The 57,671-nt window shown below is 65.3% G+C and carries 48 protein-coding genes and 1 tRNA gene (1 of these 49 running past the window's edge); 23 read left to right on the forward strand and 26 right to left on the reverse strand.

The genetic code is table 11. The annotated features are described in order from the left end of the window. On the forward strand, positions 1-191 hold a 191-nt coding region (locus MTX35_RS20190), incomplete at its 5' end, for an integrase core domain-containing protein (RefSeq protein ID WP_243596679.1). Positions 192-778: 587 nt separating this feature from the next. Beyond that, complete coding sequence (locus MTX35_RS20195; RefSeq protein ID WP_243596680.1) at positions 779-1,801, forward strand: hypothetical protein; 1,023 nt, start codon at positions 779-781, stop codon at positions 1,799-1,801. Positions 1,802-2,054: 253 nt separating this feature from the next. On the opposite strand, the gene MTX35_RS20200 is transcribed toward MTX35_RS20195, so the two are convergent. The 3 genes from MTX35_RS20200 to MTX35_RS25775 form a co-directional block, all read right to left on the reverse strand. Then, entirely contained in the window at positions 2,055-2,393 is a 339-nt protein-coding gene (locus MTX35_RS20200; RefSeq protein ID WP_243596681.1) for a hypothetical protein, read from the reverse strand. A gap of 33 nt (positions 2,394-2,426) precedes the next feature. Then, entirely contained in the window at positions 2,427-3,326 is a 900-nt protein-coding gene (locus MTX35_RS25770; RefSeq protein WP_308198150.1) for an AAA family ATPase, read from the reverse strand. Between the two features lie 67 nt (positions 3,327-3,393). Further along, positions 3,394-4,428 carry an AAA family ATPase gene (locus MTX35_RS25775; RefSeq protein ID WP_279393677.1) on the reverse strand — a complete coding sequence of 345 codons (1,035 nt, stop codon included), beginning with the start codon at positions 4,426-4,428 and terminating at the stop codon, positions 3,394-3,396. Between the two features lie 47 nt (positions 4,429-4,475). Here MTX35_RS25775 and MTX35_RS20210 point away from each other — a divergent pair, with 47 nt between their 5' ends. After that, entirely contained in the window at positions 4,476-6,734 is a 2,259-nt protein-coding gene (locus tag MTX35_RS20210; protein WP_243596682.1) for a hypothetical protein, read from the forward strand. Between the two features lie 63 nt (positions 6,735-6,797). Here the strand turns inward: MTX35_RS20210 and MTX35_RS20215 are convergent, their stop codons facing one another. The 3 genes from MTX35_RS20215 to MTX35_RS20225 all read right to left on the reverse strand — a co-directional run bounded on the left by MTX35_RS20215 (position 6,798) and on the right by MTX35_RS20225 (position 8,605). After that, a complete protein-coding gene (locus tag MTX35_RS20215) occupies positions 6,798-7,550 on the reverse strand; it encodes a nucleotidyl transferase AbiEii/AbiGii toxin family protein (protein ID WP_094662030.1) in 753 nt (250 codons plus the stop codon). Beyond that, on the reverse strand, positions 7,550-8,143 hold the full coding sequence (locus MTX35_RS20220) for a type IV toxin-antitoxin system AbiEi family antitoxin (protein WP_094662028.1): 594 nt from the start codon (positions 8,141-8,143) through the stop codon (positions 7,550-7,552). Before MTX35_RS20220 ends, MTX35_RS20215 begins: the two co-directional genes overlap by 1 nt. A 390-nt stretch (positions 8,144-8,533) precedes the next feature. Next, a tRNA-Thr gene (locus tag MTX35_RS20225) sits at positions 8,534-8,605 on the reverse strand. A gap of 92 nt (positions 8,606-8,697) precedes the next feature. Here MTX35_RS20225 and MTX35_RS20230 point away from each other — a divergent pair. After that, entirely contained in the window at positions 8,698-10,161 is a 1,464-nt protein-coding gene (locus MTX35_RS20230; RefSeq protein ID WP_243596683.1) for a threonine/serine exporter ThrE family protein, read from the forward strand. Between the two features lie 10 nt (positions 10,162-10,171). Here MTX35_RS20230 and MTX35_RS20235 read toward each other — a convergent pair whose 3' ends face one another. Next, a complete protein-coding gene (locus tag MTX35_RS20235; protein ID WP_243596684.1) occupies positions 10,172-10,432 on the reverse strand; it encodes an MbtH family protein in 261 nt (86 codons plus the stop codon). Positions 10,433-10,522: 90 nt separating this feature from the next. Beyond that, on the reverse strand, positions 10,523-11,332 hold the full coding sequence (locus MTX35_RS20240) for an alpha/beta fold hydrolase (protein ID WP_243596685.1): 810 nt from the start codon (positions 11,330-11,332) through the stop codon (positions 10,523-10,525). A gap of 91 nt (positions 11,333-11,423) precedes the next feature. On the opposite strand from MTX35_RS20240, the gene MTX35_RS20245 reads away from it, so the two are divergent. Then, on the forward strand, positions 11,424-11,951 hold the full coding sequence (locus MTX35_RS20245) for a general stress protein CsbD (RefSeq protein ID WP_243596686.1): 528 nt from the start codon (positions 11,424-11,426) through the stop codon (positions 11,949-11,951). Between the two features lie 30 nt (positions 11,952-11,981). Next, positions 11,982-12,635: a hypothetical protein gene (locus tag MTX35_RS20250; RefSeq protein WP_243596687.1), complete on the forward strand. Its 654-nt coding sequence runs from the start codon at positions 11,982-11,984 to the stop codon at positions 12,633-12,635. Between the two features lie 144 nt (positions 12,636-12,779). Here MTX35_RS20250 and MTX35_RS20255 read toward each other — a convergent pair whose 3' ends face one another. From MTX35_RS20255 to MTX35_RS20270, 4 genes are all read right to left on the reverse strand, one after another. Then, positions 12,780-13,268 (reverse strand): FBP domain-containing protein, encoded by a 489-nt coding sequence (locus MTX35_RS20255; protein ID WP_243596688.1) that lies wholly within the window; start codon positions 13,266-13,268, stop codon positions 12,780-12,782. Position 13,269: 1 nt separating this feature from the next. Beyond that, positions 13,270-13,836 carry a TetR/AcrR family transcriptional regulator gene (locus MTX35_RS20260; RefSeq protein WP_243596689.1) on the reverse strand — a complete coding sequence of 189 codons (567 nt, stop codon included), beginning with the start codon at positions 13,834-13,836 and terminating at the stop codon, positions 13,270-13,272. A gap of 66 nt (positions 13,837-13,902) precedes the next feature. Further along, positions 13,903-15,651, reverse strand: coding sequence for an ABC transporter ATP-binding protein (locus MTX35_RS20265; RefSeq protein ID WP_243596690.1), 1,749 nt, complete (start codon positions 15,649-15,651; stop codon positions 13,903-13,905). Beyond that, positions 15,648-17,396, reverse strand: a complete 1,749-nt coding sequence (locus MTX35_RS20270; RefSeq protein ID WP_243596691.1) for an ABC transporter ATP-binding protein — start codon at positions 17,394-17,396, stop codon at positions 15,648-15,650. The genes MTX35_RS20265 and MTX35_RS20270 overlap by 4 nt, the downstream gene beginning before the upstream one ends. A gap of 105 nt (positions 17,397-17,501) precedes the next feature. On the opposite strand from MTX35_RS20270, the gene MTX35_RS20275 reads away from it, so the two are divergent. The 3 genes from MTX35_RS20275 (at position 17,502) to rsgA (ending at position 20,340) form a co-directional block, all read left to right on the forward strand. Next, on the forward strand, positions 17,502-17,675 hold the full coding sequence (locus MTX35_RS20275) for a hypothetical protein (RefSeq protein WP_008710019.1): 174 nt from the start codon (positions 17,502-17,504) through the stop codon (positions 17,673-17,675). A 52-nt stretch (positions 17,676-17,727) separates the two neighbouring features. Continuing rightward, on the forward strand, positions 17,728-19,179 hold the full coding sequence (locus tag MTX35_RS20280) for a trehalose-6-phosphate synthase (protein WP_243596692.1): 1,452 nt from the start codon (positions 17,728-17,730) through the stop codon (positions 19,177-19,179). Between the two features lie 144 nt (positions 19,180-19,323). After that, positions 19,324-20,340 (forward strand): ribosome small subunit-dependent GTPase A, encoded by a 1,017-nt coding sequence (gene rsgA / locus MTX35_RS20285; RefSeq protein WP_243596693.1) that lies wholly within the window; start codon positions 19,324-19,326, stop codon positions 20,338-20,340. A 1-nt stretch (position 20,341) separates the two neighbouring features. On the opposite strand, the gene MTX35_RS20290 is transcribed toward rsgA, so the two are convergent. Beyond that, entirely contained in the window at positions 20,342-20,572 is a 231-nt protein-coding gene (locus MTX35_RS20290; RefSeq protein WP_243596694.1) for a hypothetical protein, read from the reverse strand. A 159-nt stretch (positions 20,573-20,731) separates the two neighbouring features. Here MTX35_RS20290 and MTX35_RS20295 point away from each other — a divergent pair, with 159 nt between their 5' ends. Next, positions 20,732-22,147, forward strand: coding sequence for an MFS transporter (locus MTX35_RS20295; RefSeq protein ID WP_243596695.1), 1,416 nt, complete (start codon positions 20,732-20,734; stop codon positions 22,145-22,147). Further along, positions 22,144-22,548: a MarR family winged helix-turn-helix transcriptional regulator gene (locus MTX35_RS20300; protein ID WP_243596696.1), complete on the forward strand. Its 405-nt coding sequence runs from the start codon at positions 22,144-22,146 to the stop codon at positions 22,546-22,548. Before MTX35_RS20295 ends, MTX35_RS20300 begins: the two co-directional genes overlap by 4 nt. Positions 22,549-22,568: 20 nt before the next feature. On the opposite strand, the gene MTX35_RS20305 is transcribed toward MTX35_RS20300, so the two are convergent. The 6 genes from MTX35_RS20305 to MTX35_RS20330 form a co-directional block, all read right to left on the reverse strand. Then, positions 22,569-23,315: an FAD-binding oxidoreductase gene (locus tag MTX35_RS20305; protein WP_243596815.1), complete on the reverse strand. Its 747-nt coding sequence runs from the start codon at positions 23,313-23,315 to the stop codon at positions 22,569-22,571. Between the two features lie 547 nt (positions 23,316-23,862). Beyond that, positions 23,863-24,279 (reverse strand): heat shock protein transcriptional repressor HspR, encoded by a 417-nt coding sequence (locus tag MTX35_RS20310; RefSeq protein WP_243596697.1) that lies wholly within the window; start codon positions 24,277-24,279, stop codon positions 23,863-23,865. Then, positions 24,279-25,454, reverse strand: coding sequence for a molecular chaperone DnaJ (gene dnaJ / locus MTX35_RS20315; protein ID WP_243596698.1), 1,176 nt, complete (start codon positions 25,452-25,454; stop codon positions 24,279-24,281). Before dnaJ ends, MTX35_RS20310 begins: the two co-directional genes overlap by 1 nt. A gap of 31 nt (positions 25,455-25,485) precedes the next feature. Next, positions 25,486-26,118 carry a nucleotide exchange factor GrpE gene (grpE, locus tag MTX35_RS20320; protein ID WP_243596699.1) on the reverse strand — a complete coding sequence of 211 codons (633 nt, stop codon included), beginning with the start codon at positions 26,116-26,118 and terminating at the stop codon, positions 25,486-25,488. After that, positions 26,115-27,959 carry a molecular chaperone DnaK gene (gene dnaK, locus MTX35_RS20325; RefSeq protein WP_094663306.1) on the reverse strand — a complete coding sequence of 615 codons (1,845 nt, stop codon included), beginning with the start codon at positions 27,957-27,959 and terminating at the stop codon, positions 26,115-26,117. The genes grpE and dnaK overlap by 4 nt, the downstream gene beginning before the upstream one ends. A 303-nt stretch (positions 27,960-28,262) precedes the next feature. Further along, a complete protein-coding gene (locus MTX35_RS20330) occupies positions 28,263-28,763 on the reverse strand; it encodes a Pro-kumamolisin, activation domain family protein (RefSeq protein WP_243596700.1) in 501 nt (166 codons plus the stop codon). Between the two features lie 297 nt (positions 28,764-29,060). Between MTX35_RS20330 and treS the strand changes: the two genes are divergently transcribed. After that, a complete protein-coding gene (gene treS, locus MTX35_RS20335; RefSeq protein WP_243596701.1) occupies positions 29,061-31,241 on the forward strand; it encodes a maltose alpha-D-glucosyltransferase in 2,181 nt (726 codons plus the stop codon). A 40-nt stretch (positions 31,242-31,281) separates the two neighbouring features. Continuing rightward, entirely contained in the window at positions 31,282-31,842 is a 561-nt protein-coding gene (locus MTX35_RS20340; protein WP_243596702.1) for a hypothetical protein, read from the forward strand. Here MTX35_RS20340 and MTX35_RS20345 read toward each other — a convergent pair. The 3 genes from MTX35_RS20345 to MTX35_RS25780 all read right to left on the reverse strand — a co-directional run bounded on the left by MTX35_RS20345 (position 31,831) and on the right by MTX35_RS25780 (position 37,717). Then, on the reverse strand, positions 31,831-33,291 hold the full coding sequence (locus tag MTX35_RS20345; protein WP_243596703.1) for a dynamin family protein: 1,461 nt from the start codon (positions 33,289-33,291) through the stop codon (positions 31,831-31,833). The genes MTX35_RS20340 and MTX35_RS20345 overlap by 12 nt on opposite strands. Continuing rightward, positions 33,288-35,096 carry a dynamin family protein gene (locus tag MTX35_RS20350; RefSeq protein ID WP_243596704.1) on the reverse strand — a complete coding sequence of 603 codons (1,809 nt, stop codon included), beginning with the start codon at positions 35,094-35,096 and terminating at the stop codon, positions 33,288-33,290. The genes MTX35_RS20345 and MTX35_RS20350 overlap by 4 nt, the downstream gene beginning before the upstream one ends. 149 nt (positions 35,097-35,245) lie before the next feature. After that, entirely contained in the window at positions 35,246-37,717 is a 2,472-nt protein-coding gene (locus tag MTX35_RS25780; RefSeq protein ID WP_279396142.1) for an IniB N-terminal domain-containing protein, read from the reverse strand. 210 nt (positions 37,718-37,927) lie between these two features. Between MTX35_RS25780 and MTX35_RS20360 the strand changes: the two genes are divergently transcribed. The 6 genes from MTX35_RS20360 to MTX35_RS20385 all read left to right on the forward strand — a co-directional run bounded on the left by MTX35_RS20360 (position 37,928) and on the right by MTX35_RS20385 (position 47,710). After that, the gene (locus MTX35_RS20360) at positions 37,928-39,751 is read left to right on the forward strand and encodes an Hsp70 family protein (RefSeq protein ID WP_243596705.1); all 1,824 of its coding nucleotides are present in this window, start codon (positions 37,928-37,930) and stop codon (positions 39,749-39,751) included. Positions 39,752-39,758: 7 nt separating this feature from the next. After that, positions 39,759-42,269, forward strand: a complete 2,511-nt coding sequence (locus MTX35_RS26085) for a helix-turn-helix transcriptional regulator (RefSeq protein WP_243596706.1) — start codon at positions 39,759-39,761, stop codon at positions 42,267-42,269. Between the two features lie 41 nt (positions 42,270-42,310). Continuing rightward, complete coding sequence (locus MTX35_RS20370) at positions 42,311-43,474, forward strand: hypothetical protein (RefSeq protein WP_243596707.1); 1,164 nt, start codon at positions 42,311-42,313, stop codon at positions 43,472-43,474. Continuing rightward, entirely contained in the window at positions 43,471-45,126 is a 1,656-nt protein-coding gene (locus MTX35_RS20375) for an Hsp70 family protein (protein WP_243596708.1), read from the forward strand. Before MTX35_RS20370 ends, MTX35_RS20375 begins: the two co-directional genes overlap by 4 nt. 75 nt (positions 45,127-45,201) lie before the next feature. Next, positions 45,202-46,500: a S1 family peptidase gene (locus MTX35_RS20380; protein WP_243596709.1), complete on the forward strand. Its 1,299-nt coding sequence runs from the start codon at positions 45,202-45,204 to the stop codon at positions 46,498-46,500. Between the two features lie 88 nt (positions 46,501-46,588). Then, positions 46,589-47,710: a S1 family peptidase gene (locus MTX35_RS20385; RefSeq protein WP_243596710.1), complete on the forward strand. Its 1,122-nt coding sequence runs from the start codon at positions 46,589-46,591 to the stop codon at positions 47,708-47,710. Here the strand turns inward: MTX35_RS20385 and MTX35_RS20390 are convergent. Then, on the reverse strand, positions 47,707-48,825 hold the full coding sequence (locus MTX35_RS20390; RefSeq protein WP_243596711.1) for a GNAT family N-acetyltransferase: 1,119 nt from the start codon (positions 48,823-48,825) through the stop codon (positions 47,707-47,709). The two genes, MTX35_RS20385 and MTX35_RS20390, sit on opposite strands and share 4 nt — an antisense overlap. 167 nt (positions 48,826-48,992) lie before the next feature. Further along, positions 48,993-49,655, reverse strand: coding sequence for an ammonium transporter (locus tag MTX35_RS20395; RefSeq protein ID WP_243596712.1), 663 nt, complete (start codon positions 49,653-49,655; stop codon positions 48,993-48,995). A gap of 567 nt (positions 49,656-50,222) precedes the next feature. Between MTX35_RS20395 and MTX35_RS20400 the strand changes: the two genes are divergently transcribed. From MTX35_RS20400 to MTX35_RS20410, 3 genes are all read left to right on the forward strand, one after another. Beyond that, the gene (locus MTX35_RS20400) at positions 50,223-53,510 is read left to right on the forward strand and encodes a (Fe-S)-binding protein (protein ID WP_243596713.1); all 3,288 of its coding nucleotides are present in this window, start codon (positions 50,223-50,225) and stop codon (positions 53,508-53,510) included. A 169-nt stretch (positions 53,511-53,679) separates the two neighbouring features. Continuing rightward, positions 53,680-54,672, forward strand: a complete 993-nt coding sequence (locus MTX35_RS20405) for a hypothetical protein (protein ID WP_243596714.1) — start codon at positions 53,680-53,682, stop codon at positions 54,670-54,672. An 89-nt stretch (positions 54,673-54,761) separates the two neighbouring features. Beyond that, positions 54,762-55,031 (forward strand): hypothetical protein, encoded by a 270-nt coding sequence (locus MTX35_RS20410; protein ID WP_243596715.1) that lies wholly within the window; start codon positions 54,762-54,764, stop codon positions 55,029-55,031. Here the strand turns inward: MTX35_RS20410 and MTX35_RS20415 are convergent. Then, positions 55,024-56,937 (reverse strand): prolyl oligopeptidase family serine peptidase, encoded by a 1,914-nt coding sequence (locus MTX35_RS20415; RefSeq protein WP_243596716.1) that lies wholly within the window; start codon positions 56,935-56,937, stop codon positions 55,024-55,026. The genes MTX35_RS20410 and MTX35_RS20415 overlap by 8 nt on opposite strands. 100 nt (positions 56,938-57,037) lie before the next feature. On the opposite strand from MTX35_RS20415, the gene MTX35_RS20420 reads away from it, so the two are divergent. After that, positions 57,038-57,265 (forward strand): DUF3263 domain-containing protein, encoded by a 228-nt coding sequence (locus MTX35_RS20420; protein ID WP_243596717.1) that lies wholly within the window; start codon positions 57,038-57,040, stop codon positions 57,263-57,265. A 7-nt stretch (positions 57,266-57,272) separates the two neighbouring features. Here MTX35_RS20420 and MTX35_RS20425 read toward each other — a convergent pair whose 3' ends face one another. Continuing rightward, positions 57,273-57,671 carry the 3' portion of an SOS response-associated peptidase gene (locus MTX35_RS20425; RefSeq protein WP_243596718.1) on the reverse strand. Its footprint extends 309 nt past the window's final position, so 399 of the gene's 708 nt are visible here — the last part of the coding sequence; the start codon falls outside the window, past its right edge; the stop codon is at positions 57,273-57,275.

The following is a 57,671-nucleotide window of genomic DNA, read 5'->3' on the forward strand; positions in this document are numbered from 1 at the left end:
GGCTACGGAAGGAGTGCCTGAACCGCAATCACTGGACGAGTCTGCTCGAAGCGAGGGTGGTGATCGAGGACTTCAAAGACGACCACAATCATCGACACCGGCACTCATCACTGGGCTACCTCACGCCTGCTGAGCACGCTGCCCAATGCACCCACAACCACCAACCGGTCGAGGGCTGCGAGATCGACTGAATCAATCACACCGTGGCTCTTGAACGCGGTGGTCCGACTATCGGGGACCTGCCAGGAACGCTTTCGGCATGGTGAATATCCTTCCACCGTGAGGAGTGATCCTCACAGATCAGATGTCAACCAAACCTGGGGCAGTCCCAAGTCTCGTTCGAGAAGCTTGAGAGTGACTCACCTACAGGGGCCAGGGCGGCCTGGGGCAGCCTTCGAGTAAGAAAGGCTCAAAGCCGGACGGCCGCCACCGTCGGTGTTGGCGATGGAGGTACCGGACTGAAAGTCCTTCACCGTGCCTATGGCGTGACTCTGAAGTCGCATTCCCTCCACTCCAACGACCAGTCCACAGCGGCCGACCCGACCCCGAGAACTTCCGGCGGTAAACGCCGCCCGCCATGACCGAGGCCGACCTCGAGCACCTGTTCACCCCTCACGCCTGCGACGAAACCGCCGACTATGCGGACCTCACACGAGGCCAAACAAGCTGTATGGTCACGTCGGTGTTCGGCACCGGCGAAGCGGGTGCTGTATGTGGTGGACCGCAGGTCAGCCCGACAAGCATCCCTATCGGATGAGAAAACCAGCAGGATGTGGTCATGACGGAATCCAGTTCAGCGGCCTCTAATCCTCATGTCGTGATCTACCAGAACCCCGACTTCGTCGGTGCTTTGTTGCAGGAGCTCCTAAACGAAGGCCTTCTCGTGTCCGGCGAGTCCGAGTCCACCCGGAAAGACAGCTCACAGCGCACACGGAACAAATCCGGCGGAGTAAACCTGTCAGCCAAGGCCGCCCTGCCGGTCGCCGGCGGTATCGACGGATCGCTCGACGGCTTATTGGGTAAAACCAGCAACGACGGGACCGAGACTGCAGCTATCGCACGACGGCAGTACTCCTACGACTTGGCCTACTACCTGCAACTTCTCAAGCAGAGACTGGTCGGGCAAATTATCGAGATAGACGAAGAAGAGAATGCTGCCGGCCTTGTTGGCGGTGAAATAGTCGTCTTTACCGGACGATTCAGGGCCAACGAGATCAACGCCATCCTCGACATCGCTACCCCGGATCTCGTTGCCGCGGCCACAAAATTCTTCGCCCGCAGCTCCGCGCGCCCACATGTCGATAACGATGATTTCGATATCGCGCGGCTTAAGTACGACTGGGAAGCCGCCGAGCAGGAGGCGACGCGGCAGGCAGACCTCGCTTACGCGGCTACCCGCGCGCTGCGTACCGATTTTCGGAGTGACAGCACCCGCGAATTCTACTGTGAACTCGGAGGTGATCTCACCGCCGTCACGGTCTGCGACGCAACGCATTTTGTCACCGATGACCAGGACCGCCTCCTCGACGGACGGTTCACTGTCCTGGGCAAAGTCACCACGCCGCTCGAAGAAGACGTGCCCGTACTCAGTAGGAACAAGATCCTCAGGCGTCTGAACCCGGACTTCGTGGAATCTGTGTTCGACCAGCTCACTGATGCCGTAGGCAGCTCCGTGCCCGACCAACAACAAATACGGAACTTACTTGATTCAGAGACGGACTTGCCGCCAGTTGATGTTCGATTCTCGGCGAAAATCGAGGGCCAATCGTTCACTGTGCTCCCGATCGCGATCTACATCTGACCCCGCCACGCTGAGTGGAGGGGTCAGATGTAGCGGGGCCGACTGAATCCGCCAGATCGGAAAGAAGTAGCGACCGGCGGTGCACAAGAGAGGTGTCGCGAACCGCAGGGCCAGCCGGGCAAGCGCCGCCACATCAACCGAGAAACAACACCAGCTGTCGGTTCTCAGCCGGTGTGGAGAATTCTCAGGTCATCGGTCGGTGTGGTGGCGAATCCTTCCTGTGTACCAAGCGCTCACCGTCTCTAACGCGCCATCAAGCGATTGCGGCGGGGTCCGAATTGGTGGCCTTGCACATGCGCTCGAAGTGCTGCGTGTCAGCGAATTTCATGAACTCCATTCCTCTGCGAATGTGCCCGTGGATCGCGCGAGCATCGAGCACGTCCACACTCTCGCTGCCCTCGCCGTGGGAGTAGCGGTTGCAGAAGTTGTAAACGTCTCGGTAGGGGTTGTTCACAAGGTCGCCGCCCATAAGGTCTTCGAGGCGCTGATCAAAGGTACCAAGATGCGGAGCTTTGTAGCTTGCGAAGATCTCGAGGACGCGGCGCACAGCGTTGGGAAGTAGGAACAGCCGGTCATGATCGGTGCCGTCCACGACCCCCTCCATCACCTGCGCGAAGAGGTAGGCCTACTCGGTTGTGTGCTTCACGAGCATGGGTGCGAGCGTTGCCACCTGGGTCTTGCGTACGTCGTCTTCGGTCGCTGCGTACATCTCCAAGAAGGCCACCTCGGGGAAGCGTTTCTCGTCGGCCTCACCTTTCCTGATCTTCTTCCGAGATGAGTTCCATGCGCTGCCCTGAGACTTGAGGAAGAGACGTAGTAGTCCGAAGTCGTGAGTCAGCACGATGAATTGGCCGAAGCCTTCGAGCGTGTCCACCAGCCATTGATGCGTGGCGAAGAGCGCCTCACGGTCAAGTGAACTCGAAGGGTCATCGATGACGACGATGCGAGAAGTCTTGTCCCCGCTAATGGTCTCGTCCTCTAGCTTTCGCAGGAAGTAGAGGAGCGAGAGGGTGGTGCGCTCGCCATCGCTCAGGTGCGTGGCCGGCAGAGCTCCCCGGAGGCAGGCATAGGATTTGCCGTCCTCGGTCACGGCGACACTGAGGTGGCCCTTCCCGTAGACGCGGGAGAAGTCGGCGGTGAGGGTCTCTGCCATCCTGCTGTTCGAGAACTGCTTTTGGCGGAGGTCAATCAGAGTCCGTTCTGCCAGATCAGCACCATCTGTGGCGGCCTTGTGCTGGGTCTGCGCGGTCTTGGCGCTTGTCTCATGCTGACGAAAGGATTCTGCACGGGATCCGATGATGTGGTCGAGGACGGTCTCGTAGCGCGCCTCGATCACGGTGGTGCGGTCGGCTACCTGTTCGTTGTGCTCGGTGATCGCTTTCTGCAAAATGGAAGCCGAGAGATCACCGACGCGGAGTGACCAATCGGGCGCGATCGGCGTCGTAGTCGGGTCTTCGGCTTTCTCGTCGAGAACGCGCTTGAGTTCATCGAGCACGTCTATACGCGCGGATACCTCTTCCTTCACGGCCTGAAGGTTTGTGGTGTAGCCGTCTCGAAGTTCAACTACAAGCTCTTCGGGCGTGGGTATGGCATCAACCCCAGCTACTCAGAGCCACCTTTCGGCTCTGCACCTCCGCGGCGAGCGACTGCGCACGTTCGCGGATATCGGACCGGCTCTTGTCGAAGTGCTTGGCGAGCTGCTCCCACCGGTCTGACGACAGAACATTGCCGCAGAAGAGGCAGTCATCAAGTCCCTCGTGTAGGCGAATACCCTGCTCAGCCCACTGCTGCCGTTCCTGATTCGCTGCGAGAGACGCGATCGTCACGCTCGTGGGTGTGTCGGTCAGCACCGTCTCAAGCCCACTCATCGCCGCGGTAAGCCCACCCGGAGGGTCCGCAACTGCGGGCAGGTGTTTCGGCGTGGGCTCGCTCAAGCGCTTGAGTGCCTCGACGCTCTCGTTCTCATCTGGGAACTCACCCTTGTATTTACGGAGCAAGCCCTCGACCACCGGCATCGAGTACTTGTTTTTAGTGAATCGCTGGTAGTCGAAGCTCTTGAGCTGATCTGCGATGCCGGCCTGAGCTGCGGTCGCCAGCTTTCTGGCCTTGGTCGTTGATTCCTGGCTCTTCTTGCCCGTCTCAGTCGCCTCGAGGCGGAAGGCGTCGATCTTCTTGGCGAGTTCGGCCTCCTGCCCCTTGGCTTCGATGGCCTCTTCGCCCAGGGTGACAATGGGCGAGGCCGTGTCGCCATCCAGAAATTCTGAGAGGTTGCGGTTCACCCACTCCTTGGTGAAGACCGCCATGGCGGGCGAAGGACCGCCATAGCCCACCCGCACTACGTGACTCGCCGCCAGCTCGTCCTCCCAGACCGCCTCTGTCGAGGCGTCGTCCGAGGCAATCTCGAGCAGAAGTGACGCGAAGGAGGATTTACCGCTGCCGTTGTGGCCGTACACGACTGAGCGCCTGCCCAGAGGCAGCGCGGTGGGCCAAAAGCCCTTGCTCAGTGAGCGATAAGTGGTCTTAGGTTCGAGTCGACGCAGCACGGGGAAGATCTTAGTAGTGGCTTGCTGCAACACCCTGAGCCGCAGCAACTCTGGAACTGTGCTGTGGCTCAGGGTGTTGTCCATGAAATCAGGGACGCAGTGCCGTCGGTGCAGTGGTGTAGTAACGACGCATGACCACACTCGAGCCGGCTAACGATCAGAGATCAGAGCCGTTCGAGAAAGCCTGGCAATCGTTGGATGCAGCGCACCAACTTCGTAGCGACATCGCGACGCACTGGAACGAACTGGACATCGACAGCGCACTGCGCTGCTGGATCGAGCTCGACGAACGAGGCACAGGCGAGCTTGGCGTGTCGGTCGAGTGGCCAACGCAGGCCGACGCCCTCCAACAGAGTGGCCGAGACTTCATTGCTGCAGTCCAGAACAGCCTGAACGCAGCAATCCAGGCCACCGAGAGACTGACTTCGGGCATCACACCCACGCCTGATCGACCGATCCAATTCCCCCTCTGTTCAACCCCATCCGAGTTCACCGAGCTCCACCGCTCCGGCGCGTTCGACGGTCTCCGACCCGACCACCTGCAGCTCCTCGCGCTGTTCCAGCCCTACGCAATCGAAGCAGAAACACCCACTCGAATCTCAACGCTGCGGTCGGCAATGGGCCTGTTGAAGAATGTCGTCGCCTTAGTACCCGATGCAGAGGTTTTTGGAATATGGGCACACTCAGCTCAGCCGACCGTGCTCGTGGACCCACCGCACAAGATCGTCGAACTAGCTGCCGAGCCGCCCACACTCGTCCAGACACCAACCCCGATCGCGCGATTCAGGGTAGAACCCACCGAAGGCGCGCGAGGCCTGAACGGTCGGCCGGGCGTTGCCCTCGACATCGCGTTCGCGCTACCTCCATGGCCGGGCAACCCAGACAAAGACACGGTCGGCCGCCGGTGTGCCTCACTTCTCAAAGTTGCAGCCGAAATTGTTCGCGGCTTCGAGCGCTCGGTTGGTCTGCGCGAGCCGCTGAACCGCCCGGACCCCGACTTGGACGTGGACGTGGACAAGTTGACTACCGAACACGACAATGACCCTGGCAGGTGGGCACCGGTCGATCACTCGAATTACCCAGACCTGGAACCCCAACTCGCTCAGTCCGAACTCGGCCTGGCTGTCTATCGGGATGACGACGACAACATGGTCATGCTGGTCCACACTGAAACCGGCGTGTTCGGGCGGACGATTCCACATGCCCGAGTCCTCGAACCAGCAGTAATTCGAGGTACTGCAGCCGAGAACGCGACCCTGGCCGCTGCGGCACAGTGGGGGCTCCCCGATTTCGTGTTACCACCCAAGAAGATCGCCAAAGGCACAGCATCCCGTGAGCTCGGCGACGGTACGGTCATCTTCGGAGATCGAGCACTTGCCATCCAGGTGAAGTCCCGCGACGTACCCACCGACGCAAACCCTGCGCGCGAACTGAACTGGATTGCCAAGAACGCCGCGAAGGGCGCGCGCCAGGCCGCAGGCACAGTACGAACTCTCACCGCCACACCCAAGACCCTTCACAACGCTCGTGGACGCTCTATTCACGTCGACGCTGCGGTATTCGCATGGGTGGGTGTTGTGATAATCGATCACGACCAGCCACCCGAGCACATCTCCCCCGTCTCATCGACGCCGTCGCTTGCAGTAGTGGCTCTTCTACGGCGTGAGTGGGAATTCCTCTTCGACCAGCTGAGGTCGATCACCGCCGTCGGCGCATACATTCACCGAGTAAAAGGCGACGAAGTCGCACCGGGTGAACACGTGCCACACTATTTCGAGCTCGCGAATGCCGACCTCGAAGCAACCCGGAACGCTGATACCAACAAACACTATCCAGCACTAGCCCAACACTTTTCGTATCCCCTCTTACCGAGGGAGCCAGCATCGAGTCTCGACACCGCGGGGGCAGCGCTGTATCGCCAGATGCTCGAGGACGTCGCTACGTCGTCCTGGGATCGTCCCGAACTCGACCGCTTGAACGTGCTGCACATGCTCGATCAGCATCCGGTACTCGAGCGGGCCGCGATCGGCCGACGACTGCTCGACCAGCTCCGAATCGCTCAAGACGCGCTCAATGGTGAGACGCGGTTTGAGCCTCGCCGTTACTGGCTGGGGGACAACCACTTACATTTAGCCTTCGGCGTGCTGAACCATCTCAGCGGACACCACCAAGCAGTCTTCCGTGGGTGGACGATGCTCCGCCACCACGAATGGATCTCCGGGCTTCCCGCCGACGCAGTTGATGCTTGCCGGACGGTCGCGGTTCTTCTCACTCCCAGGCACGATGGCCTTCGCCCATGGGACACAACAATGTACGTACTCTTCGGCGAAATCGATGTTGACGAAGAAGAACTGGACGCATACCGTCGAATATTCGGCAGCACAGCCTAATTCGCTCGCAGACTGCCTGAGTTGCGGGCCTTTACCGCAAGACTGTTTCATGCGACTGCAGGACTAACGTGTCGCCAGCGCCTGCCATGCCCGGGCCACAAGGTTTGCCGCTTCGCGCGCTGTCACGATCAGCCGCGTCTGCCCCGACAACTGACTCAACCAATCGGATTCGGTCGGTATGTCCGCGAATTGCCACTGCCCTGGCAGCTTGTTCGTGGGCCCGAACCTCCGATACAAATCGGCCACTGCCGGCTCGAATGCGCCAATCCGAGTGAGTGCACACAAGTCCCACAGATCACGCGACGCCCGCCGATCACACCAGGTGGCCGTCTTACCCGCAACGAAGGCGGGCCGCGTGGGCACCGTCAACTCAGCTCCCGGTGCATCCTCAAACCGCTGTTCGAGTCGCCGGTTCTCCAGAGGCCATGCTGGGCGACCTTCCGCCGACAGCAACTGCACCTTGACCGCCAGTCCGGACTGCGACCTCAACACTGCACCGAGGCGCTCAGGCACCTCGCTGATCGCAGGATCCCACACCAGACGCCCGTGGCTGCGCATCACCGCGCGTGGGAGAGCGCGGTCGAGATCACGAGCGACCTCCGATCTGGAACCGACCGCAATCAGGTCGATGTCCTCACTGAGACGACCATCGACCAAATGGGTTCGAGCCAAGGCTGTTCCGCCGATGAACACAATCCGATCCGCGAAATGCGCACTCAGATAGCCGAGCAGGTGCGAGATCAGGTGATCCCGCTCGACCTGTGCACGCGCGACACCGAATTGCGCGGCCACCGAGGCCAACTCGCGGGGATTCACTACTTCTCCCCCAACCGAGCCTGCAGCCGCGTCAACGTCATTCGCATCTTCTGAGCCCCAGCGATCTCGGCTAACACTTTCGGATCGCACCGTCGATACAACTGCTCCACCGCCGGCCACACCTCAGCCTCGGCGTCACCGAGACCCGGACGCTTTACCAGATCCAACACCGTCTGCTCCGCAGTCGTCACCAACACCGGACCCAACTCGGTATCGATACGCTCCGCATCCAGACGTGCGGTGTCGCGCACGACGAACCGAACCAACGCCGGCCGATCCACCAACCGAATCGGATCGTGTCGCGTCGGCACAGCCACCACAGCCGTCGCCAACGCACGCGGAAGAACACCGTGCAACCGCGCTGCGCTGATACCCATCACCACAGCGTCATCGCGGCCGTACGCCGCGACAGCGATACCAACTGCTGCAGCCTCCAGGCCAGGCATCCACTCGGTCCCGACCCGATCGTCGGGCACGGCCACGTAGAAGCCCGTCGCCACTCGGTGCAGCAGGCCCAGGTCCGTCAGCCGCGCAAGCTCGGCTCGCGGGTGCGCGTAGACATCGGCCGCTGTCGCGGCTCGCACCATCCGCATCGGAAGCCGTGCAAACGCGGGAGGTAACCCGGCATGACGGCGTCGCACATCGCTTGTCGTCACAGTTACCTCCATCAAATGTCGGATACGTAGGCTCCAAGCCTACAGAACCGACACTGATTCCAACACTGCACCTCGGCCCGGCCATCACCTGCCCAGTCCGTACACATCCACCTACATCCACACGAACGCTCACCGATGAGTTAGCGATGAGTTGTGACATTCTGTGACACCGAACGCCGGATCGAGCCGCCGAACCGGCAAAACCCCAGGTCACAAGCGACCCATAAACCCAGGTGGACGAACCGGGCTCGCGCAAGAAACGAGCGGCCGAAATAGGCCAAAAAGGGACGGCCCCAACCGTTTTCGCTGGTCAGGGCCGTCCGAACGAGCCTCCTAACGGGATTGAACCGTTGACCGCTCGCTTACAAGGCGAGTGCTCTACCGCTGAGCTAAGGAGGCAGTGAAGCGAGGCAATCATATCCGTTCATCGGACGCTCAGTGTCAACAGGTACCTTGTCGGTGGATCACCCCAGCTACGTGTAAAGACGGTCATGACTTTCCTGCAAGACCTGACGGCTTCGCTGAGCCGTCTCACCGGTGAGCGTCGGGCCACCATCGATACGCCGACCGCAGCGCCGTCACCTCTACGCCCGATCGACCTGACCGACGATGCGTCGGTCGCAGAGGTTCTGGACCTCGCGGTTCGCGTCGGCGAGGTGTTGCTGGCCTCGGGTACTTCGGCGGTGGATACGGCGACGCAGGTGCAGTTCATCGCCGCGAGCTATGGCCTCGCGCGGTGCGACGTCGACGTCACGTACAACTCAATCACCCTCAGCGCCCATCGTGGCCCGACGCGTCCTCCGGCATCGACGATGCGCATCGTGCATTACCGCTCGATGGACTTCACGCGTCTGGCCGAGGTGGATCGTCTGATCCGTGCTGTGCGCGTCAAGATGATGCCGCCGAGCGCGGCGCTGGATCGGCTCGAGGAGATCACCAAGGCTCCACACCCCTACAACCGCTGGATTGCGACGTTCGCGTGGTCCGGCATGGCCGCGGCCGTCGGCGTCCTGCTCGGGGGTGGCCTCTTGGTGGCCGTGGTGAGCTTCCTGACGACGATGGTGATCGATCGAATCGGTCGGATCCTGAACCGAGCCGGTCTGCCGTTCTTCTTCCAACAGGTCGTCGGCGGGTTCATCGCCGCCACCCCGGCGATCACGCTCTACAACTTCCAGGACCAACTCAACATCAGCATCTCTCCGTCGATGGTTATCGCGGCCGGTGTCGTTGTGTTGCTGTCGGGCCTGTCTCTCGTCGGTACGTTTCAAGATGCGATCACCGGGGCCCCGATCACGGCGTCGGCCAGGTTCTTCGAAGTGTTGATGATGACAGCAGGAATCATCGCCGGTGTCGCGACCTCACTGCGATTGGCCGCCCTCATCGGCAGCGACCTTCCGCAGATCAGCAACCTGGCACCACCGGACATCCTGGAGGTACCGACGAAGGTGCTGGCGGGTGCAGCGGCGTCGTTGTTCTACGCACTGGCCACCTACGCCGAGCGGCGTGCGTTGCCGGCCGCGTTCATCGGCGGCTTCGCGGGCTCACTCGTGTACTTGCTGTCTCAGACATTGACCGTCGGACCGATCATCGCCTCGGCCATCGCGGCGACCGTCGTCGGGCTGGCCGGTGGCCTGTTGGCACGTCGTGCACTGATTCCGCCGTTGATCGTCGCCGTGGCCGGCATCACGCCGTTGCTGCCCGGTCTGTCGCTCTACCGCGGTCTGTACGCGATCCTCAACGACCAACTGTTGCTCGGAATCAGCTCGCTGTTCGCGGCCCTGGGTGTCAGTTGCGGCCTGGCCGCGGGCGTGACCCTGGGCGAATGGGGTGCCCGCACGCTCCGTCGACCACGCATCCTCGCGCGCACCGAGGAACTACTGCGCCCGACGCTTCGCCGCACAGAAGAACCGCGCCGACCGACAGTTCGTCGGCGGCGCGGTACGAGTCCTTCGTAGAAGGCGGAACTCAAGCCTCTGTGCTGGGTGATCCCTCAGCAGATGCGCGTGCAGCCGCGTCGGCCTCCATGGCCTCACGCAGGCTGCGCGGACGCATGTCGGTCCAGTTCTTCTCGACGTACTCCAAGCACGCGGCGCGGGTGTCTTCACCGAAGACGACACGCCATCCCTGGGGGACCTCGGAGAACGTCGGCCACAGCGAATGCTGGTCTTCGTCGTTGACCAGCACGAAGAAGCGTCCGTCTTCGTCATCGAACGGGTTGGTACTCATCTCGCCTCACTCGTCGCGAACGTTTGGTTGGTAAGTCTGCACCGTGAGGTGCCACACGACCCTAGCAACGCAGGTCGGGCGGTGGTGCCGTCAGGCCTTCAAGAAGCCGAGCAGTTCCGCATTGACGGCCTCGGGGCGCTCGAGATATCCGTAGTGTCCCGCGTCTGCTATCTCCACGTACCGGGCACCGGGAATGGCGTCGGCCAGCTCCTTGCCCAGGTAAGGCGGGATCATCCGATCGTCGGCGAACCCGACCGACAGGCATGGCACCGACACACCGCGATAGGCCGCAGTTCGATCGAAATCGTCCTCCATCCCCAGCTGAGCGCGCACGCCCGCGGACGGCGAGGAGGCCGAGAACTCGAACAGGTCCAGCCAGTCGCGTGCCCCGCGACCATCACGCAACGTTGCCGGCGACAGATTCATCACCGCCGTCACCGCCGCCGAGTAGGTGCCGGGGAGCTCGACGCGCTTGTCGTACAGTGCTCGCTCGCCGTGGGCGAGGGTCTTCTGGAATTCGTCGACGCGAGCATGACCGGCGAGGAACACGGCCTTGCGCACCAAGTCGGGTCTACTCAGAGCCAATTCCTGCGCGACGCGTGAGCCCATCGACGTTCCGACCACGTAGGCCTTCTCGTCGCCGTTGCGGACGAGCTCGATCAGGCCGGCTGTGTCGGCAACCATGTCCTCCATGGTGATGCCGTGCGAGCTCTCCGACGAGGGAGCAATGCCGCGGTTGTCGAACGTGCAGACCCGGTAACCCGCTGCTGTGAGCGCGGGCACCTGATGCAGTTCCCACACGCGGCCTGGGCTACCGGTGCCCATGATCAGAATTACCAGGTCGCCACTACCCTTGACCTGGTAATTCACGTCGATGCCGTTGATCTTGGCGATAGGCATACGTCTCCTCACTGCTGATGTATTCGTCGGCGATCGTATCGTTCGGCACCGACCCGGGGTTACTCGAACAGCCAGTGGGTACCTGGGTTACATGACTGACGAGAACGTAGCGGGCGAAGCACGCAAAGGATTGCTCGACGGAATCAAGGGCAAAGCCAAAGAGGTCGTGGGCGCGGTCACCGGCAACGACTCGTTGACAGCCGAGGGCCAGTTACAGGCCGCACAGGCGCGCGAGCACAAGGAGGCGCAGGCCACCGACCGGGTAGCGGAGGCGCAGGCCACCGAAGCCGGCGAGGAGCTGGCCGACGTGCGCACGGCTGCGGAAAGTCGACGTGAGGCGGCGGAAGAAAACGCTGCGGTGACCGAGGCGCAGGCAGACCGGGTGCGTGAGACGCAGGTAGCTGCGGCCGAGCAGAACAAGCGTGAGGCCGTGGCGCAGGAACGAGAGGCCGCCGAGGTCGACGCAACGGCCGAGCAGATCGAAGCCGCGGAGGAGCGACGCATCGAGCAGGCCGCCGCGGACTCGGACGAAATGGTCGCCGCGCAGAAGCACCAGGAAGCTCTTCTACAGGCCGAAGCCGATCGCAAGAAGGCCGAAGAGCTCCGCAACCAAGCCTGAACCACTACTGCATTACAGGAGTTTCGCTTCATGAGCGTTCTAGCCATACCACTGACCATCCTTCGTATTCAGTACAAGATTGCTCGAATTCCGTTGCAGCTCATCGAGACCAACGTCGTCGAGAAGATGAACGCGGAAGCACCCGCGCGCCTGGTGTACGAGCACACCCTCGGCTCGCTCGACCGCGCCGTCGGAAATCTGTTGGGAGACAGGAGCCTCGCCGACCGCGGTGAGACCCTCGTCGACAGCACCGAGAACCGTGCCGAGGCCGCGCGCCTCGACGCCGAGGCTCGCGCCAAGAAGACCGCCGCGGAAGACGAGCTGAAGGTGGCGCGGGAGACCGCCGAGAAGGATCGCCGCTCGGCCGACGCCGCCGCCCAGGAAGCCGCACGTGACGCGCGCCAGGAGGCCGAGCAGCGCAAGCGGGAGGCCGCTGAAGAAGCCGAGCGGGAAGCGGCTGCCAAGAAGAAGATGGCCGACGAGCAGGCCGCTGCCACCGCAAAGGCCGCCGAGGATCGTAAGAAGGCGCAGCAGGCTCAGGTCGACAAGCAGGAGAAGCTGGCCGCAGCGCCGTCCGAGGCCGAATTGGCCGAGGCTGCAGAGCGTTCCGACGAAGCCGCCGCCAAGAAGGACGAGGCGGAGCGCATCGAGAAGCTGTTCATCGCGGAGAAGAACAAGGACTGACTTCAGACTTATCGGCGAGTAACCTCGACTGGTCTGATCTCCGGGCAGGACCTCACACCATTTTTGCCGTCTGCGCGCCCCTACTCGCATCAGAGTATGGGCGCGCAGTCGTCAATCGGGGCGCGCGGTTCCCACCCATGTTGATCAGCCCTCGATGCGCGCGAGGAACGCGGCAATGTTGTCTTCGACTGCCGCGGTGCGGGTCTCGACATCGAAGTCTTCCTTGAACTGCCGTCCCAGCGCCGGGGTCTTCTTCTTTCGTGCGTAGAGCGAGCACGCGAGGTCCGAGCAGATGTAGGTGCCCACCGTGTTGCCACGCCTGCCGGAATCGCCGGCCTTCGCGGCAGCCATCAGCGACACTCCGCCGTTGGCGTGCGTGGTGAGGCAGATACTGCACATCTGAGCCTTGCGTGGCCCACCGGGTGTGTAGCGCAACGAGATTCCGCACAGGCGATCCCCCGAAGGCACGACGATGTAGCAGCGCCCTGCCATCTTGGGGTCGACCCAACCGAGAAAGTCGAGATCGTCCCACGGCACGGCGTCGAACATCTCGGGAAGGGAGAGCCTGCCGGCGTCCCCCTTGGACGAGTTGACGAACGACGACCTGATGTCGCGTTCGGAGATCGGTTCCATGTCACTGCCTCCAGTGCTGTAGGAGTGTGTCGATTCCGTCGAGGATGCGAGCCCAGGACTGCTGCGAGTCGGGTGCACTGTGAGCGAACGAGCCCGACGCATCGAGGCTGGCGTAGCCGTGAAAGACACTGCCGAGCAATCGAACTGCGTGTACCTGGTCCTCGTCGCCGAGCTCGTACCCGCGGAGAATCGCCTTCATCATCGCCGAGTGACGCACTCCCGCACTCGCAAGAGCGGTCTCGTGATCGAGCGGAAACTGTGTCGCCGCATAGCGACCGGGGTGTTCGCGCGAATAGTCGAGATACGCGTTGGCGACGGCAACCAAGGCATCCTTGCCTGCTCGGCCCGCCAGGGCCTCGGACACCCGATCGGCCAGTTCCTCCAACGCCAGCAACGCAATCCCGACGTTCAACTCGTGCGCGTTCTTCAGGTGCGAATACAGGCTCGCCACCTTGACGTCGAAGCGCCTGGCTATCTCACTGGCAGTGACGCGATCGAAGCCGACCTCATCGGCCAGATCCGCTCCTGCTGCCACGATGCGCTGCGCGGTCAATCCTGCGCGTGCCATGTCGGCCTCCTCTGTTCGAGAAGACCGTAGCCGAAACTAACATCTATAGGCAAATAGCTAAAGCAATCACCGGCCCTGCCACGCCTCCCACAGCTGTGCGTATCGTCCACCGGCAGCGACCAGCTCGTCGTGCGGACCCTGCTCCAGAATTCTGCCGTGTTCGAGCACCACCACGCGGTCGGCGGCGGCAGCCTGGGTGAGGCGATGTGCGACGATCAACGTGCTGCGCCCCCGGGTCGCTGCTTCGGCGGCGGCTTCGAGGTCTCGCGCACCGGAACTGCCCGCTTCCGCGGTGGCCTCGTCCAGCACGGCGACGGCCGGATCGGCGAGAACCAGGCGCGCCAAGGCCAATTGCTGCGACTGGGCTGCGGTCAATTGGTGCCCGCCCTCGCCGACGGCGGTGTCGAGGCCGCTCTCGAGCGCCTCGACCCACCCCCATGCCCCGACGGTGCGCAGTGCGGCCTCGACGTCGTCGCGACCGGCATCCGGGGCGGCGAGCAGCACGTCGTCGATCAATCGGCCGGCGAACACGTGGACTTCCTGGCTGACGATCGCCACGTGCCGACGTAGTCCGTCGCTGCCCAGGGCATCCAGCGGTGCGCCACCGACTCGAACCGTCCCCGACGTCGACGCCATCGAGCCGGCCGCGATCGCCGCGATCGTGGATTTGCCTGCGCCGGTGGATCCGACGAGTGCGACGGTCTCACCGGCGTCGACCCGCAGGTTCACTCCATGCAGCACCTCGTGGCCGGACTCGTACTCGTGCCGCAGATCGGTGACGTCCAAGGTGGCGTCGGCAGGCACGGAACCGTCACCCACGGGTCGCTCGTCGGGGATGTCGATGACACCGACCAGCCGGGCCAGAGAGGCTCCGGCGGACTGGATGTCGTCGAATGTGAACAGCAGCGTGCCGATCGGATTGAACAGCCGGTGGAACAGCAGCGCTGCCGCTGTCGTCTCGCCGACGGTGACGTGATCGCCGCGCACGAGCAGGAATCCGGCCAACAGGATCACCGACAGTCCGACGCATTCGGCACGATTGTTCCGAGATGCGAATCGGGTGAGCAGGCGGAACACGTCGACACCGATGTCCCGAGCCTTCGCCGACGCCCGATCGATCTCTTTCAGATGCGCCGACTCGAGTCCGTACGCGCGAACGGTTTTCGCGCCCTGCATGCTGCTGACGAACGACTGTGCCCGCTCGCCCATCGCCACTCGTTCGGCCGCGTACTTCGGGGCCGAGCGCGGCAGATACCAGCGCAGCGCGAGGACATACATCGGCAACGCGACCAGCCCGGCCAGGCCGAGCCGCCAGTCGATGCCGAGCATCGTGATCATGCTCAGGCACACGAGCAGGAAGGCCCCGACGAGCTGCGGGATCACCTCACCGATCGATTTCGCCATCACCGCGACGTCGTCGCCCACCCGAGAGAGCAAGTCGCCCTTGCCGACTCGCTCGAGCGTGGCAACGGGCAGATGCAGTGCGCGCCGCACGACGGCCTCGCGCAGCGACGCCAGAATGCCCTCACCGAGGGTGCTGATGAGATAGCCACTGAAACCGGTGACGACGCCGCCGACAACCGCGGCCACCGAGATGACGACGACGACACCGATGATCGCCGACGGGTCCGCACCGTCGCGGACGCGGTCGACCAAGACCCCGAAGATATAGACCGGCACCAGCGACATCGCCGCCGCAATTGCGCCGAGCAGCAGCGTGACCGCCGTGCGCGCCCGTCGTAGTTTCAGCTGTTCCAGTAGCCACTTCCCGGAGCGAGCGCCGGTGGCGATGGGAAGAAGTTCGGGGGCGGTCATCGCAGCACCGTGTCCTTGTACTGCGCGTCCGAGGATGCGAGATCGTGGTGCGTTCCCTCGGCGACGACGCGGCCGTCGTCGACGACGAGAACACGATGGGTGACCGACAGCAGCGCAGGGCTCGTGGTGATGAGGATGGTTGTCTGCGAGGCGTTTCCGGTGTGTCTGAGTTCGGCGATACCGCGAGCGATGGCGTGCTCGGTGACGGCGTCGACGGCGGTGGTGGGGTCGTGCAGCACCAGGACCGGGGCGTCGACCGACAGTGCTCGCGCCAGTGCGACTCGCTGGCGTTGGCCACCGGACAGGCTGGCTCCGCGGTCGGTGACGGCATGATCGAGACCGGCATCGTGCAGTTCGACGACGTCGGTGGCCGCGGAGGCCTGCAGCACGACATCGAGTTCGGCGTCGGGCCGCTCCCGGCCGGCGGTGACGTTGCTGCGGACGGTGCCCGCGAACAGGTCGGTGATGTGGGGCTCGACGAGAACGGTCTCGCGGGCGCGTCGAAGATCGATCTCTCCTGCCGGAATCCCGCCGATACGAACCGATCCGGTGTAGTCGGCGTCGGAGATCTGACCGGACAGCAGCGTAGCGAGCGCTTCCCCGTCCTGCGGCCGGTAGGCGACCACGCCGAGCATCTCACCCGGTGCGGCCCGGAAGCTCAGGCCGTCGAGCGACCGGAACCGAACGTCGTCGACGGTCAGTTCGGTACCCACCGGAATTGCGGATTCCGACTGCGACAGAACGTGTTGCGCACCGAGCACAAGGGCGAGCCGGTCGGCCGATCCGCGCACCATCGCAACGACGCCGGGGATCCTCGCCAATCCGGTCAGGGGTTCGATGACGAACTGTGCGAGGCCGATGACGGTGATCAACTCACCGACCGATATGCGACCCTGCAGCGCGAACCAGCCTGCGGTACCGGCGATTCCGACGGCCAGCAGCGCGTTGACCGCCGCCGCGAGGCCCTGATAGACGTTGTTGGCGCGGGCCAGCTTCAGCGTCGCGGCCAACGCCGTTCGGCTCGACGTCACGAATCGCTCGGTCGCGGCATTCTCGGCCCCGATCCCGCGCAGGGGCCGTACTCCGCTCACCAGATCGGTGGCCATCCCCGATACCCCGGCGATCTCGGCCTGCTGCGCGGTGGCCGCACGAGTGAGCAACGGAGCGAGGCGCTGGAGCGCGATCAGGATCACCGGCGTCCCGATCACGACCGCCAGGCCCAGAGGAATGTCGATGACCAGCAATGCCACCGTGGTAGCGACGACCGCCACGGCCGACGCGAAGACCCGGGCGATCAGGTCGAGGATCCAGGACTCCTTCTCGGCGTCGGACGTCGAGACCGTCAGCAACTCCCCCGCCGACAGGGCGGTACGAACACCCCGCGGATCGAGAACGCGACCAGCGACCTCCACGCGCACCAGATGCGCCTCCCGCTCGATGGCGACGACGATGATGCGGGCACCGATGCGCCACGCGTACGACAGAGTGACGAACAAGGCCGCCAGACCGACCAGCGAGACGATCATCGCTGTCACGTCGCCGGTGTCGATGGCCCGCGAGACGATCAGTCCGATGGCCACCGGGACCATCGTTTCGCACAGTTGATGCACCCCGAACAGCAGTGACGAGACGATCAGGCGGGTGCGATGCCGTCGTACGGTGCGGCGCAGAATCGACGAGCCGGTGGCCGGAGGAGGCACTTCCACCACTGTCCGAGCATGGCGGAGCGGCACAGAATCGGTCATTTGCTGCAGCCTATGGCATCGGGAACTGGCGAGGGGACGCCACATTTACATAGAGTCGGGTCCAACGAACACCGTGTAAGCCCAGCAGAGAGTACGGAGAACACCATGCCTGCCAAAACCTCCACCGACAACGACATCGCCGACGAAGACATCGTCCCACTCGAGTACGAGACGGCCAGCCAGGCTCAGCGCGTCGTCGCCGCCTACGCGACCGATGCCGACGAATGCCGCATGTTGCTGTCGATGTTGGGTATAGATCCAGTAGCGAAGACCGACTGACAGGTTTTCGCAGGGCTGTTTACCCAGGGATCTACAAGCGGATTGGACAGTTGTGGCTGACGCCTCGCAGGGTTCGGATTTTGTCGTCGTAGCCAACCGGTTGCCGGTCGATCTGGAGAATCTCCCGGACGGGAGCACACGATGGAAGCGAAGCCCTGGCGGGTTGGTCACCGCTCTCGAACCGATTCTGCGTGCCAACAAGGGTGCGTGGGTGGGGTGGGTCGGCGTCTCTGACGTCGACGTCGAACCCTTCGTCGAGGACGGCCTACAGCTGCGCCCGGTGACGATCAGCGAGAAGGAATACACCCAGTACTACGAGGGCTTCTCCAACGCGACGCTGTGGCCGCTCTACCACGACGTCATCGTCAAGCCGGAGTACGACCGCGACTGGTGGAACGCCTACGTCGAGGTCAACCGCCGCTTCGCCGAGAAGACCTCCGAGGCCGCAGCACAGGGCGCGACGGTCTGGATCCAGGACTATCAGCTCCAGCTCGTCCCGAAGATGCTGCGGATGCTGCGCCCCGACCTGACCATCGGGTTCTTCCTGCACATCCCGTTCCCGCCGATCGAGCTGTTCATGCAGATGCCGTGGCGCACCGAGATCGTCGAGGGACTGCTCGGTGCCGACCTCATCGGTTTCCACCTGTCCGGCGGTGCGCAGAACTTCCTCTACCTTGCCCGACGCCTCGCCGGGGGAACCACGTCCCGCGGAACCGTCGGCGTGCGGTCCAAGTTGGGCGTTGTGCAGGTCGGCTTCCGGACCGTGCGTGTGGGCGCGTTCCCGATCTCCATCGACTCCGGTGACCTCGACACCAAGTCGCGCTCCAAGGCCGTCCGCGATCGCGCGAAGCAACTGCGCAAGGATCTGGGCAACCCCAAGCGCATCATGCTCGGCGTCGATCGCCTCGACTACACCAAGGGAATCGACGTTCGGCTCAACGCGTTTCGCGAACTGCTCGAAGAGGGTCGCGTCGATCCAGCCGAGAACGTCATCGTGCAATTGGCGACGCCCAGCCGTGAACGCGTCGAGAGCTACGTCGCGATGCGCGGCGAGATCGAGCAACAGGTGGGCCGCATCAACGGCGAGTACGGCCAGGTGGGCCACCCCGTGGTGCACTACCTGCATCGGCCGATCCCCCGCGACGACCTGCTGGCCTATTTCGTCGCGGCCGACGTCATGCTGGTCACTCCGCTGCGCGACGGCATGAACCTCGTCGCCAAGGAGTACGTGGCCTGCCGCAGCGATCTCGGTGGCTCTCTGGTGCTCAGCGAATTCACCGGTGCCGCAGCCGAACTGCGCCAGGCTTACCTGTGCAATCCACACGACCTGGACAGCGTGAAGGACGCGATCATCGGCGCGCTCGAGCAGGAACCCGAGGCAGGAAAGCGCCACATGCGTGCCATGCGTCGGCAGGTGCTCGCGCACGACGTCGACCGCTGGGCCCGCTCCTTCCTGACCGCACTCGCAGCGCCGGCGGAGGGCACGAACCTCACGCAGCGATAAATCGCTTTCCTTCCCACCGTCGACGGCTGTAACTTTGCCGTCGACGGTTTCTTTTCATGCGTTTTCACGTGAGGAGGTGGGCATCGTGGCCACCTGGACGATTGCACCCCCGAGCCCTCGTTCCTCCTCCCCCAAGGATCTCGCATGTCTCCACTCGACCGTTACGGTCTCGATCAGCACTGGCTGACCGAGTACGAGAAGCTCTCTCGGAAAACAATTCTCGCCCGCGTCGTTCGAGTCGACCGCGGTGAGTTCGACGCGGTCACCGATAGCGGCATCGTCCGCTGCACTGGTACCGGAATATGCACCGGAGACTGGGCGACACTGGACGAGCACTCGTTCCGGCTGATCGCCATCCTCCCCCGCCGGACGTGCATCGAACGCGCTTCGGCCGGATCCACCTCCGACACACAGGTTCTCGGAGCCAACGTCGACACCGTTGTTGTCACGGTCGCGTCGGACACCACACTCGACCTCGGTCGCGTCGAGCGCTACATCACCCTCGCGTGGGGCAGCGGCGCTGTTCCCATCGTCGCGATCACCAAGACAGACAGCGGTAGCGTCGCCGAAGAGCTACTGCTGGCCGCCGCGCCGGGCGTCACCGTGTGCAGCACCAGTGCGGTGTCGGACGGCGGAATCGACTCACTGGCAGCACATCTGCGCGGCACGGTCGCCCTGATCGGGCCGTCGGGATCCGGAAAGTCGACACTCGGCAACGCCCTGTTGGGCGGTTCGGTTCTCGCCACCGGTGCCACCCGGTCGGCCGACGGCAAAGGCCAGCACACGACGGTGCACCGCGAATTGGTGCCGATCCCTTCCTCGGGCCTGGTGCTGTTGGACACCCCGGGTTTGCGTTCCGTGGGCGTCCAGGGATCGGAAGATGCTGTGGCGAGCGCCTTTTCCGACATCGACGAACTGGCCGCGACGTGTCGATTCGGTGACTGCGCGCACGAACGCGAACCGGGGTGCGCAGTGCTCGCCGCCGTCGATGCGGGCGAGCTCACCGAGAGACGCTTGGGCAACTACCGAAAACTGTTGCGGGAGAATGCTTGGGCAACTTCGAGGCACGACGCGAGAGCGCGAAGAGAGAAGTTGCGGGAGTACAAGCAGATCTCGAAGTCGCTACGTCAGAAATACGCCGCCGAAGGCAGAACGCGGTAGGTCAACTCTCGTCGAACAGTGAAGGGCTGTCGACATCCGCCTCGGTCTGCCGGGCCGCACTCTCACTGCTCGACGCCTTCCGCACCACCTGGACCGTGGTGGTGCGTACCGACAAGCGGTGCCCGTCGTGGTGCTCGAGCAACGCCAGACCCTGACGAATCTCGAGTACCTTCCACGGGCCGGCATGCCCGGACGCCTGAACCAGGTCGCCTGGGGCGATCTCGGAAGCCACTGTTGTTCTCCATTCACCGAGCGAGCATTTCGGGGTCGAGCAAGTCTGTGACACACACACTATCGGGCGCGCCCTGCCTGCAGCTCACTTGCTCGTCGAACGATTTAGTAGTACTCATGTAATAGTTATATAAATACAAGCATTAATGCGGAGGTGAACGTGGCCGAGCTGACTCGACGACACCGGTATCTCGTGCTCGGCATCTGCTGCCTGAGCCTGTTTCTCGTCAGCACCGACAACACGATCGTCAACGTCGCACTGCCGTCGATGCGCGCAGATCTGAATGCATCGGTCTCTGGCCTGCAGTGGATCATCGATGCATACACACTGGTCGTGGCGTCACTGCTGATGCTCGGCGGCTCGATGGCCGACAAGTACGGCCGCAAGCGCTTCTTCCTGATCGGCACCGGAACGTTCGTCCTCGGCTCCCTGCTGTGCAGCGTCGCGCCGTCGCTCGGCTGGCTCGTCGCCTTCCGCATGCTTCAGGCGGTCGGTGGCTCGATGATGAATCCCGTCGCGATGTCGATCATCACCAACACCTTCACCGATCCGAAAGAACGCGCCGGAGCCATCGGCATGTGGGGTGCCGTCGTCGGCATCTCGATGTCGGCGGGCCCTGCCCTCGGCGGCGTGCTCGTCACCGGTGCCGGCTGGCAGTCGATCTTCTGGATCAACGTTCCCGTCGGTATCTTCGCGCTGGCGATGACCCTCAAATTCGTCCCGGAATCCAAGGCCGAGCACGCGCGGAAGTTCGATCCGGCCGGCCAGTTGCTCATCTTCGCGTTCCTCGCGTCTCTGGTGTTCACCATCATCGAGGGGCCTGCGAAGGGCTGGGGATCACCGCTGATCGTGCTCACCGGTGCCGTCGCCGTCGGCTCTCTCGTCGGGCTACTGGTGGTCGAGTCGCGGATCGAGGAACCACTGATCCAACTGAAGTTCTTCCGGAGCGCGCCGTTCAGCGGAGCGACGGTGATCGCGGTGTGCGCATTCGCGTCCCTCGGCGGATTCCTGTTCCTCAACACCCTCTACCTGCAGGACGTGCGTGGTTACTCGCCGCTACATGCCGGTCTCTACACTCTGCCGATGGCCTTGATGACGCTGATCTTCGCGCCGATCTCGGGCCGCATCGTCGGCACCATGGGCGCGCGCGTACCACTGCTCGTCGCGGGAGTCGGCTTCGTGACCTCCGCGTTGATGCTCACCCGACTGACACCGACGACGTCGTTCGCGTGGCTTGCCGTCGCGTACGTGATCTTCGGAATATCCTTCGGCATGGTCAACGCCCCGATCACCAACACCGCCGTGTCCGGGATGCCGCGCAGCCAGGCCGGAGTGGCATCCGCCATCGCGTCGACGAGCAGGCAGGTGGGCCAGTCGCTGGGCGTGGCCGTCGTCGGTGCCATCGTCACCGCCGGCATCGTCGGTGAGATCTCCGACGGCTTCACCGCCGCCGCAGTTCCTGCGTGGTTCGTCATCGCGGGCGCAGGCGTGGTGGTCACCGTTCTTGCCGTGGTCACCACCGGACGGTGGGCTCGGGCGACCGCCGATCGAATCGACCAGCCGGTGCTCGTATGACCGCCTCGGAGGCGGCCCTCGTCTGGCGCGAGATGCGCGCGCTGATGCTCGAGAAACACGACACCCGACGGGCCGTCGCCGACGCCACCGGCATGAGCTTTCTGCGCGCCAAATTGCTCACCAAATTGCTGGCGGGTGATCGGACGGTCACCGAGCTGGCCGAAATTCTTGCGTCCGATGCGCCGTACGTTTCCCTCAACGTTCGCGAGCTCGAGAAGCGCGAATTGGTGGTGCGCACCGAAGATCCCACCGATCGCCGACGCCGCATCATCGGACTCACCGACACCGGCCGCCGCCTTGCCGAGAAGGCCAGAACGATCGCCGACGCCCCGCCGCCGGAATTCACGACGGTATCTGCGGCGGATCTAGCGCATCTGCGACGGATTCTGCAGCTGCCCTGATTTCTCCGGTTGGGGGTGCGTCAGCGGCGGATGGCGTCGAGCGGTGTGCCGATCTCGACGAGCGCGCGCACGGTCGCCGCTTCCATTCCCGGTGAGCCACAGACCAGAATCTGGCGATCCGTGAACGGCCCCTGCGTGGCGACGACGTCTGCCACACTGCCTTCCCAGCAATGCTCGGGCTCGAAGAACGATGCGCTGGAACCGATCTCGGCATGAATGCGGTCGTTCCATCGATCCGACGCCCATGGCTCGTGCAATTGGTCCACGACTGGTACGACGGTCAACCACGGCAGTTCGGACGCCATCAACCACAGCATGTCCCCGGCATACAGGTCGCGAGGCGACTTGCCGCCGACGAACAGCGTCACGTTCGGTGGCCGCTCCCATCGCGTGAGGTCCAGCAGAATCGCGCGCAACGGAGCGAGGCCGGTGCCGCCTGCGATCATGACAACGTCGCGCCCCGAGTCGTCGACATGCAGTCCGCCCTGCGGATCGCTGATCCGCCACACATGACCGGGCCGCGTCTCGTTGACGATCGATCCGCTCACCCATCCGGCCGGAACGGCTCGGACATGGAACTCCAGTTTGCCGTCTCGCGAAGGCGGCAGCGCGGGTGAGTATCGCCGTGTCAGAGCAGCATTCTGGGGAACCGTGACCGACACCGACTGGCCTGCGGTGAACGGCACCGCGTCGCCTTCGAGTCTGATGACGGCGAGATCGTTCCGAAGGCGATGATATTGAACGACCGTCGAACTCCACGCCTGCATGCCGACCAGGATAGGGGTCGGCACCGGGTGTCTCGCAAACTCAGCGGTGGTGGCCACCGCTGTGCCCGGTCGAGGCCGCAAACGCGCGCGCGTTTGCTGAATTTCACCCGAATAGCGAACGAGAATGCGCGCACCTGACAAATGCGCGCGCGTTTGCGGGGATGTGCGCGGCAGAGACCCGCCGCCAGCTCCCGCGGACCCGCTCGACTCCGATGGGCCCACCCTGCCCGAGGTTCGCCACCGTCGCCCGCCTCGCCGCCGCAAACGCGCGCGCGTTTGCTGAACGCGCGCGGAATAGTGACCGAATCACTGGCGAATCCGCGCGCACCTGACAAATGCGCGCGCGTTTGCGAAAGGGTGCACCCGAGACACCCGTGCTCAGCTCCCGCGGCCAAGCCCGACCAGATTCGCCGCCCGCCTCGCCACCGTCGCCCGCCTCGCCGCCGCAAACGCGAGCGCGTTTGCGAGCTTTCACCCGAATTGCGAACGAATCCGCGCGCACCTGACAAACGCGCGCGCGTTTGCGAGAAATCTGAGGGAGGCGAACCTAGCGCTGGTGCTTCGGCTTCCAGACCACCAGGGCATTGCGTTGGATCGGCACCAGGTCGCGGCGATAGCTGGCGTGCACGTTGGCCAACTCCTGAGCCAACTCGGACACTCGAGACTGCAGTGCCTCGACCTGGTTGGTGAGTTCGATGATGCGCTTGATGCCGGCGAGGTTGACGCCCTCGTCCTGCGAGAGTCGCTGCACCTCACGAAGCAGCGCGACGTCACGCGGCGAGTAGCGTCGACCGCCACCCGTGGTGCGAAGCGGAGTGACCAATCCGAGTCGATCGTAGGTCCGCAATGTCTGGGCGTGCATGCCTGCCAACTGCGCCGCGACGGAGATCACGAAGACCTGCGCGTCAGGATCAGCTTGTCCGCCACGGGATTTCGCAGATCCGCCCTCGGGAGGGACCGACATCACACACCTGCCCACCCGGCCCGCGGGTCGAATCCGCTGGCCTTCTCGGCTTCCAGATAGTTCTTCAGAGCGTCGGTAGCAGCATCGTCCAGTTTCTGCGGGACGGCAACTTTGACGGTCACCATGAGATCACCGGTACCGGATTTCTTCGGGATGCCGCGTCCGCGCACTCGCAGCACACGGCCGTCGACGGTCCCCGGAGGAACCTTCACGCCGACGCGCCCCTCGAGGGTGGGCACCGACAGCGTGGTACCGAGCACCAGTTCGCCGTAACTCACCGGGACGGTGACCGTGAGGTCATCGCCGGTACGGCCGAACACCTTGTCGGGCTTGACCCGTACGGTCACGAACAGGTCGCCGGACGGTGCTCCGCGAAGCCCCGCCTCGCCTTGACCGGCGAGCCGAACCTTCTGCCCGTCACTGATGCCTGCCGGGACGCGCACGGTGATGGTGCGGGTGCGGTTCTGCACTCCGGTGCCACGGCAGTCGACGCACGGGTCGTCGATGATGGACCCGGTCCCGCGGCAGTCGTCGCACGGCTCACTGAAGCCGAATGCGCCTTGGTTCCTGTTGACGACGCCTTGGCCGTTGCATTTGGGGCACACCCGTGGGCTGGTGCCGGGCTTCGCGCCACTGCCGTGGCAGGTGGTACACGAGGACGGGCTCGTCAACTTCAGGGGGACCGTAACACCCTGTGCCGCTTCACGAAACTGCAACGAGGTCTCGGTCTCGACGTCGCTGCCGCGTCGGGGCCGGTTGCTCTGGGTGCGCTGCTGCGCGCCACCGCGGTTGAACAAGCCACCGAACAGGTCGCCGATTCCGCCGTCGCCGCCGCCTTGACCGAAGATGTCTCCGACGTCGAAGGTCTGGCCACCGCCGCCGAATCCGCCTGCGCCGGGCGAGAATCCACCGCTACCGCGGCTACCGAAGCCGCCCGAGGCGAACAGCCGTCGCGCCTCGTCGTACTCCTTGCGCTTGGCCGGGTCGGCGAGAACGGCATGCGCCTCGCTGACCGCCTTGAACTTGTTCTCGGCCGAGGTGTTGCCGGGATTGGCGTCGGGATGGTTGTCCCGAGCCAACTTTCGGTACGCCTTCTTGATCTCTTCTGCACTCGCGCTGGAGGAAACGCCCAGCTCCTTGTAGAAGTCCTTCTCGATCCACTCCCGCTGGCTCACCGGGCGTTTCCTCCTCTCGCGCTATTTCTGTTTACTGCTCGTCGGACGCGGGTGCATCCGATTCTTCTGTTGCACTGTCCACGACGCCCACCATCGCGGTCCGCAGGACGCGATCGCCGAGCTTGTAGCCCTTGCGCATCAGCGTTCCGACGACCGGACTGCTGCCGTCGCCCTCGTGGGAGACGGCCTCGTGGACAGCCGGGTCGAAGGCGTCGCCCTCGGCTCCGAACGTGGTCAGTCCGATGTTCGAGAACACCCCTGACAACTTGTCCGCCACTGCCTTGAGCGGCCCGGTTTCGAGATCGCCGTGCTGGCGGGCTCGCTCGAGGTCGTCGAGAACCGGGAGGAGCTGCGAGACGACGGACGCCTTCGCGTTCTCCGCTCCGGTCTGCTTCTCACGGTCGGTGCGACGTCGGTAGTTGGCGTACTCGGCCGACACGCGCTGCAGATCTGCGGTGAGCTCGGCGACCTGCGTGTCACGCGGGTCTCCGACCACCTCACCATCGACGGTCCCTTCGTCCACCGAGTCGGGCTGGGGCGCAGCGCCGGTGCCCACGAGGGGCTCCGGTACTGCGTCACCTTCCCGTACTTCACCGGTCTCGGGATCGATCTTTCGCTTGTCCACGAAAGTGACCGGTTCTTGCTCGGTGTTCTCCGACGTCACTTCTTGTCCGTGTCGTCGGCGGGCTCGTCGACAACCTCTGCGTCGACGACACCGTCGTCAGCGGCCTGCGCGCCACCCTCTGCGCCGCCCTGCTCCTTGGCCTGAGCCTCGTAGATGGCGGTGCCGAGAGCCTGCGACTCGGTCGAGAGCTTCTCCACGGCGGCCTTGACTGCCGAGATGTCGCTGCCCGCGAGGGCCGTCTTGGCGTCGGCGATAGCGGTTTCGACGCGTCCCTTGAGCTCGGCGTCGACCTTGTCCTCGTTGTCCTTGACGAACTTCTCCGTCTGGTGAACGAGGGACTCGGCCTGGTTGCGGACCTCGGCCTCTTCGCGACGAGCCTTGTCCTCGTCTGCGTGAGCTTCCGCGTCGGCGACCATGCGGTCGATCTCTTCCTTGGACAGACCGGAGCCGTCCTGGATCTTGATCGTGTTCTCCTTGCCGGTGCCCTTGTCCTTGGCCGTGACGTGCACGATGCCGTTCGCGTCGATGTCGAAGGTGACCTCGATCTGCGGGACGCCGCGAGGAGCCGGGGGCAGCTCGGTCAGCTCGAAGGAGCCGAGGAGCTTGTTGTGCGAGGCGATCTCGCGCTCACCCTGGAAGACCTGGATCTGCACCGAGGGCTGATTGTCGTCAGCGGTGGTGAAGGTCTCGGAACGCTTCGTCGGGATGGTGGTGTTGCGCTCGATGAGCTTGGTCATCACGCCACCCTTGGTCTCGATGCCGAGGGACAGCGGCGTGACGTCGAGGAGCAGAACGTCCTTGACCTCACCCTTGAGCACACCGGCCTGCAGTGCAGCGCCGACGGCCACGACCTCGTCCGGGTTGACGCCCTTGTTGGGCTCGCGTCCACCGGAGAGCTCCTTGACCAGCTCGGAGACGGCCGGCATACGCGTCGAACCACCGACGAGCACGACGTGGTCGATGTCCTTGACGGCGATGCCGGAGTCCTTGACCACTGCCTGGAACGGCGCACGGGTGCGGTCGAGCAGGTCGGAGGTGATCTTCTGGAACTCGGAGCGGCTGAGCTGCTCGTCGAGGAACAGCGGGTTCTTGTCGCCGTCGACCGTGATGTACGGGAGGTTGATCGACGTGCTCTGCCCGGAGGACAGTTCGATCTTCGCCTTCTCGGCGGCCTCACGCAGACGCTGCAGCGCCATCTTGTCCTTGGTCAGATCGATGCCGTTCTGAGCCTTGAACTTGTCGACGAGCCAGGTCACGATGCGCTCGTCCCAGTCGTCGCCACCGAGGTGGTTGTCGCCGGACGTCGCACGGACCTCGACGACGCCGTCGCCGATTTCCAGCAGCGAGACGTCGAACGTGCCGCCACCGAGGTCGAACACGAGAATGGTCTGCTCGCTGTCGCCCTTGTCCAGGCCGTATGCGAGAGCTGCCGCGGTGGGCTCGTTGACGATGCGCAGGACGTTGAGGCCGGCGATCTGGCCGGCTTCCTTCGTGGCCTGACGCTGTGCGTCCTCGAAGTAGGCGGGAACGGTGATGACCGCGTCGGTGATTTCCTCACCCAGGTAGGCCTCGGCGTCGCGCTTGAGCTTCTGCAGCGTGCGCGCGGAGATCTCCTGAGGGGTGTACTTCTTGTCGTCGATTTCCACGGTCCAGTCCGTGCCGACGTGGCGCTTCACGGAACGAATCGTGCGATCGACGTTGGTGACCGCCTGGTTCTTCGCGGGCTGGCCGACCAGCACTTCACCGTTCTTGGCGAAAGCGACGATCGACGGGGTGGTGCGTGATCCCTCGGAGTTGGCGACGACAACCGGTTCGCCGCCCTCGAGGACGGACACGACCGAGTTGGTGGTCCCGAGGTCGATACCGACCGCACGAGCCATAATGTTTCCTCCTGTTATTGCTGGGGTTCAGTCCCTGGGTGAGCGAACTCCGCTCAAGTTTGCACAACGCGATGTTTCGCGTCAACTTCCAACTTGAGCCTCATCCACTCAAGGCTGCTGACCTGCACAACGGAGGGTGCGGCGGATTTGTTCCCGAGGGAGCGGCTGCGCCGCACGTGCACGGAAATTCGGTGCCTGCTACGAACTTCTACTCACATGGGGCGAAGCCCCTCCGCAGCAGTACGCCGCGACGATCAGCGGGGATCGTCGCGGCGCAGCGGGGAGAAAGCGTGGAGAGAGGAACTACTCGGCAGGCTCCTCGACGGGTGCCGGGATGCAGCTGTAGCTGAGCAGGCCGGCGGTGATGTTGTTCATGAAATCGGCGTCGAGTGCGCTGGCGAAGGCTGCGGCACCGGCCGGCCGAGCGACCCATTCACGGTCGACGGAGGGCACGGTGTACGTCGCTGCCTCGCCTGCCTTGATGGTCGTCTCGGTGTTCTGACCCTGGACGCCCGGCAGCGCGCCGTAGTTGACGTTGACGTTCGACGCGTCGTCCGCGCCGATGTTGTCGACCTTGACCTGCAATGCCACGACGCCGCCCTCGGGCGCGTCCTCGACATCGGTGTCGCAGACGGTGGCCATGGTGACCACCAGGTCGGGGCTTTCGAGGACCGCGGAGCCGAGTGGCATCGCGGGCTCGGCCTCGGGCTCGGCGGAGGCGATGGGTGCGATGGCAACCGCACCGATGGCGGCGGCCAGAGCGGCCGTCGAGGCCAGGATCGATGTGCGGGCAAGACGTCGCATGAACAACTCCTGTAGCTGAGGGGGATGTGACCCATGAGTCTGATGTGACTGGAGGGGCAGTTGGTACCTGACTCACTATGGCCTATCCGAATCAGACATTCCACACCAGGCGGTCTCGATTCGATGACGTTCGCATATCGAAGGAAAACGGCGCCGGCGAATCACATCCGTGTAGTTCGGCGTAGGTTTCACCGGTCGGCGAGTGAGGTTTCACCGCTCGACGATCAGGGGAACCACAACCCTGCGGATCGGCCGCGCCCTACGTAGGGTTGAGAAAAAGCGAGGCTACGGAGGCACATGGATCCCGAAGTGCAGCACGAACCGAGCGAGATCACCTACGACGAGAAGTTCTACCCGGCTCGGCCGAAACCACTTCGACCTTCGGTGCGTCGCGCCAACCGCAGCAACAGCCCCACGCCCGACAGCGAGCCGGTTGCCTCCAATCCCGACTACGTGGATTGGCTCACCGAACAGTCGATGCTGCGGGACGCCAAGCTCATTGCCGAGCAACTCTCGGGCAAGGGCAGCATGTGGCAGAACCCGTACGCGGACCCCGACCCTCGCGCCGCCGTGGAGCGAGCTCCGGTGTGGTTCACCGCGTACCCCATCTCGGTGATCAACGCCCCACAGACGAGCTTCCTGAGCACTCTGGGCGACGAGAAACTGTGGCAGGCATTCTCCGAAATCGGTGTCACCGCAGTGCATACCGGCCCGGTGAAGGTCGCGGGCGGCATCCACGGCTGGCGACCGACCCCCTCGGTCGACGGGCACTTCGACCGCATCGGCATGCAGATCGACCCCGCGTTCGGATCGGAAGAAGAGTTCCGACGCCTGTGCGTGGTGGCGTCGGCCTACGACGGGATCGTCATCGACGACATCGTGCCCGGCCACACCGGCAAGGGTGCAGACTTCCGCCTCGCCGAGATGGCCGTCGCCGACTACCCCGGCATCTACCACATGGTCGAGATCGAACCGCAGGACTGGCATCTGCTGCCACGAGTGCGCGCCGGTGCCGATTCGCAGAACATCGACGCCGAGGCCGAGGCCAATCTCGCCCGCGCCGGCTACATCATCGGCCAGTTGCAACGAGTGATCTTCTACGAGCTCGGCGTGAAGGAAACCAACTGGAGCGCAACACCTCCCGTCGTCGGCGTCGACGGCGTCGAACGTCGCTGGGTGTACCTGCACTACTTCAAGGCCGGTCAGCCGTCGATCAACTGGCTCGATCCCTCTTTCGCCGGCATGCGATTGGTGATCGGCGACGCGTGCCACTCCATCGCCGATCTGGGTGCAGGCGCTCTGCGATTGGACGCCAACGGATTCCTCGGCGTCGAACGTCGAGCCGAAGGACCGGGCTGGTCCGAGGGCCACCCCTTGTCCGAGGCCGCGAACCACCTGATCGCCAGCGTGGTGCGCAAGATGGGTGGGTTCACCTTCCAGGAGTTGAACCTGACGATCGACGACATCAAGGCCATGGGTGAAAACGGTGCCGACCTGTCGTACGACTTCATCAATCGCCCCGCCTATCAGCATGCGCTCGTCATGGGCAACACCGAGTTCCTCAGGCTCACCATGACTCTGGCGCGCGATCACGGCGTCGACACGGCGTCTCTGGTGCACGCACTGCAGAATCACGACGAGATGACGTTCGAGCTCATCCACTTCGTCACCCTGCACGCCGAGGACGAGTTCACCTACGGCGGCGAGGCCGTCAAGGGTTGCGACCTGGGCGACCGCATCCGCGGCGAACTGACCGATCGCCTCACCGGCCGCTGGGCACCGTACAACCGAACCTTCACGACCAACGGAATCGCCTGCACCACAGCAAGTGTCATCACGGCATCCCTCGGTATTCGCGATCTCGATCGAATGGACGAGCGCGATATCGAGACGGTCAAGCGAGCCCACTTGCTGCTCGCGATGTACAACGCGTTGCAGCCCGGCGTGTTCGCGCTGTCCGGCTGGGATCTGCTGGGCATCCTGCCCATCGACGCCGACGAGGTCGAGGATCTCATCCGCGAAGGTGACACTCGGTGGCTCAACCGCGGCGCACACGATCTGATGGGGTACTTCCCCGAGGCCGTCCGCTCGGAGTCCGGCATCCCCCGCGGGCGCAGCCTCTACGGCTCGCTCCCCGAGCAACTGGCGGATCCGCAGTCGTTCGCTCGCCAGTTGGCGCGAATCATCGAGCTGCGCAACAAGTTCGGCATCGCCACCGCACAGCAGATCGACATTCCGACGGTCTCGCACAAGGGACTGTTGGTGATGGTGCACGAACTCAGCCAGGGAACCATTCAGGCGACGGTGCTGAACTTCTCGTCCGAGGAGATCAGCGCGACCATTCAGTCCAAGCACCTGGTGCCCGGCACGTGCGCCATCGACGTGTTCGACGACAACGAGATCGCCACCGTGGACGAACTGAACAGCTTCCCGATGACCCTGCAGCCGTACGAGGGTGTGGCGGTGGTGCTGCGCTGACACCGCAGTCGACCATCACCGCCCGATAGACTCCTGCATCGTGGCCGAAGAACAGAACGACCCGACATCGCGGAGGCCCGTCCCGCCGCGTCCGCAACCCCCGCGGCCGGATGTTTCCGTCGAGCCTCTTCGGCCACGTCAGGAGCCAACCCGCTCGGTCCGGCCGAAGGTCGCGAGCGCTCTGTGGGTTCTGACGGCGGTGTTGGTGCTCGCATTGGCCGGCATCGTCGCACTGAATTGGAAGTCCGTGCTTTCCGGTGTCGAAACCGCAGTGTCACAGCAGGATTCGACGGCCAGTGCCGCCGATGTCCGCAACACCGCGTCGGCCACGTTACTGTCCAGCGGGGCCGCAGCGGCGGTCCTCGTGTTGCTCGGCTTCGTCGCACTGAATCTGTTGCGCAATGCAGCGATGTCGTCGAAGGTTCTGATGGGCGCGGTCGGACTCCTCACCATCGGAGCGGCAGTGACGTTCTCGCCCTTCGTGTCCGACGCCTCCGCACTGCTCGGCGGCGTCCTTCAGTGGGGACCCTTCGTCGTGGCGGGCACCGCGGCCGCCGCGACGATCGTCGCTCTCCTTCCCCGGGCATCCTCAGGCCAGTGAGGCGAGTATCCCTTCGGCGCTGCGGGCAGCCAGGGCGCACGAGGTCGAGGTGAACCGATCCAGCAGTGGATGCTCGGACAGTGCTCGCCACTTGTGTACGGCTGCCAGGGCGGTATCGCGCTGCTGCGCGCGCCCGGCGTCGGGCGGCAGATCGAGGCGCTCGGTGGCGGCGATGCCGAAACCGCCGATGATGCGCTGCAGCTCGAGCAGTCCGCCGTCGGGGAGTTTCGGTGTGGTGGAACGCAATCGGCCCAACAAACGTAGTTCCGCGAATCCGTGCACGTCGGCCAGCATCCGCCCGGCCTCGGTGCGCAGGGCGTGCGATTCCGGTCTGAACTCCAGGATTCGTTGCAGCGCAACCAGTGCCGAATGCAACTTCAGCTGATCGGCACGTTGACCGAACTGCACGTCGATCACCGAGCGGAGTTCGCTCAAGCCGCTGCGCTCGACCAGATCTGCAGCCAGCGTGGGCGAATCGCGCACACCCAGCCGAATCAACGTCACTGCCATCCGAATACCGAACAACCCGAAACGGTCGACGATGCTGGCCCGCAGCGATGCATCGACCGGTAGCGTGCTCTCCGCTCGCACGAAGCGGTCGGCCGAGAGCATCGCCAACTGCAGGTCCTCGGTCGGCACGGTAGCCAGCGTCTCGAACGCCGCGAACTCGTTCTGCCGCAACGTTTCCGCACCGAGTGCCAGCAGCCCCGCAACCGGAACCACCGCCTGACACAGGCCGGTGGCCTCGAGTTCGGAGGCGAAACGCGCGGCGACCTCTTTCGCCGACATCATCGCGTCCATCCGGCCCGAGCCCACCTCGTCGGCCCGCGAGACGACGCCGATCACCCCGAGTGGGCCCGAGTCACCGCCCACATGCGCGCCGATCTGCCCGAGAAACGACACGTCCGTCGCATTGAGGGTGCGCAGCAGATAGACGACGGCGTCGGCACCCGAGGACGAGTTCTCGGGAGTGAGCATCGCCAACGTGCGCGCCGAGACGTCTCGCGACAGTGAGGAGGTACCGGGGGTGTCGATGATCGTCGTCTGCGCCAACGCGCTCGCCGGCCATTCGACATCGAGTCGGTCGACCTGCGCGGCCGTCAGGGACCCGAGGTCGAACGTCAATCGGCCTTCCCGTCGCTGGACCGGGACGTTCGCGGCTCGATCGCCGTCGTACCAGGCCGTGACGGCAGGAGTGACGCCGTTGCGGTACCACGTGACGACCTTGGTGCACTCGGTCGCGTCGGTAGGGGCAATGTCCTGCCCCACAAGAGAATTGAGCAGCGTGGACTTGCCGGCCTTCAGTGATCCCGCGAGAGCCACCCGCAGCGGCTCGTCCAGGCGATACAGGCATTCGTCGAGCATCCACGACGCCTCGGCGTCACCGGAGTACGTCGAGCGTGCCGCTGAAACCAGTTCTCGTGCCCGGGCGAGAGCCGCCACGCTCATACGGCGATGTCCTTGACGAGAGCTGCTGCCCGAGAATTCAATTCGGCCACCACGCGCATCTCGTTCTCGAGCGCAGCGATGCGAGCGGTACGGTCGGTGTTGTCTGCCGCGGCCGCCTCCTGCGCCGAGCGCAATGACTCGTTGAGCGAACGCAGCGTCTGCTCGGCGATCGAGGTGAAGTGATCACGCAGCACGCGCTGGATCTGCCGCAGTCGGTCCTTGGACTCCTTGCCCACCTGAAAACTGACGTCGTCGGTGAAACGGCGGATCGCCATCTTCGCCTCGGATCGACGCGCCTTGATCCGGTTTTCCTTGTCCTCCTTGTACGCCTTGGTACCGAGCAACACTCCCGCGCCGATGGAGATCGGGTTGAGCAGGCTCAACCCGACGAACGTGGTGATCAGACCGAACATCAGTACACCGCCGTAGGACCCGCGCATTCCCACGAGAACCTTCTGGGTGATCCCGACGCGACCCGATTCGAGATCGGCCAACGACGACACGGGGTCGAGGACGTTCTCCAGATCGCCGAGATCGAGATCGGGCAGCGCTGCCGCTCCGGAGGAGGCGAAGTGCTCGGCCACCAATTCCGAAAGCCACAGTGCCCGTTCGTGAGCCCACACGAAATTGTCGCCCACCGACGCGGCGATCTGCTCCTCGAGCCATTCGCCGAGTTGCGGCCAATCCTTGCCGGGGTCGCCTTCGTCGACGGTTTCTTCCGCTTCGCGGGTGACGCGACGCAACCGGTCTCGCAAATCGTGATCGATGTCCGACGCGAGATCGGCGATACCGTCACCGAGCGTCTGCTGCCACTGCGACGAACGCTTGTGCAGATCCTCGGCAGCGGACTTGGCACGTTGCAGCCCGGCCACTGCTGCCGCCGCACGCTCCGGATCCTTCAGTGCCGCAAGCTCACTGCCCAACGACAGTGTCAGATGTTCGGTGACCGATCGGACATCGAGCGAGACCGACGAGCGCGCCAGGACATCCGCCCGCGCCACGACGTCGTCGCGCAAGAACGCGTAGAGCTGCTGGAAACCGGACTCGGCATTGAGCTCCTCGTCGTTCAAACGCAGTGCGTGCGAACGCAACAGGGACGACACCGGCAACATCTGCACGTCGATGCCCGCGCGATCGAGGTGACCACGGTTGGCCTCCACGATCTGCCGCCAGTGCGGATACAGATCGATCTTGGTGATCAGTACGGCCACGGCCGGGCACAATCCCTGCACCTGTCGAAGAAACGACAGCTCCGGCTCGGTGAATTCGCGCGAGGCGTCGGACACCACGAGCACGGCGTCCGCCGACGGAATCAGCCCCAGAGTGCCTGCCGCGTGTGGATTCGAGTGGCCGCCGACCCCGGGGGTATCGACCAACACCAGACCGTCCGCGAGCAGCGGACTCGCTACCCCGATGTCCAGGCGCAGCACTTCTCGGCCCTGGGCGCGTGGGCTCGCCGGGGTGATCGTCGTGATCTCCTCGGGCGGAACGTCCACTCGGATGGGCTCGTTGCCCGGATCCGCGAGTACGAGCTGCGCGGAGAGACTCTCGGAGTTGGACACCACTGTCGGAATTGCGGTGGTCTCGTCGTCGCCGACCGAGCACACCGTCAGATTGAGCAGTGAATTGACGAACTGGCTCTTGCCCTGCTTGAGCGGTCCGACCACGATGATGCGTCGACGTGGATCCAGGACTCGCGACCGCGCGGCCTCGGCTCGATCCACCAGGTCGGATCTTCCCGCTGTTGTCGCCGCCGCCGCAGTACGGCTCAGCAGCTCGGCCAGCTCCGTAGATTGCCCGTCCATACGCTTGTGTTCACAACCATTCTCGTCGACTTCCGCAGTACCAGGCTCCACTCTCGCGCCCAGGAACGAACTCTAGCGACGACTCGGCCCCGAGTGCCGGTGAACACTCGGGGCCGAGTCGCATCAATGCCCGCCCTCAGGCGAGAGGATCAGGGCTGCGTGGGGTCGAAGTCGTGATCGACGGTGACGTTGCCGAGCGAGTCCGCTGCCGAATCCACCGAACCGTGCAGGCTCGACTCGCTGAACAGGCTCGAGTCGGTCTCGCCCTGACCGAAGACGTCCGAGTCGACGCTCGACCAGCCGCTACCGGACGCCGTCGCCGAGGAATCGAACGAGCTCGACTGCTCGAACGATCCCGACGCAGCGCTGGACAGGCTGCCGCCGGCGTCGATCAGCCCTTCGGCACCCGACTGCAGACCACCGGTGAGGCTGCCCGCGGCCTGGCCGCCGATCTCTGCGGCGGAGTCAAACTCGCCGCCCGCGGAAGCCGCAGCGTCCACACCAGCATCCAAACCCGCACCCACAGTGGACGCGACGCCGCCTCCGACCGAGGCACCGGCGTCCAGCCCGGCACCGACGTTCGAGGCGATCTCTCCACCGACGGAGGTTCCCGCATCGACGACTCCGCCAGCGGTACCTTCGATGCCACCGGCCACCGAACCTGCAGTGTCTGCGACACCTTCGAGTCCTGCGCCTGCCGACGCTGCCGCGTCGATTCCGCCGCTCACAGCGCCGGTGACGGCTCCTTCGAGTCCGGCCCCGGCCGACGCCGCTGCATCGACGCCGCCAGCGACTCCGCCTGCGATACCGCCGCCGAGGCTGCCGAGTCCGGCCAGCCCACCGGTCAGACCGGCACCAGCCTCACCCACACCGGCGAGTCCGCCGGTGACGCCTGCACCCACATTTCCGACAGCCTCCAGGCCACCGGTCAGATCAGCACCCACATTTCCGACAGCCGCGAGACCACCGGTCAGATCGGCACCCACGTTTCCGACAGCCGCGAGACCACCGGTCAGTTCAGAACCCACATTTCCGACAGCCGCGAGACCACCGGTCAGATCAGCACCGACGTTTCCGAGTCCGGCCAGTCCTCCGGTGAGGCCTGCACCCACTCCGCCGAGTCCGCCGAGTGCTGCTTCGACGGTTCCCGAGAGGTCGGCTCCGGCAGCAACCGCGGTGTCGATCGCTCCGACGAGTCCTGCGCTGAGGTCGGCTCCGGCACCGAGTGCGGCTCCGAGGTCGAGGGCTGCGCTGGTGTCGAGTACGGATTCGAGGGCGGTACCGAGCTGGGCTCCGGCTGTTCCACCGACGCCGAACGCCGTTCCGAGGAGGCCTTCGAGGCCGCCGGCAACTCCGCCTTCGAGTCCGCCGACAAGTCCGCCGCCGATTCCTGCGCCGATTCCTGCGCCCGCTCCGATCGCACCGTCGAGTGCGGTATCGAGCGCCGCGGTGAGGCTGCCGATCGCGCTGGTGTCGAGGTCGAGTGCAGTTCCCAGTGCACCGCCGACGACGGCGCCGATGTTGCCGCCTGCGGCCAGCAGGGCGTCGACGTCGAGGTCGGCGAGCGCTCCGGCGTCCAGGACGGCTCCGAGTGCGGTTCCGATGGATCCCGCGATGGCACCGTCTGCTGCGAAGAGTCCGCCGAGGCTGGCTCCGACGCCACCGGCGATGTCGCCGACCAGCGCGCCACCGGCACCGAGTGCTCCGTCCAGTGCTGCACCGACATCGGTGGTGAGATCTGCTCCGACGGTGCCGAGGCCGGCAAGTGCGCCGCCGATGCCCGCGGTCAGAGCGGCACCCAGGTCACCTGCGAGGTCGAGTCCGGCTCCGGCACCGAGGACGGCGTCGAAGGCTCCGCCGAGAGCGGTGCCGAGCTCGGCTCCGACCGTTCCGCCGACGCCGAAGATCGCGCCGAGTGCGCCGGACAGGCCACCCTGGATGTCGGCCAACGCGCCGAGGTCGACGGCACCGGTCGCACCGAGTGCCGCGTCGAGGGCTGCCTGAAGCTGTGCCGCGATGTCTCCGCTGATCTCGCCGCCGATGCCTGCGCCTGCACCGATCAGTCCGGTCAGTGCAGCGCCGAGTCCGACGGTGCCGCCGAGCAGACCGTCGAGATCGAGATCCAGGCCGCCGCCGACGCCCGCGCCTGCACCGATGAGAGCGTCCAGTGCGCCGCCGAATGCGGTGCCGAGCTCGAGTCCGATCTGACCGCCGACGGCCAACGCCGCAGCGAGGGCAGCCTGCAGGGATGCAGCGATCTCACCCGTGACGTCGATTCCACCGGTCAGGCTGCCGCCTGCAGCGAGTCCGCCGCCGGCGACGGCGCCTGCAGCCAGTCCGAGACCGGCCGACAATCCGCCGCCGAGGCTCGCTCCACCGGCGAGTGCGCCGTCGAGGCCTTCCGATCCGCCTGCGCCCAGGATGGCCGAGAGCTGGCTGCCGGCTCCGGCGAACAGTCCCGATTCGGCGACCAGCGGTGCCACGGCGACGATGTCGGCATGGGTGACGTCACCGAGGCCGGCAGCGGCCAACGTCATCTCGGGGTTGGCGCAGTACGCAGCGGCGGCCTGGTCGTCGCGCAGCAGGCTGAGGATGAAATCGAGTACGGCGTTGGTAGCCATCGTGGGTCTCCTTGACGAGTGGTACTTCGTGGTTGATCACAAAGCTATGCATCGCGGAGCCCCCGCCCAACGGGGCCGATCCCCCCAGTCCCCCGGGGGTTGCCAGGGAACTTCGGTTAGGGGATATGGGCCCTTTAGGGGATTTCACTCGTTATGCGCTCTAACCTGCTGTGAGACGTAACGAACAGATAGCTTCTGTCGACAGTGCCAGTGACGGCAGTACGACTGACGGCAGAGCGAGACGAAGGCGGCGACACGACCATGAACGCAGGGCTCGGCATACGTATCGGCTCGGTGACCGCAGTGGCGGCATTGGACACCGATCCCGTCACCTCGGTGGCCAAGCGTTCTGCGCTCGACCTGCGTCCAGGTGCCGCCCCGAGCTTGGCCGAGCTGTGGGACCGTTCGACGCGGCATCTGATCGGTGGGTTCGCCGATCGGGTGGGCGATCCGGTGGAACTGATCGACGACGACGGCCGCAGTCATCGCGCCGAGGACCTCTACGCCACCGCCACTCGCGCACTGGTTGCCGAGGCGTCCGCCGGAACCGAGTCGGCTCCCACCGTCGTCGTCACGCACCCCACTCGCTGGAACGCGTACACCGCCGAGGTTCTCGGTGAGGCATTGGACCGTGCCGGGCTCACCGACGTCACTCTGGTTCCCGAGTCCGTCGCCACGATGCGGTGGCTCGAGGTCACACGCGGACCGCAGGCCGACGGCCTCGCCGTGATCTACGACCTCGGTGCGAGCGCTCTGGACGTCACGCTGATGCGTACCGGCTCCGACGCAGGCGTCATCGGCACCGGTGTCCACTCCCAGGAGTTCGGCGGAGCGCAGTTCGATCACGCGATCATGCAGTACGTCCTCGACACCGTCTCGGGTAGCCAGTCGTTCGAGTTCGACCCTTTCGACCCCGATACCGTCGGCGCACTCGTGGAACTTCGGGCTCGCTGCGGCGAGGCGAAGGAGCAGCTCTCCTACGACACGTCGACGTCGCTGACGGTCGACCTGCCGGGGCTGCACACCGAGGTCCGTCTGGTGCGCTCCGAGCTCGAAGAACTGGTGCGCGCATCGCTACTGGGATCCATCGGAACGGTGCGCGACGCCGTCACGGCCGCGGGCCTCGACGTCACCGATATCGATCAGGTGGTACTCGTCGGCGGTAGCTCGGCCATTCCGCTCGTCGCCGAGCTCATGTCGTCCGAACTGCGGGCACCCGTGGTGGCCGGACCTCGCCCCGAACTGACCGTCGCGGTCGGTGCCGCAATTCTCGGCAGCGATATCGCCGACGCGACGGCCGCCGACAACGCCGCCGCGTTGGCTGCGGTGCCCACCATGGCAGTGGCGTCCGCCGCGGCAGCCGCCCCGACGCCTCGCCCCACTCCCCGCCCCGCACCGACGCCCACCGCCGTCGATTCGGACTCGGGCATGTCCGGTCGCAAGAAGGCAGGCATCGTGGCCGGGTCCGTCGTCGCTCTCGCACTGCTCGCCGGCGGCGGCCTGTCGGTGGGCACGGCGTTGACCTCCGACAACACCGCACCCGCCGAAACCAATGCGGAGACCTCGATCTCGAGCACCGAGACACCGGGAACCACTGCGACGGTGGCGGACGTCGGAGCGACGACGGCGACCACCGGCGAGAACGGCGCTGCGGCAACCGGATCCGAGGGTGCCCCCACCACGGTCGTCAACTCCGATGGCTCCGTGACACAGATCGACCCGGTGACCGGCGCACCGGTTGCGGGAGCCCCCGCCCCGGCCCCGGCACCGGCAGGCAACGGCGCGGCCACCGTGCCGACCATCCCGCCCGCCAATGTCCCGACGGTCCCCAACTACCAGCCACCGGCCGTGCAGGTGCCGCAGGTTCCGCAGGCTCCGAGCGTGCCGGTGCCCAGTTACCAAGGCCCCACCATCGGCGATGTCGGCCGGGGATTGGGCGGCGTGGTCGGTGACACCGGGCAGGCGGTGGGTGGCATCACCGGAGGAGTCACTGACGGGCTCGGCGGAGCCCTCGGCGGTCTGACCGGCCGATAGGTCGCCCGTGACCAGCACCTGCTCCTGGCTCGTCGGCGTCGAGCGCGCCGATCGCTTCGTCCGTGATGCGCTGACCACCAACGGGTTGCACGTGGTCGTCGGAGTGAACGGCTCCGGTCGATCCGCCGTGCTCGACGCGATTGCGGCGTCGGTGGAGGCGTACACGGGCACCATCGCCGACGCGCCGTCCGGCTCTACGGTTCTCGTCGACGACGCGCACCTGTCGCCGGAGCAGCGACTCGACGAGATTGCCGCGGCTGCAACACGATCGGACATGACCCTGATCGTCGCCACCGCGCCGCGCAGTTTCGATTCACGCATCGAGAAGCTGGTCTCCTCTGCCGGTTCCAATCGTCTGACGCTGGTTCCACTGGACAAGGCGGCCGTATCGGTGCGGGCGGCGGCCACGGCCCGGCCCGTGTCGGCGTCGCTCGCCGGTGCCATCGTCAAGTCGACCGGCGGAGTACTCGCCGCCGTCGACGCGGCCCTCGGTGCGCTCGGCGGCGATCGATCCGATCCGGCACCGCTGCGTGCCGTCGCGGAATCCGTTGCTGAACAGCACCGTCGGATGCTGGTCGAGGCCACCGACGACACCCGGGCACTGCTGCTCGCGGCGCGATTCGGCATCACCCCCGACCCCGCGTCGGCCGCGCAGATTGTCGCCCGCGCCAGCGACGTCGAATCCGTCGTCGACCTGGCCCGCAGCTCCGGCATGCTCGACACCGCGGGCACGTTGATCCCGTCCGCCGAGGCCCCTCTGACCGAGGCGATCGGCGAGGGGCGCTGCCGCGTCCTGCTCTCGACCATCACCGACGTCGCCGTCCGATCCCGCCTGCTCGACGCCACCGCCGCACGTGCGTTGGCAGAGCGCAGCGTCGTTCACGCCGGGCTCGCCGATCTCCTTGTCCAGCAAGCCGATTCGGCTCCGGTCGATATCGCCGGTGCCCTGTACGACGCGGCCGTCGACGCGGGCTTCGATTCGTCGGCGCTGGCTGCCCGCAGGTCCGAGGTCGCGGCTGCCACCGGGGATCTGGACGGGGCCGGTCGCTACGCCGATGTGGTTCTCGACAGCGCCGCCGGGTGCGAGGCGACGCATCTGCGGACAGCGGTTCGGGTTTCGGCGTCGATTGCCGCGCAACGTGGAATGGCCTCGCGCAGTGCACAATTGTTCTCCTGGCTCGGCGAGGATCGACTCGGCCCCGACGCGGTGTGGGCCGCCCTCTCCGCCGCGGCCGCCGGTGATCGCAGCGCCGCCGACCGGTCCATGGCTGCCGTGTCCGCTCTCGCACCGACGTCGAGCACCGCGTCGGGCACCCTGCTCGCAACCGGGGTCATCGGGTCGATCGATTCGCGGAGTCCGGCCGCATCCGGTGCCGCTGCGAATTCTCTGATGCGCGCAATAGCGTTGACGGGCACTGTGTCCGATCGCGCGTGCACCCCGGACACTCCCGCTGCGATCGCTGCCCTGCACGCGATGCACTGCGGAGACCTGTCTCGGGTCGATTCCATCGTGACCAGAGCATTGCCCGAGCACCGTCCAGGATCCGAGGCACACACCAGGCTGAGCCTCGTCGGAGCCTGGGCGTCGATGCTTCGGGGAGATACGGCCGATGCTGGGGCAGCGATCGAGGCGTTGCGGATTCCGGCGTCGCACGTACGCAATCAGCTGTTCCTGCAGGCGATTCGGGTGGGACTGGCCCGTCGCTCCGGTGACGCAGGTTCGCTGATCACAGCGTGGACCCAGGCGCAGAACGTGATCGCCGAGTACTCCACCGACCTGTTCGCGCTGCTGCCCCTGGGCGAATTGCTCTTGGCGGCAACCCGTCTCGGCCAGGTCGACCGCGTCGAACATCTGGTGGCACAGGCCACCGACCTACTCGCGGCGCTCGGCGAACCGCCCGTCTGGGCATCGGCGCTGCATTGGTATCAGGTTCAGGCGGCCATCGTGGCGCAGACTCCCGACGCGCTGGTGCCGCATGCCAAGGCTCTTGCCACTGCCGCTCCCACCCACCCGTACAGCGCCGCACTCGCCGCGGCCGGCCGGGCCTGGCTCGGGGTGTTGCAGGGCCGACCCGACGCCACCGACGTGGAGAATTCGGCGCGCACGCTCACCGCATTCGGTCTGCCCTGGGATGGAGCTCGGCTGGCCAGCGAGGCCGCACTGACCGTCACCGACACCGCAACGGCCACCTCCCTGCTGCACATCGCCAGGTCGTTGCGCCAGCCCAGCTCGAGTCAACGCGACACTCAGGGATCGACGCCGCAGCCGACGGGTTCACTGAGCGATCGCGAGGCCGAGGTCGCCGAACTGCTCGTCCTCGGAGTCGCCTATCGCGAGGTCGGCAGTCGGCTCTACATCTCGCCGAAGACCGTCGAACATCACGTGGCCCGCATCAGGCGCAGGCTCGGTGCCGAGTCGAGGTCCGAGCTGATCTCGATGCTGCGCGCCATGGGGTACGGGGCCTCGACCAGCGCAGCCGTCGGCGGTGTAACTGCGCGCGGCCCCGGAGCGACATAACGACCGAGCACCACTCCCGATCCGAGAACAGGTAATTCCCCATGACCGAGCAGCCCGGCAGTGCGAAGATCGGCACCCCGGATGTCGGCCTCTACCTGGACGACGACCGCGCCGTCGCCGCCGTGTCCCATCCGATAGCGCCCGGGCCGTCTCTGCACCTGGCGTCGCTGCACTCGACCGTGCTCAACACACATCCCGACGGCACCGTCTCCCTCGGCGATGCCCCCGATGCCGACTCCGAGGCGTACACACATTTCCTCGACTCCCTCGCCGACGGCGTGGGAGTCACCGGCAGCAAGGGCACCGTCTTCCCCGCCGAGCAACTGACATCGATGGCGCTGCTGTGCCTGCTCACCGAGGTCGCGTCGTCGATCGATCTGCGGCCGTCCGATCTCGCCGCGGCCGCGACCTATCCGGCCCGGTGGACCGCCGAGCAGGTGTTCGCTCTGCGTTCGGCGATGAACGCGCACGGGCTCGCCCACGTCTCGCTGGTAGCCGAGGCGGAGGCGCTGGCCGCCTGGAACGCGTCGGTACGGGCGACACTGGAGAAGAAGGACATTGCTGTCGCCGCAGCGCGCGGCGCTGCCATTCTGGCCGCCGAGTTCCCCGTCGATGCCGTCACCGAACGCTTTGCGGTGGTGAAACCGGCGAGATCCGACCGCCGCCCACTGTTCGCGGCGGCGGCCTTCGCTGCGGCGTTGACCGTCGGTGCCGCGCTCGTCGCACTGCAACTCGGCACGCCGACCGACACCACCGTCCCCACCGTCGACAACGCTCAGGTGGTGCCGCCCACCTCGTCGATCGGCTCCGGGTCGGGTGGCCCGATCGACTTCCCCACCGTCGTCGTCGAGCCGGCCGCCGAGATCGCTCCCGTCGCTTCACTGCCTGCGCCCACCACCACGGCAGAGCCGACCCCGTCCGAAACGTCCGACCGCCCGCGGAGCGAGCCGACCGAGACCGAGATCGACACGCGCCCCGCGATCGAGGCCCCCGAGGACACCGACGCCGCGGAGCCGCCGGTCGTCGCCGAACCGGTCGAACCGGACACGGATCCTCCGTCCGAGGAGCCTGCCGACGAATCCGGCGAGACTCCCGAGTCCGATCCGGCCGGCGAGGAGCCCCCATCCGAACAGGAGTCGGCGGCCCGTAACGGCACACCCTCCGACTCGGCGTCGAACGACCGATCGACAGGGGACACTCCATGAGCGGTGCCGGCCATCTCGGAATCACCGTGGGCAACACCAGGTCCGTCGCGGCCTACCGCGCCTCCGACGGGGACGAACCGACGATTGTCGTTCTACCGACGACCCTGCGATTCGACGAGGACGGCCGCGCCCACCTCGGTGAACCCGCCGACACCGCCCCGTTCACCCGGTTCGTGAATCTCGTGGGCCAACAGGAGGACCTCGAGCCCGACGCCGACGCCTACCGCGCCGAGGACCTCATGGCCAACGCCGCCAACTGCCTCGTCACGATGGCGTCTGCGAAGGCTGGGATCTCGGCCGAGTCGGGCGACACTCCCGTCACGACCATGACCTACCCGACGCGGTGGCCGCGGGAGAGCGTCGCCCTGCTGCGTGACGCCCTCGATCATGCGGGCCTCACCGAGGTCGCGCTGGTGCCCGACGCCAAAGCCGCCAGCGCGTTCGCACAGCCGAGCTCGGCAGCGACGGTCACGGTGGTCGACATCGGCGCTACCGGCACCGACATCTCCACCTACCCGGGAGGTGGGACGGTGCGCACCACCGCCGTCGGTGGAGACGTCTTCACTGATGCACTCTTCGATCACGTGGTGACCGACCGCGAGCACATCGACCTGTCCGACGCGGCAGTCCTGGCCGCACTCGAAGGCGTCGTCGCCTCGTGCGAGGCCGCCAAACAGACCCTGAGCACGGACGAGACCGCCACGATCTCGGTCGATCTCCCCGGTGTCTCGCACTCCACGACGATCACGCGAGACGAGTTCGCCGCCCTGATCGCGCCGGCGTTCCGTGAGCTCGACGTGCCACAGACCGGCACCGTGGTGCTTTCCGGCGGCAGCGCGGCACTCCCGTCGGTGGCAACCGAGATCGCCGAACGCTCGTCCGGCCTGCTCCTCGTTCAACCACTGGCTGCCACCCGCGGCGCACTGCTGCTCGCCGAGATCGACGACGTCGACGGCAACTCTCTTGTGACCGGTGCTGCGCCGGCGGTCACCCGCAACGACGGCACGGAATCCCTCGACACCGACGCCATCCCGGTCGTCGCGCCGATGCCGTCCCTCGCCTTCTCCGAGGCGATCCCGGCGGTCGCTCCGGTGTTCGCCCCCTCCGAACTGCGCTCCCAGCCGATCGAACCGGTCGACGACACCGCGTCGAGCACCGGTCACGTGCCCGACGCCCCGGCGGCAGCCGCATCGGTAGGTGCGAAGAAAGAACGCAGCGAGCGTTCGCGAACCATCGCCACCATCGTGGCCGGCGCAGCGGCAGGCGTGGTGATCGTGCTCGCGATCGCGGCAGTCAGTGGAGTGTTCGGTACTGCTCCCGCCGCGACGCCTCCGACCGTCAGCGATGCCGGCTCGGTGATCGTCACCTCCACTCGCGCGCCGTCCACCACGACCGCCACGCCCGTCGAGCCGGTCGTCGTGCCGGAGGTGGTCGACGAACCGACGAACGCGCCGTACGTCCCGCCCGCACTCCTTCCCGCCCCGCCGCCCGCGCCGGTTCCTGCTCCTCCGCCCGTGGTACCCACCACCACGCCTGTGGTCACCACGCCTCCGGTGACGACCACCCCGGTCGAGACGACGACGACCACGGCTGTCACCACGACGACCGCGGCTACGACCACCACCCCGCCCGAAGAGTCCGATGAGCCCTGAGCTGCGCGAACACTGATTGTGCGCCTCATGCCCTAAGGTGGGTCGCTGATGCCAAGCACCCGATGAAGGGATTTCATGCGTAACACCGGGGCCCTGCGCACCGCAGTGCTGTGTTCGACGGCTTTCGTTCTTCTTGCTTCGTTCTCCGGAACAGCGGCAGCGGATCCTGTCGTCCAGTCAGCCGCCGATCAGCTTCCCCGAGAGCTCGTCGAGGCCGTGCAACGAGATCTGAAGATCTCCCCGCAGGAGTATCTCGATCGTGCTGCCCGCGCTCAGGAACTGTCCGCGTACGCATCGGACTTCCGGGCCAGCCGTCCCGCAGATTTCGCCGGTGCCTGGATCGGACCCGACGGCAATGCCGTTGTCGCCGTCACCTCGCCTGCCGCCGCGCAGGCCGTCGCCAAGGACGGATACGCCACGGCGCAGTCGCCGGTCTCGGCCGACGGACTCGAGAAGTCGCTGGCAGACCTCAACAGTTGGATCGCCGGTCTCCCTCGCGAGATCTCGGAGCAGATCAACGGAGCGGCCATCGACTTCATCGACAACCAGATCGTCATCGATCTGGTGAACAGCCCGATCGGCAGCGCGCTGAATCTGCCGACCCTGCTGGCGAACATCAAGGTCATTCTGTCGCCCGGGGGGAACAAGCCGGTCGACCCGACTCCGATGGGCGGCGACACGTACGTCACCACCACCGGACCCATCGCCGACGCTCCGGCCACCGACATCAGCATCTGCTCGTTCGGCTTCAATGCCGTCGACTCCGCCGGTGAAGGCGTCAATCTCACTGCCGGCCACTGCAATCCCAACAAGGCCACCGGGTCCGGCGGCGCACCGGTCTACCTTCCCGATGCGGCCGACATCGCGCGCAGCACACAGATCGGAACGTTCGACCGATCGAGTCTGGGCGCGGAGGACGGACTGGACTGGTCGGTCATCGCGCTCAACGACACCGGCATGGCGTCGGGACTGGACCGTCCCACCGTCCGTGGAGCCAACGGCAGCACGGTCACCGTCACCGGAACCGCCGCTCCCGTGATCGGAGCACCGGTCTGCAAGTCCGGGCAGTCCTCGTCGTTCACCTGCGGAGTGGTTGCGGCCGATCGCGTCGAGACTCAGCTCTACATGGAGGACGGCACGTCCCGCACCGTTCGCGGATTCGCCAGCACCGCATGCACTCTCGCAGGCGACAGCGGCGGAGCCATCGTCACCGGAACACTCGCACTCGGCATCACCAGCGGATCCAACAGCGGCGGCGCACCCGATTGCAACGAGGCGAACCTCGCGCTTGCGCAGTACGGCGGCACCGCCAGCCTGGGCATTCCCATCGACCAGGTCACCCGCGCAACCGGAGCAACGCTGCGAACCGAGTGAGCCGGGTACGCCGGGAACCACCCACCCCCTATAGTCGTACGACAGGGGTGAAGGGCATCACATCTCGATGCCCAGGGGAGAGGTTTCTATGCGTCGCCGAGCGTGCCGGCTGTCGATCGTCGCTGTTCCGTTTCTACTGACGATGGCCGTATCCGCGCCCACCGCGGTGGCCGATCCGGCACCCGACCCGGTGCTGCCCGCGGCCCTGGCCGACGCTGTGGCCCGCGACCTCGGGCTCGACCCGCAGCAGTATCTCGACCGAGCGGACGCGGCTCGGCGACTGGCCGAATTCATCGCCACCACCGGTTCCGACGCCGTCACGAACGCGTGGCTCGACGAGAACGGGCGTCCGGTGGTCGCGGTGGCCGAGGGACCGACCCACGCCGATGTGGCCGACGCGGCGTCGGCCGGCGGTTTCGAGGTCGAAACCGCTCCCATCGAGATCCCGGCGGCGGTTCTCGACGTCGTCCAGCCTCTGGTGGACCTGCTCCCGTTCGACCCATCACCGATCGCAGGCCCGATTCGCCCGAGTTCGTATCTGGGCGGAGACAGCTTCCTCGCGGGCACGCCTGCCGGCCTCGGTCAGCGATGCTCACTGGGATTCAATGCCGTCGATCCAACCCACGGTTCGGTCAACATCACTGCGGGACACTGCAATCCGAACACCGCAGAAACCGGTTCCGCAGCTCTGACGGGCGCATACCCGATGTACGGCAGTCTCGTCGGATCGAAGTTCGGTTCGTTCTACCGAACCAGCCAGTCGCACAACGACTATGCGTTGATCGACGTCGACGACGCCAACGTCGGCGAATTCGAGAGCAATGCGGTGCGAGTCCCCGGGGCGGCACCCCTGCACGTCACCGGAACAGTGGATCCGATCGTCGGAGCACCGGTCTGCAAGTCCGGATCCAGGACCGGTTTCAGTTGCGGCACAATTCTTTCCACGGGTCAGCACGTCACCCTGGGCGAGAACGTCTTCGATCGCAGCTTTTCCACCTCCATCTGTGCATTGCGCGGAGACAGCGGTGGACCCATCGTCAGCGGCACCCTCGCCGTGGGCATTGCGAGCGCCTCGAATGTGGGCGATCAGCCGTCGTGCGAAATCGCGACGGTGTTCAGCATGCTCCAGGGCCAGCGACCCGAACTGTTCGCCACCCCCATCAACGACGTCCTCGCCGACAACCCCGGTCTGACGATCCGGACCTCTTAGTTCGTGGACTGTCGCAGACGTGACAGCACCGAGTAGCCCACCTTCCGGGCGTGCGCGAACCCGGGCGACAGCTCCCATCGACGCAGCAAACCGACCAGAATCCGGGAACCCCTCGTGCGTGCGGGTACGCCCACCACGGCCAACACGTCGTAGGACGAGGTGGACCAGGACCTCTTGATGTCGTTGACACCGACGCCCAGGTCCAGCACGGTCACGTCGAGTTCGTCGTGCGTCTGCACGAACCATTCCATCATCTGATGCCCGGGTTGATACTTCGCAACCTCGGGATCGTAGTGCGTCAACCACGCTTCGAGCCGCGCCCTCGTACGAACGCAGATCTGATGTGCCCGCCATTGCCCCTGGACACTCACCCCGGAGAGAGCCAATCTCCCGGCCGCTGCCTCACGAGCCAGGAAGTCCTTGGCCGACGCCGAGGCGTCGGCGGGCGATTGCTCCGCAAGGTAGTCGGTACGGTCGGTGCGGTGGGTCGACGCGGCCGCCAGTCGAGAAATGTCTTCCCACCGTCGCTCGAAGTGCTCCGCGTCGCGGACGGTCTCGATCGTGAGGGGAGTTCCGGCCCGCTCGGCCTGACGTCTGTACTTCGCGAGCCGCTTCAGCGAATTTCGCCCCCGCACATGTCCAGCGGTACTTCCCACCGGCACCGCGATCACCGGAACTCGCTCCCTCACGATCGAATCGGAACGCCACCGCGGGTGCGTACCGAGCGCCGCGACGGCAGTCCTGTCGTCGATCATCGAGTCCGCGTAGAACAGCAGACCGCTGCCTTCGACGGCATCCCACAGGGCGTGAGACGACGCGTCGTCCTCGCTGAGCAATTCCGTCGGGACGCCTTGTCCGGCCCCGAGAATCTTCGCAACCTTCAACGGACCCAGCCTGGTCACGAACATCGGAGCCAGAGCCACCAGCCGCATGTCTCGACGTATCTGCACGAAGACGAGCTCACTGCCCGCCGGTCGAGGAGCATTCATCGCATAACTCGGACGGGAAGAGAAGACCGTGCCGACCCGCTCCGCCAGAGCGTCCCACTCATCGCGGAGCTCGTCGGTCAGTTTTCCGTCCATCACCCCGCCAACGGATGTACAGTCGGTTTTCATGGCTTCCACGTTACGGAAAGTTCAGTAGATGCGCGTAAACAAGCGTGTGACCCATTTGCGAAGAAGACGTAGAGGCTCGCTATGACCGACCGAACTCGGTCGGTGACCACAGACAACGCAAAGAGCCCGCACTCTCCACGAGTGCGGGCTCTGCGTGCTGGTAAAGGCTAGTTGGCCCAAGCCGTGGTGCCCGGAGCAGCATTGAGCGTGTTGAGCAGGTCGATACCGGCTACGACGAGCGTGGGTCCGCCGGCCGCGATGGTTCCGACGATTCCGCCGATGGTTGCGAACAGGGGCACGGTTGCAAGACCCGGGAGCCCGCCTGCAAGGAACCCAATTGCACCAATACCGAAACCGATCGCAGTACCGGTGAACCCGCCGACTGCCGTAGCGATTCCGAGCTGCGACGAGAAGTTCTGCTGCGCCTTGAGGTTCTCCTCAGGCGAGGCGACGGTGGTTGCGCCGATGCTGCGCGAGTTGGCCGATGCCTTGGTGAAGTCGAGGTTCGGAACCAGACGCAGTGTCTTGCCGTTGTCGTCGACGTTCTGCTCGTACGGGAAGTTCAGTCCGCCGAGGTTGAACGACAGCGGAAGCGTCACGAGGGTGTTGTCGGCGGCGTCGAGGACGTCGACCGTCTTGCCGTCGTCGGCGACCTTGAAGACTCCTGCATCGATCGTGGTGACGATCGTGCGATCTTCGAGGTCGACGGTGTAGTTGGTGTCGCCGGGGGTCGCCTGCTCAGTAGGGGCCTGCGCGTATGCGGTTCCGCTGGCCAGGCCCATCGCGACTGCGACGAAGGCCGATGTGACGACCAGTTTGCTGAGTTTCATGTAGAGCTGTTCCGTTTCTGTGATGTGCACGCTCGACGGTCCACCCAGACCCGTGAGCTCAAAGCCACCCCGATGACCCTTTTGCGACGTTCGATGCGACCGAAGTGTAGCGCACGAATCGGACCGTTCGTTGTCCTTTTGACACTGTCCCGAAACCCATTCGTTGTCAGCGGTCACAACATTACGATTCTTGCAGCGCAGCGGGCATGTCTCCCTATCCGGCGGGCATCGCAGTTCGTTCGTCCGAATGACGGGCAGATGCCCCGCGAAAAGCCGGCCCAACGGCTCACGCCCAGGGCAGCATTTCGGTTAAGTAAGGACTGCCTTCTCGACAACCCCCGAGGGCCCTACGCCTAACGTGATCCGGGAGACAACCTACTGACGAGTTCAGCCCACCCGTCGGACGGCCTCATTTCGACGCCCACCAGCGCCGCTCCACGTGATCGGTGTTAAGTTACCCGTCAGTACGAAAGAATTGCTACTGGCGAGTAACATGGACCGTCATATGCTCGACGGGCTGAACCCGCGGCAGCCCTTCCAGCTGCCACCTGAACGAAAGGCCGCGACATGAACGCCCTGACGATCACGTTGGGCACAGTCGGTGCTCTGCTCAGCCTCGTATGTTGGTACGTCTTCATTCGCGGCGCTCTGCGGATGTTCAACATCGTGCGCATCGGCCAGCCGGCACCCGACCGCTGGCGACCGATAGTCCCTCGCTTCAAGCAGATGGTCGTCGAGTTCCTGCTCCACACCAAGATGGTCAAGTTCCGTACCGTCGGCTGGTCGCACTGGCTGGTGATGGTCGGGTTCATGTTCGGTTCCATCGTCTGGTTCGAGGCGTACGGCCAGACGTTCAACCCCGAGTTCCATTGGCCGATCTTCGGCGACACGGCGGTCTACCACTTCCTCGAGGAGATCCTCGCTCTCGGCACGGTCATCGGCATCATCACGCTGATCGTCATTCGCCAGCTCAACCACCCACGGAAGCCCGAGCGTCAGTCGCGCTTCGCAGGCTCCGGGTTCAAGGCCGCCTACTTCGTCGAGGCCGTTGTGCTCATCGAGGGCCTGGGCATGCTGATGGTGAAGTCCGGCAAGATCGCCACCTACGGCGACGGCAGCCTCATCTACGACTTCGCCACCGTCCACATCGCCACCCTGCTGCCCGCCAGCCCCGAGATGGTGTCGGTGTTCGCGTTCGTCAAGCTGATGTCCGGCATGGTGTGGCTCTACATCGTCGGTACCCGCATCAACTGGGGAATCGCGTGGCACCGCTTCTCGGCGTTCCCCAACATCTACTTCAAGCGCATGGACGACGGCACCGTCGCCCTCGGCCCGGCCAAGCCCATGATGTCCGGCGGCAAGGTCCTCGAGATGGAAGAGGCCGACCCCGACGTCGACGCGTTCGGCGCAGGCAAGATCGAGGATTTCAGCTGGAAGGGCTGGCTCGATTTCAGTACCTGCACCGAATGCGGACGCTGCCAGTCGCAGTGCCCCGCCTGGAACACCGGCAAGCCCCTCTCCCCCAAGCTGCTGATCATGTCGCTGCGCGACCACAGCCACGCCAAGGCTCCGTACCTGCTGGCCGGCGGCAAGAAGGACATGGCCGGTGACGAGGTCGGACTCGTCGATTCCGAGGGCAACGTCGACCAGAAGGCGCTCGACGCCATCCCGCAGAACGCTCGCGACGAGGCCGATCGCAAGCTCGTCGCCGACGCCATCGAGGGCGGCATCATCGATCCCGAGGTGCTGTGGAGCTGCACCACCTGTGGTGCCTGCGTCGAGCAGTGCCCGGTGGACATCGAGCACGTCGACCACATCATCGACATGCGCCGCTACCAGGTGCTGATCGAATCGGAGTTCCCGTCCGAGCTCGCAGGTCTGTTCAAGAACCTGGAGAACAAGGGCAACCCCTGGGGCCAGAACTCCAAGGACCGGCTCAACTGGATCAACGAGATGGACTTCGACATCCCGGTCTTCGGCCAGGACGCCGATTCGTTCCAGGACTACGAATACCTCTTCTGGGTCGGCTGTGCCGGTGCCTACGAGGACCGCGCGAAGAAGACCACCAAGGCCGTCGCCGAGCTGCTCGCGACCGCAGGCGTGAAGTTCATGGTGCTCGGCGCAGACGAGACCTGCACCGGCGACTCGGCTCGCCGCGCAGGCAACGAGTTCCTGTTCCAGCAGCTCGCGATGCAGAACATCGAAACGCTGAACAACGTGTTCGACGGCGTCGAACAGAGCAAGCGCAAGATCGTCGTCACCTGCGCCCACTGCTTCAACGCGCTCGGTAACGAGTACCCGCAGGTCGGCGGCGACTACGACGTGGTGCACCACACGCAGCTGCTCAACCGCCTCGTGCGGCAGAAGAAGCTGATCCCGGTGGCCTCGGTCAGCCAGGACATCACGTACCACGACCCGTGCTACCTCGGCCGGCACAACAAGGTGTACGACGCTCCGCGCGAGCTCATGGCCGCGTCGGGCTCCAACCTCAAGGAGATGCCGCGTCACGGTGAGCGGTCCATGTGCTGTGGTGCCGGTGGCGCTCGCATGTGGATGGAAGAGAACATCGGCAAGCGCATCAATATCGACCGGGTCGACGAGGCGCTGGCAACCAACCCGAAGAAGATCGCCACGGGCTGCCCGTTCTGCCGCGTGATGCTCACCGACGGTGTCACCGCACGTCAGGAAGGCGGCGCACACGAGGGCGTCGAGGTCGTCGATGTCGCGCAGCTGATGCTCGAGTCGATCACCCGTGTGGAATCCTCGGTACTCGGCGAGAACATCAAGGTCATCCCCCGCGAGCGCACTCCCGAGGAGAAGCTGGCCACCGAGAACGCTGCCGAGGTCGAAGAGGCCGAGCGCATCGCACCCGTCGAAGAGCCTGCCGAGGCGAAGACCGCTCCGGCAGCTCCCGCTCCGAAGGCCGGCGGCGGACTGAAGATGAAGGGTCTGGCCAAGGCTCCGGGAGCCAAGGCACCCGGTTCGGCTGGAGCCACCGACCAAGCCGACACTGCCGAGGCCGAGGCAGCCCCGAAGCCCAAGGGACTCGGAATGGCCGGCGGCAAGGCACCCGGCGGCAAGGGTCTGCAGATGAAGGGCAAGGCACCCGGCGCGAAGGCGGCTGCACCTGCACCTGCCGACACTCCCGCCGAAGCTCCGTCTGCCGAGACCACCGAGGCCTCGGAATCGACTCCGTCCGTCAAGCCCAAGGGTCTGGCAGTGAAGTCGGGATTCAAGAAGCCGGGAGCCAAGGCACCGGGTAAGCCTGCCGAGGCCGATGCGGCTCCGGCATCTACCCCGGAGACAAGCCAGTCTGCCGAATCAGACTCTGCTGCAAGCGAATCCAAGCCGACCGTCCAGCCCAAGGGCCTGGCCGTGAAGTCCGGATTCAAGAAGCCGGGAGCCAAGGCACCGGGTAAGCCTGCTGCTGGGGCACCGGCGTCCGAGGCTCCTGCTGCTGAGGCACCGGCCGCCGAGGCCACGGCGTCCGAGGCACCTGCCACCGAGGCTGCAGCGGAATCCAAGCCGACCGTCCAGCCGAAGGGTCTGGCCGTCAAGTCCGGATTCAAGAAGCCGGGTGCACGCACTCCCGGTGCGCCCGCTGCTGCATCTGCGGCGACACCGGCCGAGCCGAAGAACGCAGAGCCCGAGAAGGCCGAGCCGGCTCCGGAAGCCGATGCACCTGCCGAGGCCCCGAAGTCCGAGGCACCGGAAGCAGAGGCACCGGCAGCCGAGGCACCGAAGGCTGAGGCGTCGGACACTGCGGGTGAAGCCGACGATCGCACTCCACCCAAGCCGAAGGCCGGTGGACTCGGATTCGCTCCGGGAGCCAAGGTTCCGGGTCGCCGGAAGTAACCTCACACCCTATTTACCGACTGCGCGCCCCCGCTCACGTCAGAGCAGGGGCGCGCAGTCGTCAGTAGGGGTGTGAGGTCCCCGGCTCGAGTTATCCACAGGCAACGAGTTATCCACAATCGGACACTTGGGGCTTGCCGAAAGCGATTGCGCCCGAGAGCATTTCTTCATGACCCGCATCGTCTCGCGATCCGACGCTCTCTCCCGCGGAATTTCCGACGCAGAGTTGCAGCGCTACTGCCGAACGCGAGCGTGGCGTCGACTCCGTCCCGGAAGGTTCGTCAGCAAAGACGAATTCGACGCACTGCCGAGGGAAGACAAGCATCGGGTCATCGCGGAGGCTGTGTTCGACGCAACCACCTCACCCGACGCAGTCGTCAGCCATGTGAGTGCGGCCGTCTTCCACGGTCTCGACGTATGGAATGCCGACCTGAGCCGAGTGCACATCACGCGCAATCGTGCCCGCGGCGGCGGCCGTAGCAGCGCCGTTCGAGCACTGCACACCTCGCCGTACACCGACGAAGAAGTTGTGGACTTCGACGGCGTGCGAATCACGGCTCTGGCGCGCACCGTTGCCGATTGTGCCCGCTCACTCCCGTTCGAGACGGCCGTCTGTATCGCGGACTTCGCTGCCAGAACCCGCGGACTCACCACCGAAGATGTTCTCGCGGCACTGGATTCGTGCCCGAACCACCCGGGCAATCGGATTGCCCGCCGAGTCGCGGACTTCATGGACGGCCGGTCCGAGAGTGTCGGGGAATCCCGCGCCCGAGTAGTGCTGCATCAGCTGGGCTACACCCCACAGCTGCAGGTACCGATCACAGATTCCCGTGGCCTCGCCGGGCGCGTGGATTTCGATCTGCCCGACATCGAGACCGTGCTGGAATTCGACGGCAGGGTGAAGTACGGACGCTACGTGCCCGAGGGGAAGTCTGCGGCCGATGTGTTGTGGGACGAGAAGCGTCGCGAGGATCGCATTCGCGCCACCGGACGCCAGGTGGTGCGAATCGCCTGGTCTGACCTCGAGCACCCCGAACTCGTTGATCGAATGATCCGCGATGCTGCCGACAGAGCCATGCGGCGCAACCGCGCGACCTTTCTACCGACTGCGCGCCCGTCGTCGCGTCGAAAGACAGGCGCGCACCCTGCACAAGCAGTGTGAGGTTGCCTCCGACCCCCTCGGAAGTAGCGGAATCGGACATCGTGAGTATGGTCGGAATCGCACGGCGTACCCGAGAAGTAGGAGCAGGCATGACCGACGACGCGGACAAGCTCTTTCGCCGCTACGACGAGTGGTGGACGGCTCTGCCACCGGACGACCGAGCGCACGTCGAACAATGCTGCGAGTCCGGCCGCACCGACGAGCGCCTCTGCGCCCTCATCCGCGAACACAACGGCCCGTCCAAGGCAGCGTTCGAGGCGGGCAGCAAATTGTCGGAGGGCAACAGCAAATACTGCGCTATCCCCAGCGCGCTACTCGAGTTCCTCGAAGCGAAACGGGCGCACCCACCGCTCAGCTAGCGGGACGCCACAGCTGCAGCTCGGGGATTCCGGGCGGCGTGAATCCCATGACCTGGCCGTAGAAGGACAGTTCGGATTCTCGCGCGTTCACCTGCGTCTCCAGTTTGCGGAATCCATGCGACTCGCCCGCGTAAGCCAGGTAGGCATGCGGTATTCCCTTCTCCACCATCGCATCTCGGAACCGCTCGGCCTGTGACGGCGGCACGATCGGATCGTCCAGCCCCTGCAACAACAGCACCGGGCAGGACAGTCCGTCGACGTTGTTGACCGGAGCGCGGGTGCGATACAGGTCGATGGCCTCGGGCAGCGGTCCGATGAGACCGTCGATGTAGCGGGACTCGAAGTCGTGGGTCTCGGCAACGAACAGCTCCAGCTCGGCGACACCGAAGTACGATGCACCGCAAGCGAATACGTCGGAGGATGTCAGCGCGGCCAGGACCGTCCACCCACCTGCGGATCCGCCTTCGATGGCCAACCGGTGCGGGTCGGCGAGTCCGCTGTCGGCCAACCCTTGCACCGCGGCAATGGTGTCTTCGACGTCGACCACTCCCCACTGCCCGCGCAGCCGGTTGCGGTATTCGCGGCCATATCCACTGGACCCGCCGTAGTTCACATCGACGACGCCGATGCCGCGGCTGGTGAAGTAGGCGAACAACGGATTGAGACCTGGTGCCACATGCGCCGTCGGACCGCCGTGGACGAAGGCGACATACGGCGGGAGTTCGCCGTCGAGCCCTTCGTAGGATGGGTTGCGCGGCGCATAGGCGATGGCGTGCACCTCACGATTCGGTCCATGGAACGTCACCTGACGCCCCTCCGGCAAGTACGCAGCGTCGGGAACGGACTCGAAACCCGAACGCACAGCGGTCAATTCGCGAGATTCGAGGTCGAGGGTGAACAACCCGGCTGCAACGTGCGCTCCGCCGCACTTGATCAACACTGTCGAGCCGGAACGCCCACCGAGGCCCACCGACGTCACCCCGTCGAGCGCGATGTCGTCCAGCTCCCCGGACACTGGATCGAGGATCGCCAATGTGTCGGTGCCGACGGTCCGCGCGGTGAGTAGCGTCCCGTCGTCGAGCACGGAATACCAGCTCGATCCCAGCCGCCACAGCGGAGCCCCGAAGTCGGCGTCGAGCGCCCGAAGCGGTGTGACCGACCCGTCGAGCGTGACCGAATACAGGTTCCACCAACCACTTCGGTCGCTGATGGCGTACAGCGATTCGTTGTCGATCCATTCCGGCTGCAACACCGATTCCTCGGTCGAACCGAGCAGCACCGTCCATGCGCCGGGATCGGCGAGCGACGCTACGCGCAGTTCTGTTCCGTCCCATGGCATCTGCGGGTGGTTCCAGGCCATCCAGGCGATGCGGGTGCCGTCGGGTGACAGTCTCGGGAACGCAAGGAAGTCCGAGCCCGCCACCAACGAGCGCACTCCGCCGCCGCCGAGATCGATGGCCACGATGTCTCGGGACACCGCGCCCGCGTCGTGCATCTCGCGAACTGCGATGACGTCGGTGCCGACCACCGAGAGATCGGCGTACCGGATGCTCGACGCCACAGCCGGTTTCGGAGTCAGCGGCACGGGTGCGCCGCCGGGGGTGAGTCGGTAGACGCGTTGATCGGAGAACTCGGCGAACACCAGGTCGCCGTCTGCCGTTGCGGTCCAGGCTCCCCCGCCGTATTCGTGTACGCGGGTGCGGGCGTTGAACGGTGCGGGAAGGATGGGCTGCACCTCTCCGTCGACATGGCGGCAGATCGCTGTTCGGCCCTGTTCGGCGGGCCGCAGTTCCGACCACCAGATCTCGCTGCCGACGAAGCAACCACCGTCGACGGGGTGGCCCGCAGACGACAGATCTGCTGCGGTGATGGGCGAGGGCCAGGATCCGTAGGCGAGAGCAGTCACGGGTTCCACCCTAGTGAACTGACGTGCATGTAACGCGGTGTTCACCGGACCTTCAACCACGACCCGGATGATGGGTGACAAGCAGCACTAGGGGGACACCATGCGCCGGACCACTACCCACTCGGTGGACCACGAGATTCTGACATTCGGCCGAACCTGGCGTGGGTACGGCGGTGGTAGCGACGAGGACATCTACGTGGCGTTCGGCGTCGACGCGCGGACCTACTTCCAGCGACTGCGGCGCATTCTCGATTCACCGGTCGCCGAGGATCTGACCCCGGACGAGCGGGCCGCGATTGCCGACATCTGCCGGGCGCGACTCGCCTGAGACATCGTTATACCGGTGTCAGCAGCTCCGGGCTGTTGTTCTTCACGCTGTTCACCGCGGTGCTGACCTCGTAGGGCTCGAGCCGTGGTTCGGGGATCGCGGCCAGCAGGTCTCGAACGTCCCCGAGGTCCGTCACTGCGGGGTCGAGCCAGCTCGAACGGAGATCCGGCGGAAGCACGACCGGTGAGCGATCGTGAATGTGGCCGAGCGCATCGGCAGCCGGGGACGTCAGCACGGTGACCGACCAGACCCAGCGGTTCTCGTCGTCCTCGGCCTTGGTGGGATCTCGCCACAGCTCGTACAGGCCTGCCATCGCGAGCACGCCGTCACCGTCGTGCAGGAAGTAGGGCACCTTCGCGCCGTCGCGCTTCTCCCACTCGTAGTAGCCGTCGGCGGGGACGATGCA

Origin of the sequence: Rhodococcus sp. ARC_M12 (genome assembly GCF_022810385.1) — a bacterium.
Classification (GTDB): domain Bacteria; phylum Actinomycetota; class Actinomycetes; order Mycobacteriales; family Mycobacteriaceae; genus Rhodococcoides; species Rhodococcoides navarretei.

What these genes read in the sequence shown, in the direction of transcription:
- MTX35_RS20390 (WP_243596711.1), bottom strand. Translation starts at nt 48,825, where the DNA reads ATGAAAACCGACTGTACATCCGTTGGCGGGGTGATGGACGGAAAACTG.
- MTX35_RS20370 (WP_243596707.1), top strand. Translation starts at nt 42,311, where the DNA reads ATGACCGAGCAGCCCGGCAGTGCGAAGATCGGCACCCCGGATGTCGGC.
- MTX35_RS20210 (WP_243596682.1), top strand. Translation starts at nt 4,476, where the DNA reads ATGACCACACTCGAGCCGGCTAACGATCAGAGATCAGAGCCGTTCGAG.
- MTX35_RS20245 (WP_243596686.1), top strand. Translation starts at nt 11,424, where the DNA reads ATGACTGACGAGAACGTAGCGGGCGAAGCACGCAAAGGATTGCTCGAC.
- MTX35_RS20260 (WP_243596689.1), bottom strand. Translation starts at nt 13,836, where the DNA reads ATGGCACGCGCAGGATTGACCGCGCAGCGCATCGTGGCAGCAGGAGCG.
- MTX35_RS20310 (WP_243596697.1), bottom strand. Translation starts at nt 24,279, where the DNA reads ATGTCGGTCCCTCCCGAGGGCGGATCTGCGAAATCCCGTGGCGGACAA.
- MTX35_RS20300 (WP_243596696.1), top strand. Translation starts at nt 22,144, where the DNA reads ATGACCGCCTCGGAGGCGGCCCTCGTCTGGCGCGAGATGCGCGCGCTG.
- rsgA (WP_243596693.1), top strand. Translation starts at nt 19,324, where the DNA reads ATGTCTCCACTCGACCGTTACGGTCTCGATCAGCACTGGCTGACCGAG.
- MTX35_RS20195 (WP_243596680.1), top strand. Translation starts at nt 779, where the DNA reads ATGACGGAATCCAGTTCAGCGGCCTCTAATCCTCATGTCGTGATCTAC.
- MTX35_RS20405 (WP_243596714.1), top strand. Translation starts at nt 53,680, where the DNA reads ATGACCCGCATCGTCTCGCGATCCGACGCTCTCTCCCGCGGAATTTCC.
- MTX35_RS20385 (WP_243596710.1), top strand. Translation starts at nt 46,589, where the DNA reads ATGCGTCGCCGAGCGTGCCGGCTGTCGATCGTCGCTGTTCCGTTTCTA.
- MTX35_RS20230 (WP_243596683.1), top strand. Translation starts at nt 8,698, where the DNA reads ATGACTTTCCTGCAAGACCTGACGGCTTCGCTGAGCCGTCTCACCGGT.
- MTX35_RS20220 (WP_094662028.1), bottom strand. Translation starts at nt 8,143, where the DNA reads ATGCGGATGGTGCGAGCCGCGACAGCGGCCGATGTCTACGCGCACCCG.
- MTX35_RS20235 (WP_243596684.1), bottom strand. Translation starts at nt 10,432, where the DNA reads ATGAGTACCAACCCGTTCGATGACGAAGACGGACGCTTCTTCGTGCTG.
- MTX35_RS20265 (WP_243596690.1), bottom strand. Translation starts at nt 15,651, where the DNA reads ATGACCGCCCCCGAACTTCTTCCCATCGCCACCGGCGCTCGCTCCGGG.
- MTX35_RS20270 (WP_243596691.1), bottom strand. Translation starts at nt 17,396, where the DNA reads ATGACCGATTCTGTGCCGCTCCGCCATGCTCGGACAGTGGTGGAAGTG.
- MTX35_RS20375 (WP_243596708.1), top strand. Translation starts at nt 43,471, where the DNA reads ATGAGCGGTGCCGGCCATCTCGGAATCACCGTGGGCAACACCAGGTCC.
- MTX35_RS25775 (WP_279393677.1), bottom strand. Translation starts at nt 4,428, where the DNA reads ATGGACAACACCCTGAGCCACAGCACAGTTCCAGAGTTGCTGCGGCTC.
- MTX35_RS20275 (WP_008710019.1), top strand. Translation starts at nt 17,502, where the DNA reads ATGCCTGCCAAAACCTCCACCGACAACGACATCGCCGACGAAGACATC.
- treS (WP_243596701.1), top strand. Translation starts at nt 29,061, where the DNA reads ATGGATCCCGAAGTGCAGCACGAACCGAGCGAGATCACCTACGACGAG.
- MTX35_RS20395 (WP_243596712.1), bottom strand. Translation starts at nt 49,655, where the DNA reads ATGAAACTCAGCAAACTGGTCGTCACATCGGCCTTCGTCGCAGTCGCG.
- MTX35_RS20350 (WP_243596704.1), bottom strand. Translation starts at nt 35,096, where the DNA reads ATGGACGGGCAATCTACGGAGCTGGCCGAGCTGCTGAGCCGTACTGCG.
- MTX35_RS20330 (WP_243596700.1), bottom strand. Translation starts at nt 28,763, where the DNA reads ATGCGACGTCTTGCCCGCACATCGATCCTGGCCTCGACGGCCGCTCTG.
- MTX35_RS20400 (WP_243596713.1), top strand. Translation starts at nt 50,223, where the DNA reads ATGAACGCCCTGACGATCACGTTGGGCACAGTCGGTGCTCTGCTCAGC.
- MTX35_RS20240 (WP_243596685.1), bottom strand. Translation starts at nt 11,332, where the DNA reads ATGCCTATCGCCAAGATCAACGGCATCGACGTGAATTACCAGGTCAAG.
- dnaK (WP_094663306.1), bottom strand. Translation starts at nt 27,959, where the DNA reads ATGGCTCGTGCGGTCGGTATCGACCTCGGGACCACCAACTCGGTCGTG.
- MTX35_RS20410 (WP_243596715.1), top strand. Translation starts at nt 54,762, where the DNA reads ATGACCGACGACGCGGACAAGCTCTTTCGCCGCTACGACGAGTGGTGG.
- MTX35_RS20250 (WP_243596687.1), top strand. Translation starts at nt 11,982, where the DNA reads ATGAGCGTTCTAGCCATACCACTGACCATCCTTCGTATTCAGTACAAG.
- MTX35_RS25780 (WP_279396142.1), bottom strand. Translation starts at nt 37,717, where the DNA reads ATGGCTACCAACGCCGTACTCGATTTCATCCTCAGCCTGCTGCGCGAC.
- MTX35_RS20305 (WP_243596815.1), bottom strand. Translation starts at nt 23,315, where the DNA reads ATGCAGGCGTGGAGTTCGACGGTCGTTCAATATCATCGCCTTCGGAAC.
- MTX35_RS20380 (WP_243596709.1), top strand. Translation starts at nt 45,202, where the DNA reads ATGCGTAACACCGGGGCCCTGCGCACCGCAGTGCTGTGTTCGACGGCT.
- MTX35_RS20255 (WP_243596688.1), bottom strand. Translation starts at nt 13,268, where the DNA reads ATGGAACCGATCTCCGAACGCGACATCAGGTCGTCGTTCGTCAACTCG.
- MTX35_RS20420 (WP_243596717.1), top strand. Translation starts at nt 57,038, where the DNA reads ATGCGCCGGACCACTACCCACTCGGTGGACCACGAGATTCTGACATTC.
- MTX35_RS20345 (WP_243596703.1), bottom strand. Translation starts at nt 33,291, where the DNA reads ATGAGCGTGGCGGCTCTCGCCCGGGCACGAGAACTGGTTTCAGCGGCA.